General features: G+C 61.8%; 53 protein-coding genes, 1 pseudogene and 2 riboswitches (1 of these 56 running past the window's edge). Of the genes and pseudogenes, 30 read left to right on the forward strand and 24 right to left on the reverse strand.

Features of this window, described 5'->3' with window-relative positions; genetic code table 11:
- Positions 1–555: 555 nt before the first annotated feature.
- Positions 556–1,431 (reverse strand): DUF6671 family protein, encoded by an 876-nt coding sequence (locus ACX80T_RS15275; RefSeq protein ID WP_051317608.1) that lies wholly within the window; start codon positions 1,429–1,431, stop codon positions 556–558.
- 259 nt (positions 1,432–1,690) lie between these two features.
- Here ACX80T_RS15275 and ACX80T_RS15280 point away from each other — a divergent pair, with 259 nt between their 5' ends.
- Entirely contained in the window at positions 1,691–2,635 is a 945-nt protein-coding gene (locus ACX80T_RS15280) for a sodium-dependent bicarbonate transport family permease (protein WP_019481130.1), read from the forward strand.
- Positions 2,636–2,639: 4 nt separating this feature from the next.
- Positions 2,640–2,942 (forward strand): P-II family nitrogen regulator, encoded by a 303-nt coding sequence (locus ACX80T_RS15285; protein WP_019481131.1) that lies wholly within the window; start codon positions 2,640–2,642, stop codon positions 2,940–2,942.
- Here the strand turns inward: ACX80T_RS15285 and ACX80T_RS15290 are convergent.
- The 3 genes from ACX80T_RS15290 to ACX80T_RS15300 form a co-directional block, all read right to left on the reverse strand.
- Positions 2,939–3,292, reverse strand: coding sequence for a helix-turn-helix transcriptional regulator (locus tag ACX80T_RS15290; protein WP_024475961.1), 354 nt, complete (start codon positions 3,290–3,292; stop codon positions 2,939–2,941). The genes ACX80T_RS15285 and ACX80T_RS15290 overlap by 4 nt on opposite strands.
- 133 nt (positions 3,293–3,425) lie before the next feature.
- The gene (locus ACX80T_RS15295; RefSeq protein WP_459304872.1) at positions 3,426–4,628 is read right to left on the reverse strand and encodes an IS110 family RNA-guided transposase; all 1,203 of its coding nucleotides are present in this window, start codon (positions 4,626–4,628) and stop codon (positions 3,426–3,428) included.
- A gap of 59 nt (positions 4,629–4,687) precedes the next feature.
- A complete protein-coding gene (locus ACX80T_RS15300; RefSeq protein ID WP_162148018.1) occupies positions 4,688–4,825 on the reverse strand; it encodes a hypothetical protein in 138 nt (45 codons plus the stop codon).
- A 152-nt stretch (positions 4,826–4,977) separates the two neighbouring features.
- Between ACX80T_RS15300 and ACX80T_RS15305 the strand changes: the two genes are divergently transcribed.
- Positions 4,978–5,172, forward strand: coding sequence for a hypothetical protein (locus ACX80T_RS15305; protein WP_019481133.1), 195 nt, complete (start codon positions 4,978–4,980; stop codon positions 5,170–5,172).
- A 208-nt stretch (positions 5,173–5,380) separates the two neighbouring features.
- Here the strand turns inward: ACX80T_RS15305 and ACX80T_RS15310 are convergent, their stop codons facing one another.
- The 3 genes from ACX80T_RS15310 to ACX80T_RS15320 all read right to left on the reverse strand — a co-directional run bounded on the left by ACX80T_RS15310 (position 5,381) and on the right by ACX80T_RS15320 (position 9,135).
- On the reverse strand, positions 5,381–6,802 hold the full coding sequence (locus ACX80T_RS15310) for a ParB/RepB/Spo0J family partition protein (RefSeq protein ID WP_459304873.1): 1,422 nt from the start codon (positions 6,800–6,802) through the stop codon (positions 5,381–5,383).
- A gap of 339 nt (positions 6,803–7,141) precedes the next feature.
- Positions 7,142–7,570, reverse strand: coding sequence for a hypothetical protein (locus tag ACX80T_RS15315; protein WP_024477293.1), 429 nt, complete (start codon positions 7,568–7,570; stop codon positions 7,142–7,144).
- A gap of 362 nt (positions 7,571–7,932) precedes the next feature.
- Positions 7,933–9,135 carry an IS110 family RNA-guided transposase gene (locus tag ACX80T_RS15320; protein ID WP_035748384.1) on the reverse strand — a complete coding sequence of 401 codons (1,203 nt, stop codon included), beginning with the start codon at positions 9,133–9,135 and terminating at the stop codon, positions 7,933–7,935.
- Between the two features lie 512 nt (positions 9,136–9,647).
- A riboswitch (SAM riboswitch) is annotated at positions 9,648–9,746 on the forward strand.
- Between the two features lie 104 nt (positions 9,747–9,850).
- Here ACX80T_RS15320 and ACX80T_RS15325 point away from each other — a divergent pair.
- From ACX80T_RS15325 to ACX80T_RS15350, 6 genes are all read left to right on the forward strand, one after another.
- Positions 9,851–10,258 (forward strand): OsmC family protein, encoded by a 408-nt coding sequence (locus ACX80T_RS15325; protein WP_225668350.1) that lies wholly within the window; start codon positions 9,851–9,853, stop codon positions 10,256–10,258.
- Positions 10,231–11,895 carry a sodium:solute symporter family protein gene (locus ACX80T_RS15330; RefSeq protein ID WP_459304874.1) on the forward strand — a complete coding sequence of 555 codons (1,665 nt, stop codon included), beginning with the start codon at positions 10,231–10,233 and terminating at the stop codon, positions 11,893–11,895. The genes ACX80T_RS15325 and ACX80T_RS15330 overlap by 28 nt, the downstream gene beginning before the upstream one ends.
- A 189-nt stretch (positions 11,896–12,084) precedes the next feature.
- A riboswitch (cyclic di-AMP (ydaO/yuaA leader) is annotated at positions 12,085–12,261 on the forward strand.
- Between the two features lie 509 nt (positions 12,262–12,770).
- A complete protein-coding gene (locus ACX80T_RS15335) occupies positions 12,771–13,175 on the forward strand; it encodes an NlpC/P60 family protein (RefSeq protein ID WP_243400659.1) in 405 nt (134 codons plus the stop codon).
- A 229-nt stretch (positions 13,176–13,404) separates the two neighbouring features.
- A complete protein-coding gene (locus ACX80T_RS15340) occupies positions 13,405–14,145 on the forward strand; it encodes a DsbA family protein (RefSeq protein ID WP_024476415.1) in 741 nt (246 codons plus the stop codon).
- Positions 14,145–15,008, forward strand: a complete 864-nt coding sequence (locus ACX80T_RS15345; RefSeq protein WP_024476416.1) for a cytochrome c biogenesis CcdA family protein — start codon at positions 14,145–14,147, stop codon at positions 15,006–15,008. Before ACX80T_RS15340 ends, ACX80T_RS15345 begins: the two co-directional genes overlap by 1 nt.
- Positions 15,005–15,490, forward strand: a complete 486-nt coding sequence (locus tag ACX80T_RS15350) for a hypothetical protein (protein ID WP_035747631.1) — start codon at positions 15,005–15,007, stop codon at positions 15,488–15,490. Before ACX80T_RS15345 ends, ACX80T_RS15350 begins: the two co-directional genes overlap by 4 nt.
- Positions 15,491–15,515: 25 nt before the next feature.
- On the opposite strand, the gene ACX80T_RS15355 is transcribed toward ACX80T_RS15350, so the two are convergent.
- Complete coding sequence (locus ACX80T_RS15355) at positions 15,516–16,250, reverse strand: GntR family transcriptional regulator (RefSeq protein ID WP_024476417.1); 735 nt, start codon at positions 16,248–16,250, stop codon at positions 15,516–15,518.
- Positions 16,251–16,590: 340 nt separating this feature from the next.
- Positions 16,591–16,941, reverse strand: coding sequence for a DsrE family protein (locus ACX80T_RS15360; protein ID WP_035747635.1), 351 nt, complete (start codon positions 16,939–16,941; stop codon positions 16,591–16,593).
- A gap of 352 nt (positions 16,942–17,293) precedes the next feature.
- On the opposite strand from ACX80T_RS15360, the gene ACX80T_RS15365 reads away from it, so the two are divergent.
- Both ACX80T_RS15365 and ACX80T_RS15370 read left to right on the forward strand, forming a co-directional pair.
- Positions 17,294–18,703, forward strand: a complete 1,410-nt coding sequence (locus ACX80T_RS15365) for an MBL fold metallo-hydrolase (RefSeq protein ID WP_024476419.1) — start codon at positions 17,294–17,296, stop codon at positions 18,701–18,703.
- A 90-nt stretch (positions 18,704–18,793) separates the two neighbouring features.
- Positions 18,794–20,095: an MFS transporter gene (locus ACX80T_RS15370; RefSeq protein WP_024476420.1), complete on the forward strand. Its 1,302-nt coding sequence runs from the start codon at positions 18,794–18,796 to the stop codon at positions 20,093–20,095.
- Between the two features lie 119 nt (positions 20,096–20,214).
- Here ACX80T_RS15370 and ACX80T_RS15375 read toward each other — a convergent pair whose 3' ends face one another.
- Entirely contained in the window at positions 20,215–20,472 is a 258-nt protein-coding gene (locus ACX80T_RS15375) for a metal-sensitive transcriptional regulator (RefSeq protein ID WP_024476421.1), read from the reverse strand.
- A 130-nt stretch (positions 20,473–20,602) separates the two neighbouring features.
- On the opposite strand from ACX80T_RS15375, the gene ACX80T_RS15380 reads away from it, so the two are divergent.
- From ACX80T_RS15380 to ACX80T_RS15400, 5 genes are all read left to right on the forward strand, one after another.
- Positions 20,603–21,193: a rhodanese-like domain-containing protein gene (locus ACX80T_RS15380; RefSeq protein WP_024476422.1), complete on the forward strand. Its 591-nt coding sequence runs from the start codon at positions 20,603–20,605 to the stop codon at positions 21,191–21,193.
- 92 nt (positions 21,194–21,285) lie between these two features.
- Positions 21,286–21,585, forward strand: coding sequence for a rhodanese-like domain-containing protein (locus ACX80T_RS15385; RefSeq protein WP_116779193.1), 300 nt, complete (start codon positions 21,286–21,288; stop codon positions 21,583–21,585).
- A gap of 41 nt (positions 21,586–21,626) precedes the next feature.
- Positions 21,627–22,526 (forward strand): sulfite exporter TauE/SafE family protein, encoded by a 900-nt coding sequence (locus ACX80T_RS15390; protein WP_116779192.1) that lies wholly within the window; start codon positions 21,627–21,629, stop codon positions 22,524–22,526.
- A 54-nt stretch (positions 22,527–22,580) separates the two neighbouring features.
- A complete protein-coding gene (locus ACX80T_RS15395; RefSeq protein WP_116779195.1) occupies positions 22,581–23,933 on the forward strand; it encodes an MBL fold metallo-hydrolase in 1,353 nt (450 codons plus the stop codon).
- A 36-nt stretch (positions 23,934–23,969) separates the two neighbouring features.
- Positions 23,970–24,395 carry a DUF302 domain-containing protein gene (locus tag ACX80T_RS15400; protein WP_024476426.1) on the forward strand — a complete coding sequence of 142 codons (426 nt, stop codon included), beginning with the start codon at positions 23,970–23,972 and terminating at the stop codon, positions 24,393–24,395.
- A 254-nt stretch (positions 24,396–24,649) separates the two neighbouring features.
- On the opposite strand, the gene ACX80T_RS15405 is transcribed toward ACX80T_RS15400, so the two are convergent.
- The 10 genes from ACX80T_RS15405 to ACX80T_RS15450 form a co-directional block, all read right to left on the reverse strand.
- Complete coding sequence (locus tag ACX80T_RS15405) at positions 24,650–25,048, reverse strand: hypothetical protein (protein WP_116779191.1); 399 nt, start codon at positions 25,046–25,048, stop codon at positions 24,650–24,652.
- Positions 25,049–25,201: 153 nt separating this feature from the next.
- A complete protein-coding gene (locus ACX80T_RS15410; RefSeq protein ID WP_035746529.1) occupies positions 25,202–25,765 on the reverse strand; it encodes a DUF3560 domain-containing protein in 564 nt (187 codons plus the stop codon).
- 258 nt (positions 25,766–26,023) lie between these two features.
- The gene (locus ACX80T_RS15415; protein WP_024477293.1) at positions 26,024–26,452 is read right to left on the reverse strand and encodes a hypothetical protein; all 429 of its coding nucleotides are present in this window, start codon (positions 26,450–26,452) and stop codon (positions 26,024–26,026) included.
- Positions 26,453–26,814: 362 nt separating this feature from the next.
- Positions 26,815–28,017: an IS110 family RNA-guided transposase gene (locus ACX80T_RS15420; RefSeq protein WP_035748384.1), complete on the reverse strand. Its 1,203-nt coding sequence runs from the start codon at positions 28,015–28,017 to the stop codon at positions 26,815–26,817.
- Positions 28,018–29,022: 1,005 nt separating this feature from the next.
- On the reverse strand, positions 29,023–29,964 hold the full coding sequence (locus tag ACX80T_RS15425; RefSeq protein ID WP_019481135.1) for a ParA family protein: 942 nt from the start codon (positions 29,962–29,964) through the stop codon (positions 29,023–29,025).
- Positions 29,965–30,227: 263 nt separating this feature from the next.
- The gene (locus tag ACX80T_RS15430) at positions 30,228–31,931 is read right to left on the reverse strand and encodes a MarR family transcriptional regulator (protein WP_165802648.1); all 1,704 of its coding nucleotides are present in this window, start codon (positions 31,929–31,931) and stop codon (positions 30,228–30,230) included.
- 637 nt (positions 31,932–32,568) lie between these two features.
- Entirely contained in the window at positions 32,569–33,390 is an 822-nt protein-coding gene (locus ACX80T_RS15435) for a ParA family protein (RefSeq protein ID WP_133185549.1), read from the reverse strand.
- 207 nt (positions 33,391–33,597) lie between these two features.
- Positions 33,598–33,906, reverse strand: a complete 309-nt coding sequence (locus tag ACX80T_RS15440) for a hypothetical protein (protein ID WP_019481161.1) — start codon at positions 33,904–33,906, stop codon at positions 33,598–33,600.
- A 10-nt stretch (positions 33,907–33,916) separates the two neighbouring features.
- Complete coding sequence (locus ACX80T_RS15445) at positions 33,917–34,687, reverse strand: hypothetical protein (protein ID WP_019481162.1); 771 nt, start codon at positions 34,685–34,687, stop codon at positions 33,917–33,919.
- A complete protein-coding gene (locus ACX80T_RS15450) occupies positions 34,684–35,412 on the reverse strand; it encodes a hypothetical protein (RefSeq protein ID WP_019481163.1) in 729 nt (242 codons plus the stop codon). The genes ACX80T_RS15445 and ACX80T_RS15450 overlap by 4 nt, the downstream gene beginning before the upstream one ends.
- Positions 35,413–35,586: 174 nt before the next feature.
- Here ACX80T_RS15450 and ACX80T_RS15455 point away from each other — a divergent pair, with 174 nt between their 5' ends.
- The 14 genes from ACX80T_RS15455 (at position 35,587) to ACX80T_RS15520 (ending at position 50,480) form a co-directional block, all read left to right on the forward strand.
- Positions 35,587–36,705 (forward strand): transglycosylase SLT domain-containing protein, encoded by a 1,119-nt coding sequence (locus ACX80T_RS15455; RefSeq protein WP_116779133.1) that lies wholly within the window; start codon positions 35,587–35,589, stop codon positions 36,703–36,705.
- The gene (locus ACX80T_RS15460) at positions 36,702–37,343 is read left to right on the forward strand and encodes a hypothetical protein (RefSeq protein WP_116779134.1); all 642 of its coding nucleotides are present in this window, start codon (positions 36,702–36,704) and stop codon (positions 37,341–37,343) included. Before ACX80T_RS15455 ends, ACX80T_RS15460 begins: the two co-directional genes overlap by 4 nt.
- The gene (locus ACX80T_RS15465; RefSeq protein ID WP_116779135.1) at positions 37,340–38,899 is read left to right on the forward strand and encodes a hypothetical protein; all 1,560 of its coding nucleotides are present in this window, start codon (positions 37,340–37,342) and stop codon (positions 38,897–38,899) included. The genes ACX80T_RS15460 and ACX80T_RS15465 overlap by 4 nt, the downstream gene beginning before the upstream one ends.
- Positions 38,899–40,311: a MinD/ParA family ATP-binding protein gene (locus ACX80T_RS15470; protein WP_116779136.1), complete on the forward strand. Its 1,413-nt coding sequence runs from the start codon at positions 38,899–38,901 to the stop codon at positions 40,309–40,311. Before ACX80T_RS15465 ends, ACX80T_RS15470 begins: the two co-directional genes overlap by 1 nt.
- The gene (locus tag ACX80T_RS15475; RefSeq protein ID WP_116779137.1) at positions 40,308–40,916 is read left to right on the forward strand and encodes a DUF6668 family protein; all 609 of its coding nucleotides are present in this window, start codon (positions 40,308–40,310) and stop codon (positions 40,914–40,916) included. The genes ACX80T_RS15470 and ACX80T_RS15475 overlap by 4 nt, the downstream gene beginning before the upstream one ends.
- Positions 40,917–40,930: 14 nt before the next feature.
- Entirely contained in the window at positions 40,931–41,236 is a 306-nt protein-coding gene (locus ACX80T_RS15480; RefSeq protein WP_019481169.1) for a hypothetical protein, read from the forward strand.
- 40 nt (positions 41,237–41,276) lie between these two features.
- Positions 41,277–42,086 (forward strand): hypothetical protein, encoded by an 810-nt coding sequence (locus ACX80T_RS15485; RefSeq protein ID WP_116779138.1) that lies wholly within the window; start codon positions 41,277–41,279, stop codon positions 42,084–42,086.
- Positions 42,083–43,837, forward strand: coding sequence for a hypothetical protein (locus ACX80T_RS15490; protein ID WP_116779139.1), 1,755 nt, complete (start codon positions 42,083–42,085; stop codon positions 43,835–43,837). Before ACX80T_RS15485 ends, ACX80T_RS15490 begins: the two co-directional genes overlap by 4 nt.
- Positions 43,834–45,366, forward strand: a complete 1,533-nt coding sequence (locus ACX80T_RS15495) for an SCO6880 family protein (protein WP_116779140.1) — start codon at positions 43,834–43,836, stop codon at positions 45,364–45,366. Before ACX80T_RS15490 ends, ACX80T_RS15495 begins: the two co-directional genes overlap by 4 nt.
- Positions 45,366–46,907, forward strand: a complete 1,542-nt coding sequence (locus tag ACX80T_RS15500) for a hypothetical protein (RefSeq protein WP_116779141.1) — start codon at positions 45,366–45,368, stop codon at positions 46,905–46,907. The genes ACX80T_RS15495 and ACX80T_RS15500 overlap by 1 nt, the downstream gene beginning before the upstream one ends.
- Positions 46,904–48,592 carry a type IV secretory system conjugative DNA transfer family protein gene (locus ACX80T_RS15505; protein ID WP_116779142.1) on the forward strand — a complete coding sequence of 563 codons (1,689 nt, stop codon included), beginning with the start codon at positions 46,904–46,906 and terminating at the stop codon, positions 48,590–48,592. The genes ACX80T_RS15500 and ACX80T_RS15505 overlap by 4 nt, the downstream gene beginning before the upstream one ends.
- On the forward strand, positions 48,589–48,996 hold the full coding sequence (locus ACX80T_RS15510) for a DUF4913 domain-containing protein (RefSeq protein ID WP_116779143.1): 408 nt from the start codon (positions 48,589–48,591) through the stop codon (positions 48,994–48,996). Before ACX80T_RS15505 ends, ACX80T_RS15510 begins: the two co-directional genes overlap by 4 nt.
- Positions 48,997–49,371: 375 nt before the next feature.
- Positions 49,372–49,752 (forward strand): hypothetical protein, encoded by a 381-nt coding sequence (locus ACX80T_RS15515; protein ID WP_116779144.1) that lies wholly within the window; start codon positions 49,372–49,374, stop codon positions 49,750–49,752.
- Between the two features lie 125 nt (positions 49,753–49,877).
- Positions 49,878–50,480 carry an RES family NAD+ phosphorylase gene (locus tag ACX80T_RS15520; RefSeq protein WP_165802649.1) on the forward strand — a complete coding sequence of 201 codons (603 nt, stop codon included), beginning with the start codon at positions 49,878–49,880 and terminating at the stop codon, positions 50,478–50,480.
- A gap of 213 nt (positions 50,481–50,693) precedes the next feature.
- Here the strand turns inward: ACX80T_RS15520 and ACX80T_RS15525 are convergent, their stop codons facing one another.
- The 4 genes and pseudogenes from ACX80T_RS15525 to mobF form a co-directional block, all read right to left on the reverse strand.
- A complete protein-coding gene (locus ACX80T_RS15525; protein ID WP_084442801.1) occupies positions 50,694–51,257 on the reverse strand; it encodes an SRPBCC domain-containing protein in 564 nt (187 codons plus the stop codon).
- 147 nt (positions 51,258–51,404) lie between these two features.
- Positions 51,405–52,424, reverse strand: a pseudogene (locus tag ACX80T_RS15530) (PDDEXK nuclease domain-containing protein).
- A gap of 359 nt (positions 52,425–52,783) precedes the next feature.
- Positions 52,784–54,316, reverse strand: coding sequence for an ATP-dependent nuclease (locus ACX80T_RS15535; RefSeq protein WP_459304878.1), 1,533 nt, complete (start codon positions 54,314–54,316; stop codon positions 52,784–52,786).
- Positions 54,317–55,063: 747 nt separating this feature from the next.
- A protein-coding gene (gene mobF, locus ACX80T_RS15540; RefSeq protein WP_459304879.1) for a MobF family relaxase crosses the window boundary here: on the reverse strand, positions 55,064–57,671 show its 3' portion. Its footprint extends 2,282 nt past the window's final position; 2,608 of the gene's 4,890 nt are visible here — the last part of the coding sequence; its start codon lies beyond the right edge, outside the window; the stop codon is at positions 55,064–55,066.

The raw sequence follows: 57,671 nt of genomic DNA on the forward strand, positions 1-57,671 counted from the left end.
CACCTCCGCGGCTCAGCCCTCGGATTCCGGAACATCACCAACTACATCGCTCGATCACTCCTGGAATCAGGCGGCTTCAGACCCTACCTACACTCCCAATTACGATGAGCCACTTTAATAGGGTAGATCCGCTTATTTCCGGGGATTTTGGGGCTTTTGAGTGTGTGCGGTGTTGGTCCCCTCCCCCATTGTTTTTGCCTGCTGGCGAAGCATCGCGGAGCTGTTCTCCTCTGGGCTGGTCAACCCGTAGGGCGGTCTGTGTGCCGGGAAATCTGGGAGGAAATAAGCGACGTCGGAGCGCCGATCAGATTGTTTGGTTCCGGCCCGCTCAGCGCAGCTGAGTTGGGCGGTGCAGCGGGGACGCATAATCCGCAGGAATCTCTATGATGTTGTCAACGGATTCCTGCGGGTCGGTTAGGGCCCCGGTCACAATGAGGTGATCCACCAATGGGGCTTTGGAATCACGGGTGGGGATCCCCCCCTCTGGATCAAGCGATCTCCTGTAGGGTTTCCGACCTGACACGTAGGGCGGCGGCGCAGAAGGAGGGGCAAACGTCAGGGGTTGCAGTAGTTACAAATACTTGGGGGTGCGGACGTTGTATCGGCTATGTCGCGGGTGTCGTGGTAAGGGCATTTGAGGCATCCAAACGTCTCAGCACGCGTCTCGCTGGTCGGCGTACCGCATGCACTGCACTGGAGCCCCGGTACCCGGCCGACTCGCCAGAACCCTGGAGTGCCGCAGGCTGGGCACAAGGAGCGAAGCTTATGGGCAAGGTCTTCGGCCGCGAGGCCGATTACTTCCATGCGTGTTGGGTTTGCGCTGGCACGCATGTCGGTCTCGATTAAGACCAAGCCGTTTGAAGATCGAGTCAACGCTCTCGAAAAGGCGCGCTCCAGGTCCTGCCAGCTCGCGATTCCCTTGCAGATGTACGTTCCGTCCTTGCCGTCAGGGCGAACGACCAGATGGTGTCCAGGAAACTGCACTTCACGGGCGAACGCCTGGGCTGCCGCCCACTCGCCGGTGAGCAGGTGATTGAAGTTTGTTTTCCCTTCGCCTATTCCCACCACCTCGAGATTGCGCTCGTTGTCCATCCAAACGATTAGTTCGATGTTCCACGGGAACATGCCGATGTAGGGATCCGGCCCAAAGGAACCCTCGCTGGCGATACCCAGCGACAGGCCCGATAATTCCATGCCCACCGATGCCTTCTTACGGGCAGTTTCCGATTGTGTTCCTGCGCGGGAAATGTCATGTGTGAAAGTACCGAGCAAGTCCGTGTCGTAACCCGTGACATGTTCAACCCGGCACCCAAGTGCATGCTCCAGCGCGGGTCCTAGCACCCGCTCCTTCCCATGTTGGGTCAGCAGAGCGACGCGTTCACCGGCATAGATTGCATGCGGGATTGGATCATCAGATTCGGCCTTGGTCACAACTCACCTTTCATGGAGCAGCAGAGGCTGAAGTGGCCGGCACCTCATCCCAGGTGCCGAGGCCGGGACAGTCCCCCAAACCTTCGAAGACATCCTAATAGACGAATTACGTTTCATGAATTGCAATGCGTATGTATGCGGCGATTTGTGAAATGCTGGCAGCACGAGCTTGCATCTGCGGCCAGTGAGTCCAGGGGACCCGGCAGGGTTCATTACTGCTCTTGTTCACTCCGTCGGGAAATAATCAGAGAGTCCTAATGTGGTAGACCCCATCATCCTTTTCTTCATTCTTGGGGCGCTGGCCGGGCTGCTCCGGTCGGAGCTGCGCCTTCCGGCGGCAATCTATGAGTTCGTCACCATCGTGCTGCTGCTGGCCATTGGCCTTAAGGGCGGTGTGGAACTCGCCAAGCAGCCCTTTGGCGAACTGCTACCCCAGATCCTGGCCGTAGTGGCGATGGGATTCTTCCTTTCCCTTCTGGCCTTCCCGGTGCTGCGCTACCTCGGACGCTTCAAACGTGCCGACGCAGCCTCCATTGCCGCCCACTATGGCTCCGTCAGTGTAGGTACCTTCGCCGTAGCCATCGCCTACCTGGGCACTCGACAGGTCGTCTTCGAAGAGCACATGCCGCTGCTTCTGGTGATGCTGGAAGTACCAGCCATCATCGTGGGCATAGTTTTGGCGCGGGGAGTCTCCAAGGAGACCAGGTGGAAAACGGTCGCTCACGAGGTCTTCCTCGGAAAAGGCATTGTCCTGCTCCTGGGTGGCCTGTTCATCGGCTGGATCGCCGGACCCGATGGCCTGTCCTCCATCGAACCCCTGTTTGTGGACATGTTCAAAGGGATCCTTGCCTTATTCCTGCTGGAAATGGGGCTGCTGACAGCAACGCAGCTCGGAGGCCTGCGCAAATACGGCGTGTTCCTAGCGGCTTTTGCCATCATCATGCCGCTGTTCTCAGCCGTCATAGGTGCAGGGCTGGGCTGGGCATTAGGACTGTCGGTGGGCGGAACAGCTATTCTGGCAACACTGGCGGCAAGTGCCTCCTACATCGCGGCGCCGGCGGCCATGCGCATTTCCGTACCGGAAGCCAACCCCACGTTGTCGCTGGCGGCATCCCTAGGGATCACCTTCCCGTTCAACGTGGTGGTGGGGATCCCGCTCTACCACGCCCTGTCCATCTGGATCCATACCTTCGCGAGGGGATAAAGCCATGGAAAGCCACCGACGCAAGCTCCTGACCATCGTCACCGAGGCCGTCCTCGAATCAACCCTCGTCCGCGACATCGAGCAACACCACGCCCACGGATACACCATCACCGACGCGCGCGGGAAAGGCAGCCGGGGCGTCCGCGGAGCAGGCTGGGAAGCGAACAGCAATATCCGTATCGAGGTGGTCTGCGACGCCGTGATAGCGGAAGGCCTTGCTGCACACCTTCGCGAGCACTACTACGAGGACTACGCCATGATCCTGTTTCTGAGCGACGTCGAGGTCCTGCGGCCGGCCAAGTTCTAGGCCTTCGTGCCCTCCGCGGGCTGCCCCTTTTCAGGCACGAGCACAGCAAGGAGTTCGTCAAGCTGATGGCCGGCATCAACAGGGTGCCGGAACGGGCGGCCGAACACCACAGAATAGATGTTTCGCCTGCCTGCCCGTGTCCTGGTGATGTAGCCGGCCTCGACAAGGTCAGCAGCAATCTTCTGGGCGGCACGCTCCGTGACCCCCACCGTGGCAGCCAGGTCACGTAGCCGTATCTGCGGATCACGGGCAATGGTCAACAGTACGTGGGCGTGGTTAGTCAGGAACGTCCACCCGATGCCGCTGCCTGACACTTCGCTTTCCTTTGCTTCAAAATCTTCAGTCGCCACCCCTTGGACAATAGCGGATCTGGGCACGACGAAAGCGCCGCCGGTCCCAATCCACAGCAAGCACCCACAACGCTTATGATCGCCAGGCGCAGGAATCGTCTCGTTACCAAGCCGCCGGTCGTAGACGGCTAGATCAGGCTGTAAGTGGTGGTGCCAGCGATACCAAGGTGTAAGTAGTGCCGTCGCGGAGCATGGCCCAGAGGACATTGAGCCGCCGTCGGGCGAGCGAGAGCATGGCCTGGATGTGAGATTTCCCTTCCACCCGTTTTCGGTCGTAATAGGCACGTGAGGCCGGGCAGGATTTAAGCGCCGAGAGCCCGGAGAGGAAGAAGACGCGGAGCAGCCGGCGATCGTATCGTCTTGGCCGATGGTGGTTGCCGCTGATCCTTCCGGAGTCCCTCGGCGCCGGCGCCAATCCAACAACACCGGCGAACCGGTCCGCAGACTGAAAAACCGTCATATCTCCGCCGGTGGCACCAAGGAATTCGGCGGCAAGGACAGGGCCAAAGCCGGGCATGCTCAACAGCACCTCGGTATGCCGGTGTTCAGTAACCTTCTCGCTGATCAGCGCATCCAGTTCTTCCAGTTCCTCGTTCAAACTTGCCACTTCGCGGGCGAGGGCTGCGACAATCACCTCCCCGATGCGTTGGGCAGGAACGACGGTCTGCTGGGACTTCGCGGCTTCTACCGCAGCCGCAGCAACCGCTGCCGAGGAACGAGCACCGTGTTTCTTCAACCACGCCTGGATTCGCGCCTGGCCGGCACGGCGGATCCCATCCGGAGTCCGGTACTTGGTCAGCAACATCAGCGCGGCTTTGGATCGGCTGTAATCGAAGGTCCGCTCCAGCGCGGGGAAATACTCCAGGAGCTGAGCTTTGAGTCGATTAATCGACCTCACCCGATCCGCCGACTTGTCAGCCCGCCGGGCCGTTAGGAGTCGCAACCCGACGCTGATCTCGTCACCGGCGCGCAAAGGCTGCAGGTCAGTCCGCATCCGGGCCTGGTCGGCGATCACAGCGGCATCCTTGGCATCTGTCTTGCCGTCACCCCTATAAATCTTCGAGGCGTGGTGCACCGTCCGCCCAGGAATATAGAGAAGGTTCTGACCATGACCAACAAGCAACGCGATGAGCAGCGCCGGTCCGCCATGATTCAAGTCCATCGCCCACACCAAAGGACCACCGTCCGATAAGTCCAGGACCGTGCCCAAAAGTTGGATGAGCGCCGCTTCGTCGTTGAGAACCTTCTGCGAGAGCAGCCTGTTTCCCTCGCCATCGATCACAACGCAGTGGTGATGGGCTTTGCCGGCGTCGATGCCGGCCCATAATTGCACCAAGAACAGCCTCCAGTCTGTTGGATGAGAAGAGCCCAGCAGATAACCGCGCCGTCGTGTCCTTATCCGGCGATCATGTCGCGTCTCTCAATCAGCGGTCGGGTCATCGCGGGGTGGCGGGCGGCCAATCCTACGGAGCCGTCACGTGCAAGCGTGCGGTCCACAGCAGCCAAGCCATACCCGCCTCCCTGGGTAGCCACGACCCTACAATGACCGCGGAACTGAGCCCGGTAACAACATAAGAACAGCAGCAAAAAAGTCTTTACACGGCCAGACGCGTTGCGTAAGACGGACACACGATTGCGGGCTTGAGGTCCCACACACAAGCCGGTAAGTGACCAAGACTGATGGAATGAAAAACTATTTGACTCCAGAAAATGGCCGTCAGCTCGTCAAAGTCGAGGGCCGGAACGATATCGGCGAGATCGTAAACGGTGGGCATAACTTCGGATCCGTGCGCGCAATCTATTGCGTCGGTATTCACTTCCCGGAGGACGGTTTCTGCGGCTACTACGACAAAAATCGCGTCACTTCTGTAGAGAAATAAGGGCTCGGACGGCTACGACCAGTGGCCCTGAATGACGGAGATTCCCCGGCCACCCACGGAGCAAAAAGAGGGTTGGCTGTCCGAACGGTAGTGAGGTCCGTTTCTGCGGTGCGAGCTAGCGAGCACCGCTGATTTGTTCGCCTGGGCCGGCTCCGTCCGGGCCGGGCAGCACCCCGCCGGTTTCCGGCGGGGGTGCTACTCCCCCGGTTTAGGCTTCGTCGGCGTAGTCCGCTTCTTCGGCGGTGAGTTCTTCCTCTTCGGCCTGTACTTGCGCGAACGTCTCCCCCGGCTGCTGCACTCCACTGTTTTCTGCCTTCACGGATTCCTGTGTTTCTGTGTTTCCGTGGTTGGTGATGATGGTTTCCACCTCACTGAGGGTGTACCCCCATGTGGTGAGCTGGGTCAGGTAGTGCTTGGCAGTGCTGGTGGGGTTGCGCCATGACTGGCGGGTGAGGCTCTTCTCAAATCCTGCGAGGATGACGGCGAGGGTGTTGGTTTCGTGGCGTCCGGTGGGCTTGGCGGTGATCTTCGCCAGCTCGCCGTAACCGTCTTTACCTCCGAGTAGTTCGGCGGCGAATCCGGTGTGCTTGGAGAGGCCATCCGCAACGGTGTAGGAGTGATTCCCCATTGACTGGGCAATAAACCGCAGAGCGTTCTTCGGGGCTGTTTTGCCTTTGAGCAGGGTTTTGAGGAAGTCCACGCGGACCGTTTCGGCGGCGTCCCATGCTTTATTGTTTTCGATCACGCGGCGGCGTTCTGCTTTTTCGTCCTCGGTCATGGGCCCTGTCCGGGTGGCGCCGGGTTTGGTGAATCCTGCTGCTTTCCAGTCGGTATTGACCAACGTGATGCTTACTTCCCCGTTGTAGCTGATTCCGATGTGCGCGGCGTCTGCGTCGTCGTCGGTGAGTGGAACACCTTCGATGGTGCGCAGGTCGCGGATATTCGCAATGGGGCCTTTGTAGTCGTAGTAGTTCAGATCCTCGTCAACGATCTTCAGTCCTTGGGCGGTGACGGTGGCCGCTGCATCGGCCATGAGCGCGGCGCGGGTGCGGTCGTCGCGGAGCCGTTGGGCGGTGTGGTCAAAGCTCTGCGGGTTGTGCGCGGCGGTGGTTTCGAGTTTGGTGATTGCTTCTGCGTCGCCGCTGAATTCCTCGATCACTGCGGCCATGTCCAGTGTCATGCCTTGGGCGAGTGCTGCGCTGGCGGTGTCATTGGCGCGGACTTTCAGTGCCGCGTCCACGGTGGTCTTTTTTGCGCCAGTCTTTTTCGCGATCTGGGTGGCTGAGACTCCGAGTAGGGAAAGCTGGTGGAACGCTTCGGCGCGGTCGTTGTCGGTGAGTCCTTGGCGCTGGTCGTTTTCCACGACCTGCTTAGCTAACCTGTCGGCCTCTGTGAGGCTTTCGACTACGTAGACGGGCATCAGGTCGAGCTTCGCTTCTACGGCGGCGAGGGTGCGCCTCTGTCCGTACAGGACGTGCACTCCCCCGCTGTCGGTGCGGTGGGCGACGACTGGCTGGATTACTCCGTGTTCTTTGATGGAAGCCAGGAATGCTTTGTCGAGCTGCACGTCGGCGCGGACGTTGGCGTCGATGGTCAAGGTGGTGGGGTCGATCATTTCGAGAACAGACATAGCGGTGTGCTCCTAGTTCGCAGGGTGGGTGGGGAACCTGTGGTGACCAGCAGTGTGGGTTCCTCTCCCCCGTTGGTTTTGCCTGCTGGCGGAGCTTGCGTAGCTGTGCCTGACGGAGCAGTGCTCAACGCCGTAGGGGCAAGGGTGGATCAATTCTGGGAGGAAATAAGCGACGTAGGAGCGCCGGACAGGATTGGTATGCGCGTAGCCGGCGGAGCCGGTTGACGCTGTGGAGCAGGTACGTATGATCCGAAGGAATCTCAATGATGTTGTCAACGAATTATTTGGGTTGCTTCTCCGGTGTCCTGGCCCGCTCGGGGCCAGGACACCGGAGGGCCTCTAGCCCGTCCAGCCCAGGTATGGCCTGCGGTCTGCGTCCGGCAGTTCGCCTGCCGTTGCGGGCAGGACCTTAGGGCCGTCGGACTGTCCCATCAGCCAGTGGAAGAACACTTCGGACGTGAGCGCTTCGAAGCACGCGGCCTGACTGCGGAACCAGTGCTCGTGCGTGTCGCCCTCAACGTAGGTTCCGTAACCGAAAAGTTCCTCGGAATCGTCGCGGGCGCGGGCCACGGCGAAGACGATCAGCGGCCAGGCTCCGGCATCCCATCCCTCAGATCCCCAGTTCGGCAGGGCTGACCAGCCGGAATCTTCGAGGGTTTCCATCCAGTCATACCCATCCCCCATCCGATCATCGGCGGGAAGTCCGGGGACGGTGACGGTTTCGTCGGTATCGGTGGTGTTCGTACGGGTCATTATTCCAACGCTCATGCGGTCGCTCCTCTAGTTCACAGGGCGGGAAACGTTCAGTGACCAGCACCCGTTCCCTCTTCCCCACCATGTTTTTTGCCTGCTGGCGGAGCTTGCGGAGCTGTGTCCGACGGAGGCGGTGCCAACCTGTTAGGGCAAGCGGTCGGGAGTTGGTGAGGAAATAAGCGACGTAGGAGCGCCGAGGCGAGTCACGCCCGCGCCGCCGGCCACAGGCCGGTTGAACAGCCGGAGCGGGCACGTAGAATCCAACGGACAGCAGCAAAAAAATGAAAGACAATGCTTCTACTGCCCGAGCGACAGCGAGGACCTTCCTGATCCGGGAAACGCCCCAAACGTTTCTGTCATGGCCGCGACGGCGTTTCCTAGGCGGGCGACGGACTGGGGTTTCCTGGCGGCTCGTAGGCGGTTCCATCGCGGAGCATAGCCCACAGGACGTTGAGCCGGCGTCTGGCCAGGGAAAGCACGGACTGAACGTGAGTCTTGCCTTCTGCACGTTTGCGGTCGTAGTAAGTCCTGGACGCGGTCGAACTTCGCAGACTCGACATAGCCGCCATGTAACAGGCCCGAAGAAGACGCCGGTCATATCGCCTCGGTCTGTGGTGGTTGCCCCGTATCCGACCGGAATCTTTCGGCGCCGGCGCGAGACCCGCGACTCCGGCAAGCCGGTCGACGCTTTCGAAAACGGACAGATCACCGCCTATAGCGCCAAGGAATTCCGCTCCGAGCAGGGGTCCGAAGCCTGGCATGCTGAGCATGATCTCTGCCTGGTGGTGTTCGCGGAAGCGCTCGGCTATCAGCGTGTCCAAGGCGTCGATCTGGTTCTGAATATCCAGGACTTCCTGCGCGAGCTCGGCGACCATCGGCGCACCGATCCGCTGGGCGGCAACGGTGGTGTACTGGGATTTCGCGGCCGTTACGGCCCTTTCTGACACATCGGCGCTGCTGCGGGCGCCCTGGCTACTAAGCCAGGCGTGAAGGCGTTTCTGTCCGAGCCGACGCAGCGCATCGGGGGTCTGGTATCTCGTGAGCAGCAACAGCCCGGCCTTGGATCTGCTGTAGTCAAAGGCCTGTTCGAGGGCGGGAAAGTATTCCAACAACTGTGCACGCAAGCGGTTGATCGCGCGAGTGCGGTCGCAGGCCTTGTCCGTGCGGCGGGCGGTAAGGATCCGCAGATCCACGCTGATGTCATCCCCGGTACGAACCGGTTGCAGATCCCGACGCATCCGGGCCTGGTCAGCGATCACCGCGGCATCCTTCGCATCGGTCTTGCCGTCCCCACGGTAAGTCCTAGAAGCGTGATGTACCGTGCGTCCTGGAATGTAGAGCACGTGCTGGTCATGGGCTACAAGCAGTGCGATCAGCAGTGCAGCCCCACCGTGGTTCAGATCCACGGCCCAAACCACCTCTCCCCCACTATCAAGCGCCGCGACGCTTCCCATCAAATCCAGCAGATCTGTCTCGTCATTGGCCACCCTCTGAGAGAACAAACGGGCTCCCTCAGCGTCAATGACCACGCAGTGGTGATGGGTTTTGCCGGCGTCTATCCCGGCCCACAGTTGCGACAAAGCGCTCTCCCTTCATCGTTCGAATATGAAGCCCAGCAGATAACCTCGCCGTCGTGTCCTTATCCAGCGATCATCTTCTTGTCGCGTCTCTCAATCAGCGGTCGGGCCATCGTCGAAGCAACAGGCGGCCAATCCTTCGAAGCCGTGACAACCGTCCGGCACAGCAGCAAAAGCCATACCCATCACCCCTGGGTAGCCAAGACACTACAACTGCCCTGCAAACTACCTGCTCAACAACATAAGGACAGCAGCAAAAAAGAGAGTGGTTTCCGGCGACGACCGGTCGGGAGCGCCGGCTGTCAGCCCGAACGGTAGTGAGGCCCGTTTAGTGGGCTTGTGTCCTAGGCTCGCTCTGCGGGGATATCTGGCGCGTAAGTTAGCGTGCGTGCAGGTAGTGGCGTAGATACGCCGCCTGGGAGCGTTTCGACTTCATGGCTGCACTCCTTTGTCACACGCCGTAATTCCAACTGTGGAAGTTGCGTGAATCAAACCGGACCGGCTTTAGTTGTGTACGACCATCCCGAGCGGCCGAGAGATCTGGATCGATGACGCCGCAGCAACCCATTGGAGCCTCAGGCTTCGATAAGGTGCTACCGCCAGACCGATGGAGAGTGAAATGACTGTACCTACCGCGTCCGCTAATAAGGCAAGCGCTGAACGGGACCCTGGCCAGTGGCTCAAAAGTGTCCGGGCCACGGGCAGGTGGGAAGGCTCAATGACCACCCTCGTTGAAACTCGAGGGTTTACCTTCCGGACCGATGAGCCTGTTGCTGTGGGCGGGAACGACAAATCCCCAACTCCCATGCAGTATGTGGTTGGAGCGGTCAACGGCTGCGTCACCGTAGTTATCGAAACCGTGGCACGGGAACTGGGCATCGTCGTTGAAGCCATCGATACCTCTTCCCAAGCTCAGCAGGACGTTCGGGGATTCCGGGGGACGGCGGACGTCTCCCCTCATTTTAAGAATTTCGCGTTGACGGTGAATCTGCGCACGCCGGTTCCAGAATCAGAGTTGGATACCTTCAAGCGGCAGGTCGAAAAGCGGTGTCCGGCCATCAACTTGGTGCGAGACGCAGGTGTTGACTTTAACCTCGTATGGCTGATTTCCGGGGCGGAGGCATGACCAGCGCGGGACTTTGGACGCTCGGCCTTGCCGTCGGGTACACGCTACTTCTGGCTTTGACGAGCCGGGCCGCTCGTAACCGGGCAGATCATGGGGAGGGCTTCTTCGTCGGTAGCCGGACCTTCAGCCCGTGGACCGTGGCGTTTTGTATTACGGGCCTGTTTTCAGGATCCTCCTATATCGCCATCATGGAGCTGAGCTACCGAACAGGGATATCAGCTATCTGGTATGGAGTGGCGGAAACGGTGCAGGTTCTCCTTATCGCCCTGATTCTCGTCAAGCCGTTGCGCAAACGCTTGGTGGTAACGGTGACTGGAATGATCGGGGAGCGGTTCGGTCGTAAAGCCCAGGCGATTGCAGGGTCAATCACGGCGTTGACCTTCCCCATGTGGTCAGTGGCGACGGCCATCGCTTTTGCCTCCGCGCTGCACGCTCTCACCGGTCTTTCAATCCACGCCGCCATCATCGTGACGGCGTTGTTGCTCCTTGTGTTCCTCTCCGCAGGCGGAATGCGAGCTGTTGCCTTCACCCAGACCGCCAACTGTGTGGTTTTCATCGGCATGCTCGCCGTTGGAATCCTCGCATTCTTTATCAATCCGGGCATCGATGGCATCCGCCAGCTTGCCGTGGATCAGCCGGAGATGCTGGATATGTCCTCGGCGGGAGTGACATTGATTGCCGCCTGGTTCGGTACTTTCATTGTCAATGTTCTTCTGGCGCAGGCCGCCTTCCAGATGACCATGTCCTGCCGCACACCCGAAGACGGCCGCAAGGGCATGCTCTACGCTGCGGGTCTCGGCATCCCGTTCATCGTCATTGGGGCTTTGCTGGGTACCGCTGCTGCGATTGTCGTTCCGTCACAGGACCTGGGATTGGTGGCGGTATCGCTCTATATCGCTGAGGTGGTTCCCGCGCCGCTGGCTGGTGTCTTCTTCCTGGGAGTGTGGGCCTGCGCCCTGAGCTGGGCGGGCCCATGCCAGTTTTCGGGTGCAACCAGCCTCGGACGTGACGTTGGTCGGGCGCTGCGTCCCAACGCCAGCGAGGATGACCTGGTGCGGTACACCCGGTGGTCGCTTGTCCTGTTGACCGTCCTGATGATTGTGTTCGCTTTCTTGCGCACTGAACAGGCCGCCTGGTGGAACGTCCTCGCTTGGACATTGCGTAATGGTGCCACCCTTGCGCCGGTGCTGGCCGTATTGTTCTGGCCATTGGCTACCCGCCGCGCTAGCTACGCGGCAATGCTCGCCGGATTCGGCACAGGGCTGGGTTGGTATCACTTCGGTGGTTGGTCGCCGTCGCAGTTCCTCTTCGGTATCCATCCGGTATGGATCGGGATGACGATCAATGTCGTAGTCATGATCAGTGTTTCGCTCGCCTCAACGCATTGGCGACTCACCACGGATGCTGGAAGAAGGCAATGGGGTCTGGTGGCCGGCGTCTCGGCCTCCATCCTTTATCTCATCACAATATTCTTCTGGGGATCGCTGCATCCCTTGGGGTTGTCCGGGCTGATGTTCTTCACGGCAACCGCTGGTGCGGCCACCGCGACCTTCCTACTCACCGAAGGCACAAAGCCACACGACGATGTTGAACAACGGACAACGGACCCTTCTCACCACCGGGCATCGGCGCGCTAGCCGGGTAGGGCAGTTGCCGCTGATTCATTCGACGGAACTACCCAAATCTCTCATGAACTCATGAATACGTCAGAGGTTCGTCGTATCTCGGTCAGGTAACTCCCAGTTTCAAATGTTCGAACATTTAAACTTTTTCGGGTACGTTTGATTCCGTGGGCCGCACTCATCGTGGGGCTCGTCGAGGTCTTCTACCGAACCCTGCCGGAGACCCTCGGCTTTCTGATAACTAGAGGCAGGGGCGGGGAAACCAAATGTGGGTTCTATAAAGAATCCTCGGGGTGAAGTCGCACAGGTGTTTTCCTCGTGCGGCCGGGTGTCTCCCATCCGAATCCGACAGCTCACCTCGTAGGTATAGGGAGAGTTCATCCATGTCATCAAATACTGCGCCTGCTAGGCATCGCGCCGATACGAAAATCCACTCAATCCTCATCGATAGCGGGCGAACCGCCTTACCGCAGGGCGGGTCGAAAGTCGCAGCACTTGCGCTTGTTTCCGGGATGATGGTGGCGTTAGCAAGCCCCGTCCATGCCAGCGCGATCGCTCACCCATCACAAGATGCCGCCGATTCAGCACTCTCAGCAACCGCTTCATCATCGGATGTGCCCGTCGCAGGCGCTGGCGACGTTGATCAAAGCACGGCGTACACCGTTAGGTCGGGCGACACCCTGGGCGCTATCAGCGCTCAAACAGGGGTCGGGCTACAGGACCTCTTGACGCTGAACCAGCTCACCGTCACGTCAATCATCTACCCAGGCGACACCGTTCTACTGTCCGGGGGATCCAGTGTAATGAATGCTGAAGCGTTGGAGACCCGCCCCGTAGCCTCGTCATCCCCCGCGAGTTCTGAGTTTAACTTCAGTACTCAGAGCTCATCCGTGAGCCCGCTGAGTAACCGGGTGAGCAGCGAGTCAGGCAACATCTGGGATTCCGCTGCGGCTTCTGAAGCTGGCACGGCCAACGGTCGGATTCTTGCCTTCGCTCGTTCACAGTTGGGTGCCATTCAGGACTGCACCGTCTTGGGGGAAGGTGCTTTGCGAGCCGCCGGTGTGACGGGGGTGGGAGATGAATCCCCTGAATCCTTGATGGCTTTCGCTACTCCGGTATCGGATCCCCAGCCCGGGGACTTCGTCTATTACGCCGACGGCGGGATGGGCTTTTCACACAACGCCATCTACCTCGGTAACGGCCGCGCCATCCACAGCGGATGGAATGGTAACCAGACGGTAGAGGAATCAGTCGACGTAGGTTCCGGCCCCGTCTACTACCGGGTCAACGGCTAAGCATCCAGATCGGCTGACTGGGCTCAGATCCAGCAATCTCGGGGCTCCCCGGACACCAGATCCGAAGGTCAAGATCTGGTGTCCGGGGAAATCTACGCAAGAAGGCCGTCTATGAGCAAACAAGGACGGCGCAAACCTCGTACACGTAGGCCGCACCAGGTGGTACTTCGTCGTCTCTTACGTTCCACCCTTGCGCCTTCCCCTCAGCGCATCACGCCAGGAGTAGTAGATGCCACAAGAATCTAACCAACGAATCTCGGGTGTTCGTACTGCCACCCTCATCGCAGCCCTGCTCGTTGGCGCGCTCATCCTCGTTATTGGGCTGATCGCTTCCCAGCGCGCCTCCTCCCCCGCCGCGGAAGGATCAGGGGTGGTTGTAACAGAAGAACCCTCTGGCCAAGAGGACGAAGTATTTGATCTATCGCGGCGTATCGCCGATGACCCTCTAGCCCTCGGCGCGATCGATGCCCCCGTTGTCCTGGTCGAGTACGCCGACTACAGGTGCCCGTTCTGTGGGGTCTTCTCGCGCGAGACACTGCCAGCGCTGGTCGATGAGTACGTTGCTAGCGGAGAACTCCGCATCGAGTGGCGGGATCTCCCAGTTTTCGGGGCTGAGTCACACGATGCTGCTGTGGCCGGCCGTGCGGCCGGAGAGCAGGACAAATTCTGGGAGTTCAACGAAGCGGTTTTCGCGGCGGCGCCCGAACGAGGCCATATCAGCCTGCCACGCGAGGAACTGATCCGCATTGCAGAAGAAGTGGGGGTTGCAGATCTCGCGGCGTTCACAGCGGATCTGGACTCCGAGGCTCTCGAGCAGGCCGTTCAGGCCGACGCTGAAGAAGCCGCGGCCCTCGGAGCTACCGGTACCCCACTATTTCTGGTGAATGACATCCCCATCTCCGGTGCCCAACCTCTAGAAGTGTTTGAACAAACCATTGATGCTGTGCTTGCAGAGACAAGTTCACGGTAATGGTAATCGGATACAGTGGGGCGTTCCTCGGCGGTCTACTTACCCTCCTCAGCCCATGCTCGGCTTTGTTGCTGCCAGCATTCTTCGCGTATGCCTTCAGCACAAAGCGACAACTGGTGGGCCGGACTATGCTCTTCTACGCGGGACTACTGTGCACGTTGGTCCCCTTGGGGGTTTTTGCCGGCACCTTAGGCTCCCTCGCCACCACTGACCGCCACCTCCTCATCGGGTTCGCTGCCGCCCTCATGATCTCTCTAGGGCTCCTGCAGATCCTCGGTGTTCGTCTACCAGCGTTCGTACGCCCCAGATCCGCGACCCGTGGTTCCGGCAGTTCAATCTTCGTTCTTGGACTGGCGTACGGAGTCGCAGGAGCCTGTACCGGCCCCATCCTCGGATCAATCCTCACTGTCGCCGCAGCGGGAAGCAACGCCGTCTACGGCGGAATACTGCTAGCCATCTATGCCCTAGGGATGGCCGTTCCTCTGTTCTTCCTCGCGGCACTGTGGGATCGCCTTGGAGTTTCAGGACGCCGCTGGCTCCGACCCCGTCCGATCACGATCGGACGGTGGTCCAATTCCTGGGTGATGGTGGTCTCGGGCACCCTCTCAATCGGCATCGGGCTCTTCCTCCTCGCCACCGATGGAACAGCAAGCCTGGGCGGTATCCTCTCCGTGACTGACCAGTTCGCCGTCGAAAACGCAGCACGCAGCTTCGCGAAATCCATCCCCGACGTTGCTGTCCTGCTGATAATTCTCATACTCCTGGCCATAACCGGTGCCATCTACCTACACCGACGCCGCCATAGTTCATCCGGCGCATCGTTCACAGCGTCACCGGATCAAGTGTCAAAGGAGACCTCATGACTACCCCCCTAGCGAACCCCACCACCCAACGATCCACTCTGTTGGCTGCGCTGCGTCAATGGCCCTCACGCCGGTGGATCGCGGTGACAGTCGGAATGGTCATGACCTTCCTGATCGTGGCCATTCCTACCGATCTCATCGACACCCCGCTATTCAGCCGCGAAGTGCCTCCCACCTGGTGGTCGGTGCCAGCGCTAATCATCTCCTCCGCGCTCAGCGGCCTAGTCCTCGGCACTTACATAGCGCAGGACCGAGTGGAGGATTCCGCGCCGCGTACCCGCTCAGGAATTGCGGGGGCCATCGTGACGTTCTTCGCTGTCGGCTGCCCAGTGTGCAACAAAATAGTATTGCTCGCCTTGGGAACTTCGGGGGCCATGCAGTACTTCGAGCCCATTCAACCATTTCTCGCAGCACTCGCCATCGGTCTTCTCGCCTGGGCCTTTTACCGGCGCACGATGTATGAAGACCGTTGTCCGGTCTGAACGAGACCTGGTTAGCATCATCGGATCAAGCGGTTGGCGGATCCGCTTTGCATCCGAAGTTGGTCGAGATCTCCACACGGTCGCCCACCACATAGGTTCGTCGGAATTCCACGGATTGCGCCCGATGACAACCGGTACGCTCGATCAACAGCAACGGCGAACCCGCGGTGCATTGCAGGAGCGTTGAATGCTCCGGCCCGGCAAGGACCGCTGAAAGCCGCTCGGTGCCGCCGTTGAGGACCATTCCACAACGCTTCTCAAGCTCACCGTACAAAGACGTCTGGGTGAAATCTGAATCAATCAGGATGCCTGCGATGGAAACTGGCATCCACACCTCATCCAATGCAATCGGTTCCTCGTCGGCAAAGCGCACACGCCTGAGATGAAAAAGATCGGCGTCCGCCTCCAAGGAGAGCAGCGCCGCCGAGGCCGGATTCTTCGTCACTTCCTGTTCCAGCACGACACTACGGTGTGCCATCCCTGAATCCCTTACCGAGGCAAGCAGACTGTACAACGGTCCAAACGCCGTGCTGCCTCCCGCCTGCACCCGGGACTTTTTCCCAGGATGAGCTTCGACACGTCCTCCATCCCGCAAAGGCTTCAAAGCCGCCCTTATCGTTCCCCTGCTCACCCCATAACGCTGCGCCAACTCGAGTTCGCCCGGAAACCGAGTATCAAAAGCTCCGCTCTGCAGCTCTTTCAATAATTCAGCACTCACACGTTTCCATAACGGAACCGCCGCTCCCCCTTCCTCAACCATCACCGCCACGGCACGCACCTTCCTGGAATGTTGGAATAGCAGCGATCCCACAGACACATCCCATAAAGACCGCCAACCTTGTTCCAAGCTACGCGGTAGCGTTTTACAGCGCCACCGAAGTGGTCAAGGCTTCACCTGATTGCCGGCTGCAACCTACGGAACGAAAACTACTGAGTAATTCAACACTCATTGTCTCCTCCGCCTCTCATTCCAGGCCTGTCAGCGACACCAACCGGAGCTTCGAATACGCTGCTGAACAAGCAGCCACAGAGCTGCGACCTGGCGTATCAGCTTCGCACCAGAGAGGTAATCGTCTGTCTAGGTTTGTCTAGGCTTGTCGTCACAACCGCATATATGCGGCGCCGTTGAACTGACGTCGAGCGATGTGGGCAACGGCTGCGGGCGTAACCTTCACCTCTGAAGCAAGGGTGGAAGGGTCGATCTTTGCCGAGTGGAGGCTGTTCCCGCAAGCGTAGACCGATATCGAAGAACCCGAGATGTCAGCGATTGCTTCCGTTGCGATGAGTTGATTGACGCTAGGGCCCTGGACGAGGATCTCGACTGCCACGTCGGGTAATTCCGCTGCGGCGTTGCGGGCGACGCGGATAGCTGCGGCAAGGTCTGGGAAAGGGGCGTGGCCCGGCCCGGCCAGATGCAGAACCAGCACCTTGGTCCCAGGGATCTGGTTCATGCCGAACGACCGAACAGCCGGTTGAGCCAGCCTGTAGCTCCGGAACTTTTGTCCCGGGTGGTGGTGCGCTGGCTGACCGTAGCGCAGGTGCACCGCTCATTGTTCGGTACACGTCGCATCACCTGATCAACGTGGTTCCCGCATCCACTCCAGGTGGTCTTGCGGCAGTACAGGCAGGTTGTTGTCCGGCACATCATGCTTCCTTCCCAGTAGTACTTTCAGGTTCTCTATTATACCCCCATGGGTATACGCCACTGGCACCGTTGATGGTTGCATAGATACCCCCTGGGGTACTACGCTGGGTACCAGGAGATACCCCCAAGGGTATCCAATAGCTATCGGAAGGACGATTATGCTTCTCGAGCGTATTTATGATCAGGACCTGGCCCAGGCGAGCTACTTCATTGGCTGCCAGGCCAAGGGTGAGGCAGTGGTGGTTGATGCCCGTCGTGACATTACTCCGTACCAGCAACTGGCCGCGGCCAATGGGATGAAGATCGTCGCGGTGACCGAGACGCACATCCACGCCGACTACCTTTCGGGGACGCGGGAACTGGCCGAGGCAACCGGGGCCGACATGTACGTCTCCGGTGAGGGCGGAGACGACTGGCAGTACGGTTTCGACGCCGAGCGGCTCTACGACGGCAGCACCATCACCTCGGGGAACATCACCATCAAGGCCGTGCATACTCCCGGCCACACCCCGGAACACCTGACTTTCCTGATTACCGACGGCGCGTTCAGCGACCAGCCCGGCTACCTCCTCTCGGGGGACTTCGTCTTTTCGGGCGATCTTGGCCGCCCTGACCTTTTGGATGAGGCTGCCGGCGGGATGGATACCCGCTTCGTCGGCGCGAAACAGCTTTTCACCAGCCTCCGTGAGAAGTTCCTGACCCTCCCCGACCACGTGCAGGTATTCCCGGGCCACGGTTCGGGCAGCGCCTGCGGTAAAGCTCTGGGCGCGCTTCCATCCACAACGGTCGGCTATGAGCGCCTCTACGCCTGGTGGGGACCATACCTCGCAGCCAATGACGAGGAAGGTTTTGTCCGTGAACTGCTCGACGGCCAGCCCGATGCCCACGCCTACTTCGGACGCATGAAACGGCAGAACCGCCTGGGCCCGGATGTGATGGGCTCACGGGGGGAGCTGCCACAACTGGATAACGCGGCACTTGCCGGTGACCTCGCCGAGGACCGCGTGACGTTCGTCGACACCCGATCAAACGACCAGGTGCACCGGGGAACGGTGACAGGCGCCCTGAACATCCCCGCAGGCACCAAAATGGCAAGCTTCGGCGCCTGGGCCTACGACCCGGAAACCGACAGCCGACCGTTGGTCCTGCTGGCACCGGATCAGGACGCAGCGCAGGACATGTGGGACCACCTGGTTCGGGTCGGCATCGACAACGTGACCGGCTTCACCACGAACCTGGACGGATTACGGGTCACCACACCGGCGGTACTCGCCCCCGGCGACCTTGAGAACTTCGAGGCAGCATTGCTCCTCGATGTGCGGAACAAGACCGAGCACGCCGCTGGCAGTATCCCTGGCTCCCAGCAGCTCAGCGCTGGCCGGGTGCTTTGGCACCAGGACCAGCTCCCTTCCGAGGGAACGATCGTGACCTACTGCCAGAGCGGGGTCCGGAACTCCGTTGCGGCCAGCGCCCTGCGCCGGGCAGGCTACGACGTCGTTGAGCTCGACGGCAGCTACGCAGGCTGGGCAGCGTGGAACGCCTCCCAGGAATCAGCCCCCGTCAGCTGAGCACCTGACTGACTCCGCCGACACGCAATGGCCCGCCCTTTGGGGCGGGCCATTGCCATGACTGCAACGCGACGATCCCTGGAGAACCTCATGACCCACCATTCCGCATCATCTACGGCCAGACTCGGGCTGAGGGCCAACGCAGCGCAGTTCAGTTTGCTGGTAGCGGTGAACGCCCTGGTCGGAGGCGTAGTCGGCCAACAGCAGACCGTGCTGCCGATGCTGGCCACCGAAACCTTCGGCCTGACCGGCTATACCGTCATTTTCACTTACATCGCCGCCTTCGGGATTACCAAGGCAGCCAGCAACTACGCCGCCGGGATCATGGTCGACCGGTTTGGACGCAAACCCGTCCTCCTCCTTGGCTGGCTCTTCGCCATACCGGTCCCGCTGATGCTGATTTTCGCCCCGGACTGGGGGTGGGTGGTCGCGGCGAACGTCCTACTCGGCATCAACCAAGGTCTGACCTGGTCAACAACAGTCGTGATGAAGATAGACCTGGTCGGCCCGGACAAACGCGGGCTCGCCATGGGGCTAAACGAGGCCGCCGGCTACGGTGCTGTCGCCATCACGTCCCTGTTGGCCGGCCAGCTCGCCGCCTCGCATGGTCTGCGGCCGGCGCCGTTCCTGCTCGGAGCAGCCTATATTGCCCTGGGTCTGACGCTCTCGACGCTGCTGGTACGCGAAACCCGCGGCCACGCCGCTCTGGAACAACACCACCGAACATCGCACCTGAGACCGCCGCGCGCGGCTACCGGACCCAGCAGTCGGGAAGCACCGAGCAGTCGAAAGGCACTGAGCAGTCGGGAGGTTTTTGCCCTCAGTACCTGGCGCGAACCTGCCCTGGCGTCGGCGAGCCAAGCCGGACTCGTCAACAACCTCAATTTCGGCCTGGCCTGGGGCCTATTTCCCCTTCTGTTCGCAACAGCTGATCTGTCGCTGGGCCAGATTGGGCTGCTCTTTGCCCTCTACCCCGGCGTCTGGGGCGCCGGCCAGTTAGTGACCGGGGCACTCTCAGACCGCTACGGGCGTAAGCGCCTCATCACCGCGGGCATGGTCCTCCAGGCCGCAGCGCTGGCTGTCATCGCCCTCGCCGATACGTTCCCGGGCTGGGCTGCTGGAACCGTGCTGCTGGGAGCGGGCACCGCTATGGTGTATCCGACATTACTGGCAGCCATCGGCGACGTCGCAGAACCGGCTTGGAGGGGGCGCGCGGTCGGGATCTACAGGCTTTGGCGGGACCTCGGGTATGCCTTTGGTGCCGTTGTCGGCGGAGTAGTAGCAGACGCCGCCGGTCTGCACGCAGCGGTATGGGCCGCCGCGGCCCTGAGCGCCATCTCGGCGCTCATCGTTGCTACCCGCATGTATGAAACCCACCCGACAGCCCCATAGTCACCGCGTTAGCCACCGCATTCGATGGCCCGCTACCGGGGCAGGAACAAAAGTGGCAGGGGATGCCTTGCGCCTTCGCGCAACGCATCCCCTGCCAGGTCAGTAAGGCCAGAGACCGCTTAGGCCAGTGCGAGGAAGAGCTTCTCGAGGTCCTTCTTGTCCATGGTGTTGCCACCGTCGGCCAGGCATTGTTCCAGCCCCGAGGAAATGATCGCGAAGCCGGCGCGGTCCAAGGCCTTGGAAACCGCAGCGAGCTGCGTGACGACGTCCTTGCAATCCCGGCCTTCCTCCAGCATTCGGGTCACCGCGGTCAGTTGCCCCGTGGCGCGCTTGAGCCGGTTGATCACCGGCGTGAGTTCAGTGGTGTCGAGCTGCACAAAATCCTCCTGGAGGTTACTTTTCTTCCCTTGATTATATACCCCCTAGGGTTTATTGCATACCCCCTAGGGTATGTGGCAGTATTGATACCGACAGTTCAAACCGCTGAAAAATTCGAAAGGGAAACCTTTGGCTTCCAACACCTCCACCGTGACCGCCCTTGATCCTGAAACCCTGCGTGATTGGATCAGCCAGCATGAAGACCTGATCATCGTTGATGTTCGCTCTGCCGCTGAATTTGAGACCATGCACATTCGTGGTTCCTACAACGTTCCGCTTCCCCTGCTCTCCGAGCACACCGATGAGCTCGCGGAACGGCTGGGACAGCGGGTTGTGCTGGTCTGCCAATCCGGTGTCCGCGCCGAACAGGCACGTCAGCGCCTCGGTGGAGCCGGTATCAGCACTGCCCAGGTCCTCACCGGTGGCGTTCCTGGTTTCGCCGCCGCCGGCGGCGACGTTGTCCGCGGCGCCCAGCGCTGGGACCTGGAGCGCCAGGTCCGTCTGACCGCCGGGTCCCTGGTGGTCGCTGGCCTGCTGGCCGGCAAGCTCGTTTCACCAAAGCTTCGCCTACTGGCCGGGGCGATCGGTACCGGGCTGACCTTCTCAGCAGCGACCAACACCTGCGCCATGGGCAACGCCTTGTCGAAAATGCCGTGGAACAAAACAGCCAGCGAGCCAACGGCTGCGGCCGCGATCAACCAGATCCCCGCGGGCAACTAATAAGACTCCGCGTACCCTGCCCGTCCCCCATCGGGCAGGGTACGCGGGCATTCCCTTCACCAGACCTTGGCTGACACGAAAAAGGAACCATGATGGCTGAAATCACCATTCACGACGCGAACGCCCGCCGGAACCAGGACCAGATCCTTGACGTCCGCGAAGAGTTCGAAGTCGCCGAGGGCATGATCCCCGGCGCCCAGCACATCCCCATGGGGCAGCTCATGACCCGACTGGACGAACTGGACAAGAACCGCCCGGTCATAGTCGTGTGTCGCAGCGGCAACCGCAGCGCCCGAGCCGCCGAGGCCCTCGGCACCGCCGGCTACACCGCAGACACCATGGGCGGCGGAATGATCGACTGGCTCAATGCAGGATTTCCCACCACACGCTGACCTGCAGCACCCCACCGACCTCCCCGCCCGAAAGGACCCCCATGAGCGTCACTCTGCTCGCGACCGTACTATTGTCAGTGGTTATCGGTATTTCGCTCGGTCTGCTCGGCGGAGGCGGATCCATCCTCACCGTACCGATCCTGACCTACGTCGCCGGGCTTGACCCCAAAGAAGCGATTGCCGCCTCACTATTCGTGGTCGGCGTGACTTCCGCGGTCAGCGCCATCGACCATGCCCGCAAGAAGCGGGTGAAATGGCGCACCGGCCTCGTTTTCGGTGCCGCCGGAATGGCCGGCGCCTTCGGCGGAGGGCTCCTCGGCGGACGCATCCCGGGAACCATCCTCATGATCGCCTTCGCTCTCATGATGGTGGCCACGTCCATTGCCATGATCCGCGGCCGGAAAAACAAGACCAGCACACCCCACGACGGGGAACTTCCCATTCTCAAGGTCATCATTGAAGGCCTCATCGTTGGCCTGGTCACCGGACTCGTCGGAGCCGGTGGAGGCTTCCTCGTTGTCCCCGCCCTGGCCCTGCTCGGCGGACTATCCATGCCCATCGCCGTCGGAACCTCCCTCGTGGTAATCGCCATGAAATCCTTCGCCGGACTCGCAGGCTACCTCACCACCGTCACCCTGGACTGGGGCCTCGTCGCGGCCGTCACAACCGCCGCCGTCGTCGGATCCCTGATCGGCTCCCGCTTGGCAGGCCGCATCCCGGAAGCAGCCCTCCGGAAGGGCTTCGGGATCTTCGTCCTGGTCATGGGCGTGTTCGTCCTCGTCCAGGAACTCCCCGCCCCCTGGGGTACTGGCTTGGCGATCACCGCCGGCATCATCGCGGTCGCAACCGCAGCTTGCTGGTTCCTTCTGCCCCGCTGTCCCCTGCGCACACGCGTAAATCCGCAGTCTTCGTCCCAGCCCGGCGGCACTACCCCACAATGAGAGCCGCAGGTACGGTGTCTAACAATGATCAAGGCGTTCAAGGAGGAATTTCACATGGATGTAATCACCATCGAAACACCACCGCTCGGTGACCGCAGCTACCTCGTTCACGACGGACAAGTGGCCCTCGTGATCGATCCGCAACGCGACACCGACAGGGTCGAAAAGGAGGCCGCAAACGCAGGGGTGCGCATCACCCATGTGGCAGAAACCCACATTCACAACGATTACGTCACCGGTGGACTACAGCTGGCCAAAGACCATCAAGCCGTTTACTTGGTCAACGCCGCCGACCAGGTTGAGTTTGACCGGACGCCAATCTCCGACGGAGAAACAGTCCGGATCGGACGGTTGACGCTGCGAGCTGTCGCTACACCCGGGCATACCCACCACCACCTGTCCTACCTCGTTACAGAAGCGGGCCAGCAGGTGGTCTTTTCCGGCGGAAGCCTTCTCTATGGGTCCGTGGGGCGCACCGACCTGATCAGCAGCGACGACACCGTACCCCTGGCCCACGCCCAATACGCCTCGGTCCGTCGCCTGGTCGCAGAAGCCACCCCCGAGGCTGACCTCTACCCCACCCACGGGTTCGGATCATTCTGCTCCTCAGGCCCGGCCAGCGGGGCCGACTCCTCAACAATCGGTGAGCAAGTGAACAGTAACCACGCGCTCACGGACCAGGACGAAAACCACTTCGTCCAGGAACTGATCGACAACCTCAGCGCCTACCCGTCCTACTACGCCCATATGGGCCCGGCGAACGCTGCCGGCCCCGGACCGGCCGTCCTCGACGTGCCCCAGCCTTTGGACGCCGAGCAACTCGCCGACAGGCTTGGCAAGGGTGAATGGGTGATCGACCTGCGCAACAGGATCGCTTTCGCCCGCGACCACCTACACGGCAGCGTCAGTTTCGAATACGGCGACGGAACGAACTTCACGACCTTCCTCGGCTGGGTCCTACCTTGGGACCAACAGCTCACCCTCGTCGGTGAACGCGACGACGTCGAAAACGCCATCCGTGACCTCTCCCGCATCGGCATCGACCAACCCGACGTCGCCCTCGGCTCCGATCCAACTGATCTGTCACCCCAATCCGCACACAGTTCATATCCGAGCGTGGGCTGGGAAAACGTCCGAACCGACCGTGGCCCGAACGATGTCATTCTCGATGTTCGCCGCACCGACGAATACAACGCACAACACATTGAAGGTGCACTCAACCTTCCACTCCACGAGTTGCTGCACCGCCTGGACGAAGTGCCCAATCAGCGACTATGGGTTCACTGCGGATCCGGCTACCGGGCATCAGTGGCTGCCAGCCTGCTGCAACGAGCTGACAAAGACGTCGTACACATCGACGGCATGTTCGACGACGCCAACGACGCCGGACTACCCATGGACCACTGACTCACCGCGCCCACTCAGTACGATCAGGAGAATCTCATGGCCTACACGCACACCATCACCTCCAGCCTCCCCTGGGAGGAAGCCGTCGAACGTACCCGCGAAGCACTCGCACAGGAAGGCTTCGGTGTCCTCACCGAAATCGACGTCCGAGCCACCTTCACCAAGAAGCTGGGACAGGAAGCTGGCGACGCGGTCGGGGATTACATCATCCTCGGTGCCTGCAACCCACAACTGGCACAGCACGGCATCAAAGCCGAACCCGAACTCGGTGCCCTCCTACCCTGCAACGTCGTGGTGCGCCGCGGACCGGAAGACACCGCAACAACCATCGAAACCATCGACCCCCAAACCATGGTCCAGGTCAGCGACTCCGACGCAATACGCGACGTCGCAAACGACGCCGACAACCGGCTCAAACGAGCCCTCAATAACATCAATGGGCAATCAACCGGATCCTTCTAACCCCCTAGCGAGCTGATTGCCGCGTCAAGAAACCGCCAGAGCAAGATGAAATCACCAATCTCTTTTCAGGCGTAGTACAGCTGATGAGTGAAAAATGAGGCTACGGATTGTGCCTGCGATGGCGCGCCAGTGATGGGAGCACAGGCGACGCCCCTAGCCGCCCAAGAGACCGTGGCTTTTATTCGCCTGGGCCGGCTCCGTCCGGGTCAGGCAGCACCCCCGCCGGTTTCCGGCGGGGGCACTACTCCCCCGGTTCATGTTTCGTCGGCGTAGTCGGCTTCTTCGGCGGTGAGTTCTTCTTCGTCTGTCTGTACTTGCGCGAACGTCTCCGCCGGCTCCTGCGCTCCACTAGTTTCTGTCTTCACGGATTCCTGTGTTTCTGTGTTTCCGTGGGACGTTGCGGTGGTTGCTTCTTCGGTGGTGCGGTGGTCCCTGATCTGGGCATAGTCGGCCTTTCGGGTCCAGCTGTACCCGGTGATGAGTGAAACGGTTTTCTGGTTGGCTCGGGCGACTTCGTACCAGCTCCCACCAATGCGGACGTAGTCGCCTTTGTTGATCTGTTCGCGCGTGTAGTTGGTGGCCTTGCCTTCGGCTATCTGGTTGGCTCTGATGCCTTGCCAGTAGGTGAGCTGGTCAAGCTCATCGGCCAGCATTCCTTGAAGGTGCGCCCGGTATTCTCCTGTGGCCGGTGCCGTTGTCTCGACGTATCCCCCAGCGAACGTGTGGGAGCTGCCGTCAATTTTGCGTTTTGTGGCGCGGATTCCGGTTCCTAGGGTTTTGATCCGTGATGCTACGGCGGCGGGGCTTTAGCGGCGGTCAGTGGTTTGGGCTGCTGTAGCGGCGCGTTCGGCGGTTGCTTTGGTTTCCTCGGTGGCCTGTACTGATCTGCCCATTGCCCGGTCTGCGGTGGCAATTGCGCGGCGGTGCCGGTTCTCTGAGTGGTGGCCTATCTTGATGGGCTCCCCACCTTCGGGCAGTCGGCGCAGCGCTGCCCGTGCTGAATCGTAGGCTGCTGTCTCGGCGGCCTGCTTGCGCTCGGCTTTCGCGGTCAGGGCGTCGGCGCGGTCTTGTTGGCGGGCGATCTTCCCTGCCTCTACTTCGGCGGTGCTGCGGCTGGTGCGGTCAATTTGGGTTTCGACGCTGAAACCTGCCTCGGTGAGGGCCACCGTGGTGCGGTTGATGATGTGCATTTTGGGCTGACGGTCGCGGGACATGGGCACGAACCACGCCGCGATGCTGCGGCCCCAGCGCCAGCCGTTGACCTTCAAGATGGGCGCGGTTCCGTCACCCTTAGCCGTTCCCTCGATCAGGGTTCCGGCCTCGTGGGTGTGGGTGATGGTCAGCGGTGCTGTGCTGGTTTCAGCGTTCATGGTGGTGCTCCTTTTCGCAGTGGTGGGGGTAGGTAGTGGTGGTCCAGCAGTTGGCCTCTCCCCCGTTGCTTTTGCCTGCTGGCGAAGCTTGCGGAGCTGTGCCTGTCGGAACCTGGCCCGCTCTCGCAGCGGCGTAGCCGTTGAGCTGGTGGAGCAGGTACGTATGATCCGAAGGAATCTCAATGATGTTGTCAACGAATTATTTGGGTTGCTTCTCCGGTGTCCTGGCCCGCTCGGGGCCAGGACACCGGAGGGCCTCTAGCCCGTCCAGCCCAGGTATGGCCTGCGGTCTGCGTCCGGCAGTTCGCCTGCCGTTGCGGGCAGGACCTTAGGGCCGTCGGACTGTCCCATCAGCCAGTGGAAGAACACTTCGGACGTGAGCGCTTCGAAGCACGCGGCCTGACTGCGGAACCAGTGCTCGTGCGTGTCGCCCTCAACGTAGGTTCCGTAACCGAAAAGTTCCTCGGAATCGTCGCGGGCGCGGGCCACGGCGAAGACGATCAGCGGCCAGGCTCCGGCATCCCATCCCTCAGATCCCCAGTTCGGCAGGGCTGACCAGCCGGAATCTTCGAGGGTTTCCATCCAGTCATACCCATCCCCCATCCGATCATCGGCGGGAAGTCCGGGGACGGTGACGGTTTCGTCGGTATCGGTGGTGTTCGTACGGGTCATTATTCCAACGCTCATGCGGTCGCTCCTCTAGTTCACAGGGCGGGAAACGTTCAGTGACCAGCACCCGTTCCCTCTTCCCCACCATGTTTTTTGCCTGCTGGCGGAGCTTGCGGAGCTGTGTCCGACGGAGGCGGTGCCAACCTGTTAGGGCAAGCGGTCGGGAGTTGGTGAGGAAATAAGCGACGTAGGAGCGCCGAGGCGAGTCACGCCCGCGCCGCCGGCCACAGGCCGGTTGAACAGCCGGAGCGGGCACGTAGAATCCAACGGACAGCAGCAAAAAAATGAAAGACAATGCTTCTACTGCCCGAGCGACAGCGAGGACCTTCCTGATCCGGGAAACGCCCCAAACGTTTCTGTCATGGCCGCGACGGCGTTTCCTAGGCGGGCGACGGACTGGGGTTTCCTGGCGGCTCGTAGGCGGTTCCATCGCGGAGCATAGCCCACAGGACGTTGAGCCGGCGTCTGGCCAGGGAAAGCACGGACTGAACGTGAGTCTTGCCTTCTGCACGTTTGCGGTCGTAGTAAGTCCTGGACGCGGTCGAACTTCGCAGACTCGACATAGCCGCCATGTAACAGGCCCGAAGAAGACGCCGGTCATATCGCCTCGGTCTGTGGTGGTTGCCCCGTATCCGACCGGAATCTTTCGGCGCCGGCGCGAGACCCGCGACTCCGGCAAGCCGGTCGACGCTTTCGAAAACGGACAGATCACCGCCTATAGCGCCAAGGAATTCCGCTCCGAGCAGGGGTCCGAAGCCTGGCATGCTGAGCATGATCTCTGCCTGGTGGTGTTCGCGGAAGCGCTCGGCTATCAGCGTGTCCAAGGCGTCGATCTGGTTCTGAATATCCAGGACTTCCTGCGCGAGCTCGGCGACCATCGGCGCACCGATCCGCTGGGCGGCAACGGTGGTGTACTGGGATTTCGCGGCCGTTACGGCCCTTTCTGACACATCGGCGCTGCTGCGGGCGCCCTGGCTACTAAGCCAGGCGTGAAGGCGTTTCTGTCCGAGCCGACGCAGCGCATCGGGGGTCTGGTATCTCGTGAGCAGCAACAGCCCGGCCTTGGATCTGCTGTAGTCAAAGGCCTGTTCGAGGGCGGGAAAGTATTCCAACAACTGTGCACGCAAGCGGTTGATCGCGCGAGTGCGGTCGCAGGCCTTGTCCGTGCGGCGGGCGGTAAGGATCCGCAGATCCACGCTGATGTCATCCCCGGTACGAACCGGTTGCAGATCCCGACGCATCCGGGCCTGGTCAGCGATCACCGCGGCATCCTTCGCATCGGTCTTGCCGTCCCCACGGTAAGTCCTAGAAGCGTGATGTACCGTGCGTCCTGGAATGTAGAGCACGTGCTGGTCATGGGCTACAAGCAGTGCGATCAGCAGTGCAGCCCCACCGTGGTTCAGATCCACGGCCCAAACCACCTCTCCCCCACTATCAAGCGCCGCGACGCTTCCCATCAAATCCAGCAGATCTGTCTCGTCATTGGCCACCCTCTGAGAGAACAAACGGGCTCCCTCAGCGTCAATGACCACGCAGTGGTGATGGGTTTTGCCGGCGTCTATCCCGGCCCACAGTTGCGACAAAGCGCTCTCCCTTCATCGTTCGAATATGAAGCCCAGCAGATAACCTCGCCGTCGTGTCCTTATCCAGCGATCATCTTCTTGTCGCGTCTCTCAATCAGCGGTCGGGCCATCGTCGAAGCAACAGGCGGCCAATCCTTCGAAGCCGTGACAACCGTCCGGCACAGCAGCAAAAGCCATACCCATCACCCCTGGGTAGCCAAGACACTACAACTGCCCTGCAAACTACCTGCTCAACAACATAAGGACAGCAGCAAAAAGACGGTTGTTTAGGTCTTTACAGTCCGAAAGTAGAGAGGTCCCTTTGGGTTTGCTGTCAGCGTTCAGATGTTGAACCCGATGGCGATGACGCTCGGAGTGGTAAACCTGTTGTGCACATATGAACTGTGGGGCGCAGGATCGAGGTTGGAGCGGGCTACCACGCTCAGGGGGTTGTATGTAGCTGCAGGACTGCGGACACCAAGGCACTCCGCGATGGAGCCCGATGGTAAGTAACCTGGTCTTCCAACCAGGCGATCTGCCGATCATCGAGGCGAAGTTGAATCTGTATCCCTGCAGTCCCTCTAGGTCGTCGAATCCGGCGTGGCATTACCGAAGCGGTGGATTCTGTTTCCGGCCTAAACATTCGGCTGATTTCATCTGGTGTGACGGCGTTGAAAGCGTCAACCAGGAGATCGCTGTAGGTGATCTGTTCGGTCTTGGCGGCGTTCTTGACTCGTTCCAAGACATCTGGCGGCAGATAGACACCGACGTTGCGAGGTGCCCCTGCGACAGTCTGGGACGCTGGCGTTGAACTGTTCCTCGGTTGCACCTCTGGGCTTTTGACGGCTGGTGGCTTCGACTCAGACAGGGCCCCGACTTCGGCTTCACTTGCGGAGCCCATTGATGAGGTGCCGGAATTTTCGGCAGAACGTACTCTCGGTTTCAAGAGTCCTTGCAGGCTAGTTCCGCGCTTTATTGATGTTTCTTGGGGCTTGAAGGCTGCGGCCAGGTTTGGGCGGTCGGCGCTCATGCTGCTTGTCCACTTTCGATCTCATTGAGTCGGGAGAGGATCTCTCCAGTAAGGGCTTCGTATTCTTCAGCTAGCCCGCCGGCGTTGCGTGAAAAGAACCCCTCGCTGGGCTTCTGGCCCGCACGTAGGGCTTTCAACCGGTCTTTCTGAGCTTGTGTAACGGCACCTTCCAGTTCATGGAACAGTAAGCCCTTCTTGCGGGCGTCAGCACTCGCGCTCTCTAAGTTTCGGATACGAGTAGTGAATACCGGTGCCACGGTGCCGAGCATTTCTTCCAAGGTGCTGCGGACGCTGCGTTCCAGGCGTAGAGATCGCGGCCCAACCGCGAAGAGTACGATTCCCGCCAGCTCGAGAGCCGGGTTGCGATCGCGGACTGCTAGGAACCGGCGGGCTACGCGTTCGACGCCGTCAATGCTGGCGTCATCAGACTTGGTGGGTATAACGACTGCTGCAGCAATAGCAAAAGCACCTTCGACGAGAATTCGCTCGCCGGGCGGTGTGTCGATAATGATCAGGTCATAGTTGTCGGACAACGGTCGAATCGCCCGGTAGAGCATGTCTCCGAAGTCCCCTGCATCAGCGCGGTTAGCTCGAGAGAACATGAGTCCCTGGATGTCTTCAAGTGCTTGCCCACCGGGTATGACGTCTAGGTTCTCACGAACGTTTGCCAAAATTGGTGCTGCGGTGCCAGTGACAAGTGCGTTGAAAAGTCCTTGTCCGTCGTTGTGTTCGTAGCCGAGGTCTCGTGCCAAATCGCCTTGGGGATCAAGATCGATCATGAGAACTTTTGCGCCCGCGATTGCTGCGTATCCGCCGATGTTCGCAGCCGTGGTGGTCTTGCCCACACCGCCCTTGCCATTGGCGAAAGCTATGGTTCGCTCAATTGAAGTCGAGGCGGCAGCTGGTGCTGCCTCTGGGGTATGGATCGAACGTGCCACAGCTGTCACTTCTTCTCTGGATTGGCGAACTCTTCAAGCATCATTGCTCAAACTACTACCGAACCAGCGGTTGCAACGGTAGGTAACGGGGCGTGTCCCTTCATTACATTAACCGTCTTACTTCTAGTACACGTTACTACTCCTTTTCCTATATGCCTTATGGCATGCGTTATGGCATTACGAACACCGTGAACATAAACCTCATGCGTTATTGATGCAGGCATGAGTCGAAGGACGATACGTATCCTCAGAGAGATGGCTTTTTATGCTGACCTATCAACTATTTGCTTCGTCGTCCGGCCAAGAAAAAGATCGGTCAGTGTGTACCCGTTGTCATCAGGCGCTTCTCTATCCCAAAAGGGATACGGCTCGTCAGGTTCCAACAGCTCGAGAGTCTTACCGGCCTGGCGATTGTCGAGCCAATTCCGCCATTGCAGTCGTTCGACACGATAGCGAGCCAGTTGGACAAACAGCTCTTCAAGAACCCCTAGATACTCGGCAATTGCCTTAAGGCTTGTGGCCCCAATCAATGACCAGTGACCATCAATTTTCTGAACGAGATTCCATGCTGCAAGGGTTTCTAAGGCTGAGGCGGTAGCTGCGGGGGAGAGGCCACTGGCTTGGATGATCTGTGACGTGCTTAACGGGACATCGCTGAGCTCTATGGTTTCGTAGGTGAAAGCTGCAGTTACTCCGAGACCTCGAAATGCTGGACGTAACGCATGGGTGTGCCCTTTGCGCCACTTTCGATTCTCTTGCGCTCTTGTGCTGTGGTCTGGAGTCTGAAGTTCATAAAGGTCACCTCGTGTGCCTCGGCCTTCTGCGGCAAGCCTGATGGGGGCATCCTTTGAGTTCGTCAGCCTCCGTAGTAGGCGAGCAACTGTCGTGTGATGGACACCTACTGCAAGAGCTAAAGAACGTACGCCGAATTCAATGAAGCGACTCCCTGCCTTTGCGGCTGCTTCTCCCAGTGCTCGAAGTAGCAAGCGCAAAGTTAGTCCTTCGCGAGTTCCCCTTAACTTCAGCTCGTATGTTTCCCTGGCGAGGTTCCAGTCTTTCAAGAATCGGTATTCGTCAGCAGAGCCAGGTTGCGCCAGGGGAGCAGGACCCCCCTGTGTATTAGGCAGGCTTGTGTAGCTTTTATGGTCGGACTTTTGGTGTGCAGGAAGTCTTCCGTGTTTTTTGCGGCATTCTGCGACGTAGCTAACGGCTTTCATCCAGTCGCGCCGGAGGGCGGCCGACCTCTGTTGGGATGTGTATCTGCTGTAGAAGCTCGTCATGCCAGCCCAGGTGTTGTTGTGCATGAGGCGCTGGACATCTGTGAGTTCCCAGCCGGCTGCCACAGCAGAGGCCAGCACCGCTTGTCTAGCTTCGCTGGGGGAGTCGTATGTTCCGGTGTTGTAGAGGCCGGTGCGGGCGAGTCTGTTTTTTCCCGATGGGAGATTCCGAGGGCCGTTCGAAAGAGGGAGATATTCTGTGTCTTCGATAAGTGCCTGTGGGGCGTTGCGTTGTTGTGTGACGACCGCGAGCTCTTCTTTGAGGGATCCTCTGAGTGCTTCCCAGATTGTCGGTGCGTTCCGGATGATTGCAGCGGCGTAAGCGTCGCTAAGCGACATGGTTAGCACTTGGTAACCGCCCCGTTTATGGGGGCTGCCAGGTGTACGGATGCATCCAACATCAGCGCTGCGGTGTGGGCCAGGGTCAATGCTGGTATGCCGCAGGGACATCGCTTCGACGAAATGGCGGGCCTCAGTGAATCCCACTCGTTTCGTAAGCGGAATGTAGACGTGCCGGCCCCCCGTGGGGGAGCAGTCTTCGATCCAGAGGGCTCCATGGCGGGTCAGCCAGCGTTGGACTGCGGTGACGTCGGTATTTACTTTTGACGTGTCCCCGTTGCTGACGTCGAAGTCGAGAGCGATGGTGGCGACTGTGCCGTCAGTCCCGCAGAGCCTGACGGCTGCGGGCACAGTTGGAAGCGTGTTTTGTAGACGTCGTTCGCCTGCTGTGGGGTAACTTTTGCCGCCGTCTTTGGACAGACGGACGCGGGGCTGACCGGCAATGAGCGTCGCGAGTGCCCGCCATGCGGTCTGAGCTGCTTCCTTGGCGATCGTGGGATTCCGCGACACGCCTCGGACAGGATTTGGGCATGAAGAAGGTGCGCTAAGGGGTGTGTGTATGATTGGATCAACTCCATAGCCGTGAGGGCATAGAAATAGCCCTTATGGTGGACGTTCAGAACCGAGGATCTTGGCGGATAGACGGAACTGAATGAAGACTTCGGGAGGCCCGTTTAGCGACGGGCCTTCTTTGTTTAACTGGCTCGGCTGATTGGCAAAGCCTCCTGACCGTACAGTGTGTCTACGTCGACGTTAATTAGGTGTTTGTGGACTAGGTCAGCGAGGTAGTCGCTGACACTTAGGCCTTCCGCCGCGGCTACGGCTCTTAGTTTTTCGGCCTCGTTTACTGGCATGCGGGTTCCGACGAGATGGCGTGCACCCTTGCTGCGGCGCCCGCCTCCACGATTTCCTGAGATAGCCATGGGTCCATTCAATGTGTAACTGTTTCCATTAAGTGGGAGGTAGCTCACTCGGGCGTGTCGCTTCATCACAGTCCTTCGGCTACGGCGGCTGCTGCTGCCAGCCAGGCGCGTTGCGTGGCTGGTTTCAGGGCGGTGTGTCGGATGCGTCCGGCTTTGAGTGCCTGGTCATAAGGAACGGTAACCACGCGGCGGACCAGTGGTGCGAAGCCGTCAGCGATACGGCGGGCTTCGTCGCCGTCCTCGGCTTTCCATTGGGAAATGATGACGACGGCGTTTTCGTCCAACTGGGCTGAGTGTTCGTCTCGTGCGACCAGGGCTTGCAGGGTGAGTTTCGCGGCCTCGGCGCGGTCCTCCATGGTCGTTGTGGGGATCACGAGCTGATCAGTGTGGCCGATCATGGCACGCCAGTTCGCGGCCCTTGCGGTGTTCCCGCTATCCATCACGATCATGCGGTAATACTTCGCGGCCACGGTATGAACAGCATCCACTTCGTCAGCGGAGATCTCGTGATCTCCTTCGTCGTTCTCATCCGAGCGCAGCACGTCGTACTTGTCCTCGGTCTGGTGATGCACGTAGTGCGCCAGCAGAGCGTTATGGGCCAAGGGGGAGAGCAACTGGTCCTGATCGCGCAGCAGATCCAGCACGCTTGACGTGTGGGGGCCTTGCTCGGTGCGCCAGCCTAGAGTTCCTTGGTTCTCGTTGTTGTCCCACGCGAGCACACCGCCGCCGCCGTAGCGGGCGAACACAGCCGCCAGGGCTGCAACGGTGGGGGTCTTGTTCGCGCCGCCCTTGCGGTTCACGACGGCGATAGTGCGCGGTCCCGGCCAGTGCTGGGAGACGGCGTGAATGTCGGCGCGTTCGGCCACTTCAGATTCAGAAGGGCTCATACGCAAACCCATCCGGCTCATAGCACCACGGAATCCCAGGGCGCTGGCTGAACCACGGGATCACAGACCAATCTAAAGCCGGGCCTAGGGGCGACGTGTCGCGTGGTACTTCCCGGCGCAGTTGGTAGGGCTGCATCTGTCTCCTTATCGAGTGAAGGACTGTACCAATATGGCACAGTCCTTCGATTCACAGCAATTAGTTCGACACTAGCTCTTCCATGCCCATTGAATCAGCTTCTCCTTAGCATCCTCTGCTGGGACGTCGATCGACCTTGAGTGGAATGCCTCTCTAAAGAGGGTTCTGACCGACTTAGCGGTACGGAAATACTGGCCATGTCTGTCGATTCGACGGGCAGAGACGCCGAGGTACCGGGCGGTCTCCTTGCGGTTCATGCCGGCCTCGATGCAGATTCTAACGGCACGGAAGATGACGGCGTAGGAGGCCTCGTTCTCGGAATTGGCCTTGGTCAAGATGCGCTCTACAGCGATCTTGGCCTCTGGTGGTGTCTGACTCATGTTCTACTCCTCACTTGATCGACAGGCCGGTGTCGAATGTCTTGCGTGCCAGCTGGCGTGACCTGGCGAAGGCGAAAGCCCACAGTCCGAGGACGACGCAGGCTGTCGATACGTGCGTGACCAGCTCGAAAATGTAGAACGCTTCGGCCCCTGCTCGTAGTTCCAGCGGGTAGCCGATGACGCGTGCCATCGAGAGGACGAAGCCGACGAAGATCAGCCTCGAGGCCAGCCGGCCGAAGCGCAGCGGGTTCCTGCGGCTGTCCCGGAGGACCGGCAGCAGGAGGGGCCCGAGCACGTAGGCGGTGTAGGCGAGGACGATCCCCTCGTTCCATTCCACCGCGGGCTGCTCTTGGTATAGCTCCAAGCGGGGTGACGCCTCGGGAGTGTCCGCCATGAGGAGCGTGATGAGCACCCCGGAGGCCGCAATCACGCCCGCTAGGGCGCCGCGCTTTCCAATGATCCAGCTGGTGGCCGTCTCTGAGCCGTAGGCGATAGCAAGGTGAAGGCCGAGGACCGCTACGGCTGTCATGGCACAGCATTTGGCGATGAGGTCGGTGCCGTTGGAAATGGGCACGAAGATTTCTAGGAACTGGTAGATGCCGGGCATGGAGAAGACGTAGGCCGCGGTTAGCAGGATTCCCATGAGGGCCAGCCGGCCGCTGGGTCGCAGCAGTGCCCGCGCCCCTTCTGGGGTCGTTTTAGACGTCAGTCGGTGGAATGTGAGGCCGCCGAGCAGGATCAGCATGAAGCTGACTGAGATGGCGTAGATGCTGTCGTTCATCCGATCAGATCCGTAAGTTTTTCCGCGTATTCGAAGGCTTCCTTGCGCTGCCGGAGGCGGCGCTGGAGGAGATTCAGCCGTTGCTGGATGAGTTCGACCAGGTCCTCGTTTTTCATCACCATCAGGGCCGTCTCCCGGACGTCCTCGGGCCAGTCGCCCTCTTTCATGGTGATGAGTCCGACGACGACAAGCCCCGCGACCATCGACGTCCCGCTGACCCGGGCAGCAGTAACCGCCTGGATGGGGGTGAGCTTGTTCTCCGAGATCTGGCTGAACAGGTAGGTGATCGCCGTTCCCGTCTTCTCGGTCACGTCGTGCCGGACGTCGCCGGTGTCGATGGCGTCGATCCACGCGCGATGGGAGCCGTCGTGGGGGAAATCGATCTTGACCTTGTCATTCCGTGGGAACAGGTCTTCGTGGAAGCGGTGCTGCAGCTCGACCATGAGGTCGGCGTGGTGGACCTGGCTCAGGACTTCCGCGGCCGTTGGTGTGCGGGGCCGACTGTCGAGGTCTTGGTACTCCTTGAAGTCTGCCAGTGCCGCGATGGGATCAATCCCGACGCTTCGGGCCACACCGACGACGGTCGATTCCGGGACGTTACCGCGCCGGATCTGGTTGCCCACCGTGACGCGATGCAGCCCGGTCAGGCGGCCCAGCTCGCTCGCTGATGTGGTGATACCGCGTCGTTCGAGCCATTGCTTGAAGTCAGAACCAGAAACAGCCACGGCACCTCCTTCAAGAGAGCACTAGATGGGCACGGCATACACGTATAGCCGTGATGTCAGAATCTAAGCTATTATAAGAACTAAGGAATTGGCATCAGCCTTCTTCCTCACCGTCTCAATTTTACCGGGCAAGTCCTAACCAGTCTGTGCCCGTCACACCCCGGGGAGGTAATCGTGGACGAAGACGAGAAGCGCGGAGCGTCACCGCTACTGGCCCTGGTGATCCTTGTACCTCTCCTGGCGGGACTGCCTGTCGTCGGCATCGCGGGAGCTGCGATACTCATGCAGACCGAGGAAATGCCTGCTGGGTGCGCCGTCTCCGCAGTAGGTGAGACCGCCGGGGGCATTACTTCGACACCGGCGATCCCGAACGGCTGGGGTGATCTGGTCGACGCCGCCGCGAAGACTGCCGGTCTGCCGGTGAGTGTGGTGGCGGCGCAGTTGAAGCAGGAATCAGGCTGGAACGAAGGTGCACGGAGCCCTGCAGGGGCTCAGGGCGTGGCTCAGTTCATGCCCGGCACCTGGGCCATGTACGGGGAGGGTGGGGACCCGTTCTCGGCCGAGGACGCCATCCCTGCCTACGGCCGCTATATGGCGGCCCTGAAAGAGCAGGTGCAACCGCTGGCAGGTGACGACGCCGACCTACTGGTGCGCCTAACCCTCGCCGCCTACAACGCCGGCTTCGGTGCTGTGCAGGCAGCCAAGGGCATTCCGGCGTTCACGGAGACCCAGCAGTACGTCGAGAAGATCCTTTCCTCCGGACAGAGCAAGTTTTCTGCCGACTGCACGGCGCCTGCGGGCACTATCGCCTGGGACGGCGACCTCGGCGATGGCGAGTGGACCAACCCACTACCGGGTGGTGTTTTCACCTCCGGATACGGACACCGAAATATCCCGGGCCTGCCCGCGTGGGCGCAGGACCACGTCGGGGTAGACCTCGCGACCCCGGGCGCCGGAACCGGCACTGGCGGCCCGGTGATCGCACTGACTGACCTGCGGATCACGGGTTTCAACGACAAGGACGGGTGTGTGATCGCCAAGGAGGACGGCGACGATCCCGATTTCGGGTTCGCGTTCTGCCACCTCAACGCCTACAGCGTGGCTGTGGGGGACAGATTGAAGCGCGGCGACGTCGTCGGCACCGAAGGCAACAAGGCCGGTCTCGGGCTGGTCGCCACGCACCTACACTTCGAGATTTACAAGCCGGAAGCACCGGAGGTCGTCTACCCGTACCAAGGCTGGAACCTCGACCCAGAGCCGATTCTGAAAGAGAAAGGAGCGTGGGTACGATGACCCGTCGCTCACACACCTACCCGTACCGGGCCACCGCTCTCGCGGTCTCGATGATCGCCCTGACCAGCTGCGCTGCTGACGCACCCGCATCGGAAGATGCAACCCCAAGTTCCGCGCCGACCACCGTCTATGGGGGCTCCTACATTTCGCTCCCTGCCGATGAGGTTCTGGGCGGGAACACGTTCGCCTCCCCGGAGGACGCCGACCGTTCCGACGTCGACTCGACCGCCCGCGTGGCGGCGCTGATGCTGCACTCGTGGGATACGACGGTGGATCGCACGGAGACGGCGGCCGCGGTGCGCGCCATACCCCTGATGAGTGCGGAGTGGGCGGCGAACCAGGTGGAGCCTGAGCGCAACGCGAGCAACGGCGAATGGCTGGAACCAGCCGAACACGGTGCTTACAGCGTTCCCCGGGCAGTTCCCGCGATCGGTGACGCTGCGCAGGACGTCGCCCCGGACAAGGCCATTCGGGTCCTCGACGTGACGTGGCGCTGGGTCGCCCACGACGAGACGCTACTAACGAGCGGCGGTCACCGGCAGGTAACCATCTACCTCGAGAAGACAGAGGACCAATGGGACGTCGTCGGACACCAGACCCGTGACATGACCGCCTCAATCACCGGGGAGGGCAAGTGACTCCTGCAGTACATTCCTGGCCCGTCATCCGCCTCATGATCGGCGAGGGCCAAATCGTCGCGGACGCGAACGGCGACGTCTTGACCTACCCGGTGCTCGACGAGGCGTCCGTAGCCGACGTCGCAGCCGACGCGGCAGCGGAAGCGTGCCGCCGTCTGGGCCTAGCCGCCTGCCGGGTGCAGGGCCACACCGACGACGGCGAGGTCTACGAAATGATCGTCGACGCCGAACTGGGCACCCTCGAGGAACGCGAAAACAGCACCCCCGCCGCCGGCACGGGCACTGCACGTACCGAGTCGAAGGCTGCACGCCCCCGCACTTCTGCACGCCGGAAGGCTGTGTTGTGGGGGAGCGCAGGCGTCCTGGCGGTCACAGTCGGGTTCAGCGCCTTCTACACACTGCAGGACAACACGGCCGAGCCTGTGGCGACCGTCTACACGCCGCCTCCCGCGCAGCTGCCGGTTCCGGCTCCTGCCGGGTGGGACACCTACGGTGACTGGACGACGTCGATGACCGGCTCGACCGTTCGGGCGATCCTGGATTCCTCCGGCCAGCCCGTGAGCGTGGACGGCTCGAAGCTAATCGGCCATGACCCTCGGACGGGCGTAGAGCGATGGACGCGCACCGCACCGTTCACGGTCGAGCAGCTCGCCCTGTTCACCCTCGACGGACAATTTAGGGTCGCAGCCGCAGCCGCCCGCGAGCTGGTCCTGTTCGGCGACGGAGCAGACCCGATCCGCGTCGACGTTCCAAAAGACGGAACGATCGTCTTAGACGGCGGTACAGCTCCTCGCGTGGACCTGCCGAACAAGCGGACCCTAATCGTCGCAGCCGACGGCAGTACGGCGGCGCGGGTGGTCCCGGCGTCCGCGGAACCCATAGAAGCCCTCGGCGACGACCTGGTGGCGGCCGACTCACGCTCCGGACGGATTTGGCGTGTCACGCAGGACTCGGCAGCCCTCCCAGCCCCGGCGAAACTGCCTGCACCGTCAGCCGGAGCGGAACTGGTCACGGTCCTCGGATCCGTGAACGGGACGGTCGTCGCGGCATGGAAGACCGACGACACCACCACCATCGGCTTCTATGCCCTCGGGGACACCACCGACGCGACAAAAGCGACGCAGGTGGGCACCGTCGACGTCGAAGGAACCGACGTCGCCACCTCCGGTATCCAGGTGGACCGGGAGAACGGCCTGCTAATGGCCGGCACCATCCTGGTCGACGTCGACGCGAAGCAGGCCCACCGCCTGCCCGGAGCCGGGAAGCTCGCCGCCGGCTACGCCTGGGTGACCACCAACACCGAGCAGCTGCGCATCAACGCGCAGGGCGTCACCGAGACCACAACCGATGCGGCCCGTGCGGCGATCCCCGACGTCATCACCGACAACGGCAAGGCAATCACCCGGGCCGAAGGATCCTCCACCGGCCTGCTGTACGCGCTGACACAGGTCGCACCCCGACCCACCGCAACACCGAGCCAATCCCCTAACCCGTCTTCTACTGCGACTTCTACTCCGAGCCCCACCTCAACCGTTTCCCCGAAGGAGAACCCCTGATGAGAATGACCGCTGTCATCGACCCGGCCGGCACCCTCGAGCTTGACCTGGGAGGCGAGAAAACCACCTCCCCATACCCCTCGGTCATGGACGCCCGCCGCTCCGTCATGAGCACCGCAACCGACCTCGCGGCCGAGACGAGCACCGCAACCGAACTGCACATCGAGGACCCGTCCGGCTCCCGCACGATCCTCGTCCAGACCGACGGCGTCATTGTCGAGCAGGCCGCTGATAGTGAACCGACGGAAAGCGGCCCAGTACAACCCGCCGAAGCAGTCGAGCCTGCGGCGTCCCCGATCACGCCAGAAGTGCCGACCGTGCCGGAGGCCGCGGTGGAAGCAGCAGCACCCGTCGCCACTCCTGTTCCTGTCCCTTTTCCCTCTCCCGTTGAGGTTGAGGCTCCGGTAGTTCCTAAGACCACCGCACCGGAAACGGTCGCTTCATCAGCCGTCGTACCGGTAGAGACGGTGGATCCGCTGCCGACCCGCAGGACGGCGATGCCCTCATTCGTCGACCGGCCGGACGCCGATTCACCGGCACAGGTCGGGGTACGTGGTCTGCTGAATCAGTTCGGGTTGAAGCTCGCACCGTCTCCAGTGGAGTTGGAGCAGCGCCGGGACGAGAAGACTGTCTCTCAGCACTGGGCCGGTCCCCGCACGATCACGGTTCTGAACCCCAAGGGCGGGGCGGGCAAGACGCCGACGGTGATCTGCCTGTCCGCTGTGTTCGCCCGCCTCGGCGGTTCCGGTGTCCTTGCGTGGGACAACAACAACTCGCTTGGCTCCCTAGGTTGGCGGACTTTCGATGCCGGCCACGAGGCGACGGTGGTCGACCTCCTCGAGCAGACGGACTACTTCATGACCGCCGGCGCACGGGCCGGGGATTTGGCGTCCTACGTCCACCACCAGCCCTCGGACCAGTACGACGTGCTGAGAAGCGATGACCGGTCGGCTGCGAAGAAGCGGCACGAGGTCACCGGCGACGAGGTCCACCGCCTCTACTCGGTGGCCGCGAAGTATTACCGGCTGATCCTCATGGATTCGGGCAACACCGAACGCGGGGACAACTGGGAGGCCATGATTGGGCACTCCGACCAGGTCGTCATCCCGGTCAAGTCCGTCGATGACGCCGCCGAAGGCGCGTCCCGGGTGTTGAGCGCCCTGCGGGCGGGCAACGAGCACGCGCAGTCGCTGGCGGACCACGCCGTGGTGATCGTCCTGGGCTGCACCCCGTCTCACGGTCCGGCGAAGCTGAATGAGCTGGCGGAGTCATTCCGCCCGTTCGTGAAGTCGGTCGTCACGGTGCCCTATGATCCGTCGCTGATCGAGGGCCGGATCCGGTTCTCCTCGATGCTCCCGCAGACCCGCCGCGCATGGCTCCGGGCCGCCGCGCAGATCGCGGAGGGACTGTGACCGTGACCCCGCAGCGCAATCCGTTCGTCCACGAGCCGGGGGTCGAGCCGCAGGAAGACCCGATCGACGATGACCCGATCCTCGGGCAACGCGAGTCACTCAGGGGCCCGAAGAACATTCAGCAGACCCTCGCCGCAGAGCCTGTCGAGGAAGAGGAACCAGCGGCCCCTGTCGCGGTGACCAACGCGACACTGTGGCTGGTCGGTGCGTCCGGTGGTGTCGGCACCAGCACCCTCGCGGGTCTGTGCTCCGAGAACGTCGTCGATGAATCCGAGCGGAAGCCGACCTGGGCAGGCCGGGCCCTGTTGGTCTGCTCCACCAGTGCATCCTCCCTCGAGGCCGCGCAGCAGCTGGCGCGTAAGTCCGCTTCGGGGCAGCTGCCCTATGAACTGGTCGGCCTGGTGATCGTCCACGACCGACCCAAGAACCGGCTGACGAAGCCGACCCTGGACTTCGCGCGCGGGGTCGCGCGGATGTTCCCGGTTGCCATGACGGCACCGTATGAACCCTCGTGGCGCGAGGTTGGCGTCACCCCACAAGCTTCCGGGACACGGGTGAAAAGCGTGCTCCGGAAAATCGAAAAGATCGCCCGCTCCGGGCACTGAGAAAGGGAACTCCCATGTTCGGAAACACTCTGGCAGCACACACCCTGACCACCATCAACGCGCTCACTCCGGTTCGTGAAGGATCGCTCTCGGCTCAGACCTTCACCCCGACGCAGCCTCCCGGCACCGAGGGCCTGACGCAGGTTATCGGATGGGTCTTGTGGGGCGCGGGCCTGGTCCTGTTCGTGTTCTTCATATTCGGTCTCGTCTCCGCCGGTAGGAACCGCCGGCAGGGCAACGAGATCGAGGCACCGATCTGGCCTATGGTCGCTGCCTGCCTGCTGGGCGCTTCGGGTGCAGTGTGGACTGCAATCACCTGAGCGAGAACGCCCACCCATTTGATCGAGAGAAGGACACACGATGAGCACACAGGACACCACACAGGGACCGAAGGCCCGCCCGAAGTGGTTTGGCGCCGCCGTGATGCTGCTGGCCCTGGTGCTGGTCGGCCTCCTCGCGTGGGGTTTGCGGGTATTCCTCTTCCCCAACAATGACGAACCGGCAGCAGAGCCCACTGCCTCTGCTTCGCAGACAGCGCCATCGTCTGCCTCGGCGTCCGCGACGGCAGGACCTGTCGTGGACGCGGACGCCGCGTGGGACTGCCAGTCGGACCTCAACAACGACGACGTATCTGTGGCTGACACTGCTCCGGCGGTCGAGGAGTGGGTAGTCGGGGGTTACAACGTGATCCCGTTCTCGGAGTTCGGCGGGTGCGAGAAATTGCCCTCTACCTTGCGTGTTGGTTACGCACCGACTGAAGCAGGGTCACTGGTGGCAGCGGCCACGTATGCGGTCGCTCTGGACCCCTCGGTCAGCGAGGAAGCGGCGTCTGACCTTGAAGTGGCGGTAGCGGAAGGACCCAACCGTGTGCTGTTGGGAGAGCGAGCACAGCGCATTCGGGACGGCCTTGAGCAAAGCGAAGACACCTCCGTCATCGCTCGATTGACCCTGCTGGGATACATCCAGAACAGCTACACCGAGGACGCAGCGTCCTACCGGCTGATCTATTCAGCACCTGATGCGTCGGGTCTGGAACAGACACTCGTTGCTCAGGTCGATCTGGTGTGGGAGGACGGCGATTGGAAGCTTGACCCGGCGTCGGGGAACGACTTCAACACATGGGCCCGCTACCAGGGACAGCAATACGTCCAGTGGGGACCTAAGTCGTGATTGGGGATTTGGCAGGAAACTTCCTAGAAGGCGTTGCAGGCAGTGCGATTCAGAAGCTGATCCAGTTCCTTGCGAGCTGGCTGGTGCAGGTCCTGACGGAGATGATCAACTTCGTCGGTACGTGGTGGTTGAAGATCGGTGCACCGGATATGAGTGCAGGGTCCGCGACCGACCGCATCCAGCAGTCGACGTTGGTCTTCGTCGGCATGGCCGGTGTCATCGGGACAGCGTTCGCGCTCATCAAGCTTGCCCGGGACCAGGACCGTGCCTCGACCGAGAATCTGATCATGGGCATGGTGCGGACCGTCCTGACTACCGCCCTGGCCGTTCCGATGGTGGGCCTGCTGTTCGGCGTGACCGACGTCCTCGCACCGTGGCTGGTAACCACGATTTCGGGCTCCGCGCAGGAGGACGGGCTCGGGTCCGCGATGGGCCTGGATGCTATCGCGGGAACCACGATGACCATGCAGCTCGCCGGCATCGTCCTGTTCGTCGTGCCGCTGGCCCTGCTCGGGGCGATCATCAATGCGGTCATCGTCATCTTCTCTTACGGTGCGGCGATCGCCCTGTGCGGGATCCTGCCGATCTTCGCAGCCGCATCGCAGACCGAGCGCGGCCGGAAGTCCTTCGACAAGGCTGTGGGTTGGTTAGCGGCCGTCGTCCTCTTCAAGCCTGCCGCAGCGATCCTGTACGGGGCGGGACTCGCGCTCCTGAAAGGCATCAACGGCAGCGCGGACAACGAGCTCGGGAACACCGCGATCGGCCTGATCACCGGCCTCGTCATCATCAGCAGCGCCTGCATCGCGATGCCGGCCCTGGCGAAGGTTCTCGTCCCTGCCGTCAGCGCAGGACCGCAGGGCATGGGAGCCTCCGGCCTGGCCATGGTCGGCGGCGCCGTCGCCCTCGGAGCAATCACCGGAGGCGTGGGTGCGGCCGCTGGTGCAGCGGCCGCAGGTGGCGGTGGAAGCGCCGCAGCAATCACCGGTGGAGGGGCCGCAGCGACGGCCGGGGAAGCGGCCGCAACGGGTGGAGGGGCCGCAGCAACTGGCGCAGCCTCAGCGGCGGAAGCTTCTGGCACCGCCGGTACAGGGGCAGCAGGGGCAGCAGGAGGATCCAGCAGCAGTGCGGTCCCAGCAAGTGGAGGTGGAAGCGGCGCAACGGGCGCCGCGACGCCTGGTGGTTCAGGTAGCACCGGCGGCGGGGCTGGTGGCACCGGCCCGTCCGGGGCAGAGCAGGGGCCGGAGCAGCCCACCGCGCCGGCATCGGACTCAGGTGGAGGGGCATCTGGAGGAAGTGATGGAAGCCCCGGTGGAGGTTCTGGTGGTCCTTCAGGCGCAGCGCAGCGGCTGGAACGATCCGGGGCAGAGACGTCTCCGGACGGCGATGCAGGCAGTGCCGGCAGCGGTGCCGGTGGTGCTGGCGGAAACAGCGGGCCCGGTTCGAACGGACCAACGGGTGCACAACCTCAGGCGGAACGGACCGGCGCACCTTCGGAAGCACCATCCGGTGCAGGCGATGGCAGCTCGTCAGCTGGAGGACCAAGCGGGGCAGAGCCCGCAACATCAGGTGACAAGGCTCCGACGGAAGCACCTGGGGCCGCACCCGCGACCTCGCCGACGGCTGAGGGCTTCCGGGCCGGTGCGCTCTCCGGGGCGGATAAGTCCCCCCAAAGCCAGCAACGCCTCGAGTACGCACTACGGGAAACAGCAAGAGACATGGAACGCGCAGTGGAAAGTGGGGATGACCAGTGAGTACCGAACAGACAATCGTCCGGCAGTACGGCAACATCGCAGAAGACCGGACGGCAGGTCTGATGGGGTTCTCGATGGCCTCGACCGTCGTCCTGGGCACGGGAGCGGTCGGGGTGTTCATCGCCATCATGGCCTCGCAAATTTGGGTGGCCGTCGGCATCGCCCTGGCCGCGTTCATCGCAGCCACCATCCTTGGCTCCAAGGACCGTCACGGCCGGTCGAAGCCTGAGCGCTGGCTTGCGCGCAGCATGCACTCCAAGGCCAAGAAGGCGGGGAAGACGGTCTACAAGTCCGGGCCCGTTTCGCAGATCCCGGACGGTTCATTCCGCGCTCCGGGCCTGCTGGCCGCAACGGAGCTGATCGACTTCCTGGACCTTTTCGGCAACGAGGGTGTCATGCTGTGGCACCCGAAACTGAAGACCGGCACCGTATTCTTCTCCACCAACTCCTCCGGGCTGGGCCTGCTGGATCAGGACCGCGTGAACCGGCTCGTCGGCTCGTGGGCCGCGTTCCAGCGCGACGCTGGCTCCAACGCCCGGGTCGAGCAGATTTCCGTGACGACGCAGTCGACCACCGATCCGGGCGAACGCCTGCCTGACGCTATCGCGGTGGCCCGGCAACAGGCCGGATCCCGCGAAGTCCCCGATTTCGCCCGCATGGTCATGGACGACGTCGTGAACAACCTCAACCACAACGTGCCCAAACTCGAGCAGTGGGTGGCCCTGACATTCAGCGGCAAAGCCCACGACAGCGACCGTGTACCGGAACGCTCGGCCGAGGAACTGGTGGCCGATGTGAAGTCCCTCCTGCAGGGGTTCAAGGAAGAACTCGAGGACGTCGGCGCGGGCAGCGTGTCCCTGATGCGGGCCGCTGACCTCACCGACCAGACCTACGTCGCTTTCAACCCACGCGCCGCAGCCGCCGTCGAACGCGCCCGTCTTTCCGGTGACGGGACCGGCCTGGGCTGGAACGAGGTCGGCCCCTCAGCCGCCCGGACCATCGGATACCCCGGCAGGTATGACCACGCCGGGGTGACGAGCAAGTCATGGCAGATGTTCCGGCCGCCGGCCGGGACATTCCGCGAGAACGCACTGGTGGCCCTGCTGGGTCCCGACGCAAGCATGCTCCAGAAGCGCGTGACAGTGTTCTACCGCCCACAGCCGCCGGAGAAGTCCGCGCAGCAGGTCGCGCAGGCACTCACCAATGCGCAGTTCGCCACGAACCAGAAGGGCCGACGCCCCACCAGCTCGCAGATCATCGCCCTCGAAAAGGCACGCAAGGCAGAGCGGGAGCAGGCCGAGGGCGCTGCACTGGTGCGCTTCGCCATCGGAGTCACCGCGACGGTCGAAAGCCCGGAACAGTTGCCGCAGGTCGAGGCGATGATCATGCGTAACGCGGCGACCGGCATCCAGATCCGCATGCGGTCCTGTGACTACAACGACGACGCCGCGTTCTCCTTCAACCTTGGCCTGGGGCTCGTCCCCGAGCACCTGGCCACCATCTCCTCCGACATCAGGAAGGCCCTCTAATGTCCGCGTTTGATCAGCTCGTCGATAAGGTCATGGACCGATTCCTGGGACGGTCCGAGGCCGCGGCCACCGTTACAGCCTCGGCGTTCCCGCAGCTCACGGAGAAGGGCATGCGGGTCCGCGATGGCGGGATGGTGACGTGGGTAGAACCTCCGCCGGAGTTCACGGCCACCTCGAACCAGACCGCGGGCCTGTGGCCGTTCTGCGTCGGTACATCCTCGCCACTGGTTGGCGCGGTTCTGGGTCGGAACCTCCTCAACGGCTCCGTGGTGTGCGGGGATCCGATCAGCTTGTTCCTGCACGGCATCATCTCCTCCCCGTCCGGGTTCATCCTCGGCCTGAACGGGCGCGGGAAATCTTCGGTCGCCGTCCGCATGGCGTTGGCGCTGATCGACCAGGGGTTCCTGATCCTGGTGGCAGGGGACCTCAAGCCCGACTTCGCCGGCGTCGTCCTGGAAACCAACGGGCAGGTCGTGCAGGTCGCCCCCGGTGTCGGAGCTATCAACCCGCTCGACGCCGGTCCGCTCTGGCGGGAACTTGAACGCCTGCCCGCCCCGATGCAGCGGCAGATGCGCGCCGAGATCCACGCCCGACGCCTGATGACCCTCACCGGGCTCATCGAACTGGTGTTCAAGGAACCGTTGGATGCGAAGAAGCAGGAACAGACGGTGCTGTCCATGGCGATCGCCATGGCCGCGGAGAAAGCGGAAGCTGAGGACCGGCAGCCGCTGGTCGGCGACGTCGTCGCCGCCATCAAGTCCGCGCCGCAGCAGATCCAGTCGGCGTTGCTCATCGAGGAGTCCACGGAGTACCTGCCGCAGGTCAAGAATCTCCTGGCGGGACTGAACGCCCTCGGCGAGCACGGACCGTTCGGGGACGTGTTCTGCCAGCAGACCACGAAGGAAATGAAGATCGACACCTCCGTGGACTTCGATATTTCCCTCATCGACGAGTCCCAGCTGACGCTCCGCGCCGCGGTGCAGACGGTGTGCTGGTCCCACGGGCAGGCCGGCATCTCGGCCGCGAAGACCCTCGCCGATGCCGGTCTCATGGAGGAACGCCATCACCTGATGATCATGGACGAGCTGTGGCAGTCCCTGCGCGCCAGTGAGCTGCTGGTCCACCAGATCGACTCGATCACGCGCCTGAACCGGACCAAGGGCTTGGGTCAGCTGATGATCACGCACTCCATGAAGGACCTACAGCTGTCCACCGACGAGTTGACGAAGATCGCCACCGGCTTCGTGGAACGCTCCAGCGTAAAGATCCTCGGCGGACTCGCGCAGAACGAGATGGACCTGCTGGAAACCGTGTTCCCCGTCTCCGAGCGGGAGAAAGCGATGCTGGTCGGCTGGTCGGCCGAAGGGTCGATGAACCCCAACACCAATCAGGTTTCACCTCCTCCCGGACGTGGCCGGTTCATGCTGAAAACTGGGTCCGAACCCGGTGTGCCGTTCCGGGTGAACCTCACCGCCGGCGAACTCAGAGCCCACAACACGAACCAGGCGTGGGCTGCTGCGCAGGCGAAGGTGAACCGATGAAGAACGAGGAGAACGGCCCAGTCATCGCGTTCTCGAGCGTCGTCCTGGCCGCGTTCGTCGCCGTCGCCCTGATTCACCTCGGGGAAGCCTTCACACCGGTTCCCACCGACCTGTCATGGAACCCGATCACATTGGGGATTGGTCTTGCCACGGGGGATCCCTGGCCGGTGGCCGCGAGCTGGTTGCTCGGCGTGGAAGCGGTCGTGGTCATCGCTGCCTTTGCGTGGTGGAGCACCCGCCCGGTGTCGAGGACCGCGGAGGCGTCGCGGCGCATGAGTCCTGGCGGGAAGATGCGTCCGGCGATGCTCGATGCCCGCCTCACTGAAGCGGCCCGCCTACACCCTGAGGCGAAGGGCATCGGCCCGGGCCTGACGATCGGGTACGCAGGGGAGACCGGCACCAAGGCAGTTATCCAGGGCTGGCGTGAGTGCTCGACCCATGTCTGGGGTACAGGGAGGGGCAAGACGACGACACAGGTCGTCCGTCACGCCACCGAAGCCCCCGGCCCGTACATGATGACCAGCAACAAGGTCGACGGTGTGGCTGAGGTCCTGGCCGCCCGCTCCGATACCGGAACAGTGTGGCTGTTCGATCCGCAGCGGATTTGGCGCGACAGCCACCGGCCCGCGATGATCTTCAACCCGCTCACCGCCGTCACCGATACCGTGAGCGCAGGCGAGGTCGCATCGATCTTCGAAACCTCGTCCGCGCCGAACGCCGGTCAGGGCAAGGGAGATGCCCAGTTCGACTCGCAAGGGCGTGACTTCCTGTCCTGGTGCCTGCTTGCGGCCGCGAAGAACGGCCAGACGATGAAGGATGTCCTGCGATGGGCAGCCTCAGCGGACTTCATGGAACCAGCCGAACTCCTGGAACGCGCCGGCCACGCAGGCCCTGCGTCGGCGTTGAAGGGCATGAGCGCCCAGCCGGAGGATACCCGCGGGTCCGTGGCAGCCAGCGCGCAGCGCATGGCTTCCGCCCTCGTGCACGACGAGCTGGTCGCGTGGTCGACGCCGACCCCCGGCGTTCCGGTATTCGATCCGGTCAGCTTCGTCACCAGCAAAGACACCTTGATCCTGCTCTCACAGGACGCCGCCGGCTCCGGTGCCGCGTTCGTCTCCACCCTTGTCTACGCCGTGTTCACCGTAGCCCAGCACACAGCCCGGCGGGCGGGTGGCCGCCTGGAGGTACCCCTTGTCGCTGATCTGGACGAGGTCGGGAACGTCGTCAAGCTCAAGCAGCTGCCTGAGTGGTATTCGTTCTTCGGGTCCATGGGAATCGTCGTCAGCGCGTACTTTCAGACCCGCGGGCAGGGCGTGGCCATGCTTGAACGCACCGGCTGGGACACCCTGTGGTCCGCAGCCGCGATCAAGATCTACGGTGGAGGGTCCGACGACACACAGTTCCTCGAATCCTTGTCCAAGACCATCGGCCAGTACGACGCGAAAGTCCGCAGCTCCTCCACCTCGAGGAACGGGTCATCCCGTTCGGTGCAGACTCAGCGGCGCGACATCATGTCCGTCTCCCAGCTCTCCGAGCTTCCGGCTAACCGCGCGTGGGTGAAGACCTCCAACGGGGGAGGGACGATCGTGCGTACCGTGCCCTGGTTCCGGGACAAGACCATCAGCGCGCGTATCGGCTCCACGGTCGAACGTATCAAGACAGGCACAAGAGGACACCTCTCATGACCGCACCCCATGACGATGATGTAGCCGATGCTGCCGCCGGTATCGACCCTAACGGTCAGGGCGGGGGAGAGGACTTCGCGTTCACTCCGGAAGAGTTGGTGGATTGGGTAGAGGGCCTTGCAGCGATGCTGGAGTCAGTGGACCGATCGCAGAACCAGCACTGGTGTTCCCTGTGGTGGAATCACCCCGAGGCCGTCGACAGGTTCCGAGCCCTCTATGAACAATGGCTTGAAGCCCAGGCCAGCGGTGGGATGTCCTCGTGGTGGATTGATCACTTCGACCGCCACGCTACTGTTCTTTTCACCAAGCGAGGCCCATTCGGTGAGTGCGGGACTACGCACGCGGAGAAGACGGCTCGTCGCATCCTTGCTACAGAGCAGCCACCGCCCGACTGGGCGTGGTGACCTTCGGCTGGGATGCTGTGCGGGTAGCTCGTAGGCCGGTGAATCGTATTCGAGTCCGTAGGTGGACGGGTGGTCTGGCATTTCGGGTCCTAGATGGAACGTGGAGATCCCGGACCCGACGAACAGCGAGATGATGGCGCTGAGAAACAGCACATAGAAGATGCGAACCAGGATGTTATTCATGCCCGCAACCATGCGTAGACGGGGGTCGGTGTGGGGGACCGGTGTGTCCGCACATGGGAGATGACACGCCCCGATGCGCATCCAGGCTAGTCGGGTGGCTCGCCCTACAGGCACAAAACAGGCATAGTGTAGGCACACCTCTGGCATCGAGCGGGCAGCGCTGGTAATGTGGGGGCCTAGGAAGGAGCGGTTATGTCACTCGCACCAGGCGGACCCCGCCACAGGACTGATTCAGTCATGATCGACACCGCGGACATCGTCCGTGAGCTCAACGATCTACTGACCCCGCGGATCGTCGCCGGAATGGCTGGCAAAAAGGATCCCGGGCAGGCTCGCAAGTGGGCCAACGGATCACTGGCTGTGCCACCGCCCGAGCAGGAACGCCTCCGGTTTGCCTATGACTTGTTGAAGCAGATCGAGTCGGCCCATCGGCGAAGCGTTGCCCAAGCGTGGGCGATCACCGTCAATCCGAGGCTGGGCTACACCACGCCCGTCAAGGCCATCCGCGAGGAACGGTTCAATGAAGCCGCAGCAGCCATGCGAGCACTTCTTGAGGAAGCCTACGACGGTTGATCACGCGCACATGCGCAGTGACCGGGATGGCCTTGCTGGAGGGGCCGGTCAATATGTATCGGGTTTCACAGGCCAGGCTTGACCGCGGCCCCTTGAACCCGCGGCCGCGGCCGGACACACCAGCCATGTTCCGGACAGAATGGAACCGCTTCGACACCCCAGGGCTGACGATTTATGGTGCCGAGAAGCGGGTCACTGCCTTCGTGGAGTCGCTGGCCTACAAGGCGCCGTCGGCCAATGATTTCGCTGGCCTGCATGAGGAGGCAAAGTTCCTGGGCGTGGAGTTGCACGTCCTGCTTCAGGAACTGCGCGACGCCGGCGTGCCCGTGGAGGGTGTCGATGCGGACTGGCGGTCCGAGCGCGCCATGTACGAATTACAGTACGGGACAGCGACCTGGGTGGACCTGGCCAACATGGATACGCTCATGGCTATCCGGGCGTCCGGCATCTCAGGTGCACCGAAAATGACCATCTCTGACCTCACCGGCGATGACCGGGAGGTGACCACGCGCATTGCCAGCTGGATCCGCGACCAGAAGCTCGACACCGGCGGGTCAACTCAGGGCTTGCGTTACCCGTCAAAGTTCGGCGTTTCCGAGGGCAATCACTGCTGGGCGGTGTTCATGGACAAGCCCAATACTGGCTGCAGTCCTATCAAGAAAAACTTCGCGGCTGACGACCCGGATCTGCTGCACGCCATCAGGATCACAGGCGTGTCAGTTCCCTGAAAAAAATCTTCTGACTAGGCGTTTCTTTTGAGCCGATAACCTAGATTATGTCAGGTAGTGGTTTCGGGAGGGGTGAGAACCCCTCCTATTCGGTGCTCTTCGCCCAACTTGATCGAACGCCGCCGTGGGTTCGTCGGCTATAGGCAGGGCGCGCTACTTCGCGTCTGGAAGCCCCTCCAACGCGTAAGCCAACACAAGTCGGGTAGTGGAACATCAGTCGGCGAGCAATTGACTGCGGTCGCGGAGAGCTTCGTTCATTGCGATGAAATCCGGGCGCGTATTGTTATCCAGCCAATCTGAGAGAAATGGAACCGCAACTCCGCGGAAGTACTCCGACTGAACCAGACGCGTGCCGCCATCGGCAATTGGTTCGAGCTCGAAGACGTGCTCGCCATCGAACAGGCCGGTGACCAGGAGGCTACCCTCCCATCGGAGATGCTCGTTCGGTCGCACCTCCCGCACTACTGGTTCAAAGGTCAGTGCATCCTCGGTTGCGTCAGTCGAAAACTTGAGGCTGCGGCCGGCCTCCAGCTCACCAGTCATACCCACCATCGAGGGGTTCCACTCCGGGTAGGCGCCGAAGTCGGTCAGCACACTCCACACCACCCGGGGCGATGCATCGATCTCAACGGAGGTCTCGATGACGAAAGGATTAGCACGCTGCCACAAAATGGCACCCAAAAGCACTACAAGCAGCACACCAAGTACCACGAATAGTCGTGTACGTCGTTGACCACGATCCGGAACTGCTGGGCTCCCTGATGTCGCTGCTGTCATGCCGAGAGGCTACAAGCCATATATGAACACGTCATGACTTAACCCCATACCGTTTCCGCGGAAGTCTCCTCATTGCCGTTCACAATGCTTACCGCCGGTAATCCACGTTATGTCAGGCAGCGGTTCGAAGAGAAGCGCAATCCCCTCCTACTCAGCGCTCTCCGATGCAATCTGGTCGAAGGCGGCGGTGAGTTCGTCGGCTGCCGGCAGAGCGCGTTGTTCCGCGGCTGGCAGGTTCTCGTACGTGTATGTGGACACGGCCATCGGTGACTCGGAGCGGCCGAGAGCGTAGCGGACGGTGTGGTCGTTCTTGCTGCTGCAGATCAGGATCCTGACGGTGTCGTTGTGGGTTGCGCGGCGGAGCTTGTCGTCGACCAGGGCGACGTAGAACTTCAGCTTCCCGGCGTATTCTGGCTGGAACTTCCCGGTCTTGAGTTCGATGACGACGTAGCGCAACTGCTCGACATGGAAGAACAGCAGGTCAATGTAGAAGTCGTCGCCCTCGACCTAGAGGTGTACCTGCCGGCCGACGAACGCGAACCCGGGACCCAGTTCCCGAAGGGTGTCGCAGATACGGTCCATGAGGGCTTGCTCCAGATTCCGCTCGGCCACCTCGCCGCAAAGCTCATGGAACTCGAAGGCATACGGATCCTTCGCTACCTGCTGGGCTGGCTCGGAATCAGCGGCTGCCAGCTGGCGGCTGAAGTTCGACGGCGCAGCCCCGGTGCGCTCCATCGACTTGTTCATGATCATGTTCATCAGTACGTTCCTAGACCACCCGTATTCCACTGCCGCCGCGGCATACCAGTTGCGGGCGTCAGAGCCGAGGTTCTTGTCAAGGATCGCGCGGATGTGGCCCCATGGCAATCGCGCCACAGGTTGTGGCGCAATTGACTCCCCCGGCGACTGCCTGGCGAAGGTCGTCATGTACTGCAGGTTCCGTGGCGAAAGACCGGTCATGTCCGGGAACTCACCTCGAAGGTCGGATGCCAGGCGCGCGATGACCTTACTCCCCCATCCGTCCTGCTCCTGGCGCGCGAGGACGTCTCGACCGATGCCCCAGTACAGCTCGATCAGCTGCGTATTGACGGTCCGCTGGGCGGTGTGGCGGGCACTACGTACTCGATCTTTTAGCGCCTGCAGCGCCGAGCCGTATTCATCAGGCAGTGCGACGTCGGAGGCTGGGCTATCTGGCTGTCATCCTGGTCGCCCTTGGTGTCGGGCTCCTCATAAAGGAACAGCCTCCCCTATCCATCCTTGGTACCCCGCAACTACTTAGTAGCAGGACCGATAGTTGATCCTCTGCCGACTTAAGTTGACCAAGAGTAAACCCAAACGGTATGCCAATTCAAGGGTTTGAAAGGGCCTAAGTGGCCTCCTACATTGCATCTCCTACGGAGATTTGGTCGAACACTGCAGTGAGTCCAACAAGGGTAGGCCGAGCGCGCTGTTCCGCGGCGGTCATCGTGCCGAATAACAGGGACGCCGACGTCGCGCAGCGTTCCTAGCCCCTAGACCGTTCGACTTCATGTCGACGGCTTTGCCTCGAATGCCTTCGTAAACTTGTGGTGCAGCGAAACGAGTGATTGCTTTCCCCTGGCGGTGAGGCGTAACGAGTCGTGCCGCAGCAGTGCGTAAGCGACTTCCACCTTGCTGGGCGTCCGAACTCGGTTCTTCTTCGCCCAATCTTGGAACGTCTTAGCGATCGGCTCACCCTGTACGAGGTCGTCGACGCCGAATCTCAGCTTCTGACCCATGATGTCTAGGAATCCGTTGACGACCTTGAGATAGGCGGTGGGCTCGATGAGGTCTTCCACAGCGTGGCCTTCAGGAAGCGAGCAGGTTCGCTTCCGGTCGACACCGGCAGCCACGAGTAGATCTACATGGTCCGCTCCGCCTTGGTCTCCGTCGACGAGGTAGACAACCTTAGCTGCGACTTCTTCAACTCTGATGCCGGATCCATGCGCGTTGGCCAACCCCTGGGCTATCTGATAGTCGAGGTCGGAGAGGCCGGTCGCCTTACGAATGAGGGTGGGAAGGAGCACCATGTCCGATGCTCCCTCGGCCAGAACCGCCTGGCGGCACATTGAGAATGCAGCGGCGCTTGCGCCCATGGCGAAGAGGAGCGGAGAGAACCCTGGGCCCTCCCCCTCCCAAAAGTTGTTCCTGATGACGCTTGCGTTTGCGTGCTCCGGGTCGCGAACGACGACGCGGATGCCCGTTCCTAGATCGCTCGGGAGACAACCTGGCGAGTGCGTGGTGTAGAAGACCTGTGTGGCGTTGATGTTCTTCAGGAGCACTCCGACTAGGTCGGCTTGAGCGTCGTAGTGCAGGTGCGTCTCCGCCTCGTCGATGAGAAGGATGGGCGGTACCGAAAACTCACCGGCGGCCAAGAACGCGACAAGTGCAACGAAGGTTCGTAGCCCGTCGCTGCGTTCGCCGATGTTCGTTACGTCTCCGCCTTCGTAAAGTTCGCGGACCATAATCTCCAACAGTGTGCCGTCGACGTTGAGTCGGACAGTGATCCCCGACTGATTCCACGCCTGCGAAAACAGGTTCTGCAGTCGCTCGTTCCCACGCTCCAGGAGCGTCGCGCGGTTAGTGCTGTCACCGTTCTGTATGTGCGTCCACAGGACGTCGAGATCGACACCAGCGATGTGCAGCAATGAGTTGACCGCAGGCGGTATTGCTCGCTGCGGTGGGGTCAGTTCATAGGTCGACTCAATGGTTCGGTGCTCATCCTTGAAAAGAACGAACTGAGGCATCCGAAGACGCAGCACCTCCCAAATCTCGTCTGTCGGGTGGACGCGCCTCGCAAGGTTTCCGGCCGCCTCAAGCAACGCTACGAGTTTGGCGTCACGAGGCGTCTTGCGTCGGTCAGGGACAACAAGTAGCCAATCACGGAGCTCTGCCAGGGCCGTGAAGTCCGCACTGTCCCAACCACGATCGGGGTCTTTCAAAGCCGACGCAAGCGTGGATGCCCACTCAAAGGGGCCATCATCTTCTTCGTCATTCTTCAGTTCGAGGTCCGTGTCGGGTTTGATTGGCAGGGAAGCCATGGCCCTTTCCAGGCGAGCAAGCGCCAATGTAAACGGCATCCTAGGACGTTGCGGCCACGGCCTCAGCGTGTAAGAGCGCTCATCGTTGACTTTCCGAGCCAGAGAAATCGAAGTTGGCGGCGTCTCACATGGAATGTCAATAATCGCCTGCTTGTCCTCCTTACTCAGTTCAAAGAAGATACGCACAACTTCTGAGGTATCGCCCTGCGGTGGACGAGTTCGGTTCTTGTCCGTCACGCGTAAGGCACCGCCCGCGCTGAACCAGGCGAGTCCCGACAGGAGGGTGGTCTTGCCCGCCTCGTTGAAACCAACAAAGGCTGTGATGTCACCATCGATGTTCGTCGACGCGCTAGCCAGCCGCCGATACCCCTCAAATTCAATGCGCGAGCAGCGCATCAGTTGACCGCCGAAGAGAACGGGGGCTGGGAACTACCCTGAGGTAGACGTCGCTGGCTTGCTTGCGGATCAATCATGGTTCCGTCCTTTACTGGGCTTCCGATCATCCTGCCTTTGTTCAACAGCATCGCAGTGGATCCGACACGGTGTTAACATTTAGGCTACCGAGAGCAGCGTCGTCGTGCGCTCACTGCTCGTGGCGTGGTCGACGCCCGCCTCTGGCCTCCAGGTGGTCGAATTAGGAGTGCCAACGCAAAGCTAATCGAAGGCAAAAAAGTACTTTAGCGGCGCGCCGATCACCGAAAAGGCTCTGACTGGTCCTTCCAAAGCGCCGAGGTGGAGCTGCGGAAGCTACAGCGATCTACCTCTACTTCGATCTGCGGCTTCCGCGGCCTTACGGGCGGCGGATGCCGCTTCTTTTTGCGCAGACTTCGTTGTGGGCTTCTCAGAGGCGGCTTTTTTCCGCTGAACGGCTTCCTCGGCTTTCTTTCCCCACCCTGAGTTGCGGTTGGTGGAATGGGTGGCATCCTTGGTCTCATTCACGTGGGGCTGCTTCGTGTTCTGGTCCTGTGGGCCGCGGGCGGAATTACCGTCGATCTTGGGCGTCTGCGGCATTGCCGTATCTGCAGCAGCGGCCGCCGCCTGTGCGCGGTGCCTGGTGAGCACACGGGCGACCGCGGCCGACATATCGTCGCCCTGCTGCGGAGCTGATTCGGCCTGTAAGGCGTCCACGATGCGTGCCTCGCGCTGCTGCGGCGCCGGCAAGGTGTCGCTGGCTGCGGCGCGTTCTGCTCGCATCCGGTCGATGACGCGGCGGGCTGCTGCCTGCTCGGTCGTCATGCGGTCAGTAATCGCGGCCTCGTCCGTCCCCTGCTGGATCTGCGTGGCCGTCCGCGGTGCAACGGTAGTGAGCTCGCTGTGCTTGTGTAGGGCGGTGGCGCGTTCGATGAGGCGCTGCGCGGTCGGATCATCCCGGTACTGCTGGGGAATCAACGCAGTCTCATGGGTGCCGATGTTGTACCGGTTCCGGTATGCCTCGGTCTCGGCCGCGATGCGGTGCCACTCGGCTGCCTTCGCGTCCTTCCCGGGGACGGGCCCGAGCGCGTTCGTCCAGACTGGCTTCTCTTCCGCGAGCTGCGCGCCCCGGACCATGAGCCTCCGCCCGAGGTGCGCCCGCAGCCGGTCAAGCTCAGTCCGGTAGGAGACCGGCACCAACTCATTGCGCAAGAGCACAGACGGTGCGAGGTCATCGCTGACCGACGTGGCGGCCGCTGGCCGCATGCTCTCCGTGCTGGCCTGTGGCAGTGCGACGGAGCGGAGTTGCTGCTCGTTCCTGATGGCGTCGCCGATGGTGACCTGGTGTGCGGAGCGGGGATCCTCCCCGCGTGCGGTGCGCTCGATGGTGGCCTGCGTCGGGGAAAGATTTTGGCGGCGTTCCAGCTCGACGGTCATTGCCTGCACCGTCCACTGTGCCTTGTTTTGGGCATGACGGGTGGACGCGTCGACTGTCTGGGTCGGGTCGATGGCCTGCATCCGGGACAGGGCATCGGTGAGCTCGTCGGTGCGCATGAGTGCGAACGGGCGAGCCGCCCACTGCGTGTCCATCGGCCCTTCTCCGGGTGCCCGGCGCGGCAGCTCGGTTCCTGCTGCGTACTTCGTGGCTTGCTGTGCGAGGCGGGTCAGGTGCTCGTCAGGCACGGCGCCGAGGGGACGCTGGTCGGCGTTGGCGAGGAGGTTGTGGGCGGCGTCGATGCGCTGCTCGAGGCGGTAGGCGAGGACGGCTGCCGGGTCCTGTGCTCCGTCGAACCCGCGCAGGTGCCCGTCGTCGGCGTGCTGCCCGCGCCCGGTGCTGTCACGGGTGACGCCTTCGGCCTGGGCAAGCAGTGCTGCGGGGTCGAGTCCCTGTGCTTCTGCTGCGCGCAGGTGCCCGTCGTCGGCGTGCTGCCCGCGCCCGGTGCTGTCACGGGTGACGCCTTCGGCCTGGGCAAGCAGTGCTGCGGGGTCGAGTCCCTGTGCTTCTGCTGCGCGCAGGTGCGTTGCTACCGCTCCCCATGCTTCGTGCGAGGTGAACTGCGCGGCGGTCCGCGGCCCCAGAACTGAAGCGGCGATGGTCCTGGTCTTGGCTTCCCACGCGGCTTTCTCGACCTCGTTGTAGACGCCGGCGAGGGTCGCGACGTCGCCAGTACGGACGGCCTCGATCCGTACTGCTTCGTGCGCTGACAGTGTGCGGTCGTAGTTCGCGGTGATCATGGACAGGACGCTGTCGCGGGTCACGGCCTGGTCGTTGTCGTCGCCGAGTCCGACGTAGAGCCGGTTCGTCTCGCGTCCTCGGGTGGCGGCGACGTAGGCACCGGCGCGGTCGGTGGCCTCGTCGACGATGGCGTGCGCGGTGTCCACGGTCGCGCCCTGGGCGCGGTGCACGGTCGCGGCGTAGCCGAGCTGGCCGTGCTCGTGGAGGTAGTCGGCGTCGACGGTGATCCGTCCTCGGTGGCCTGCGTGCCTGAGGGTGATGCGCTGCCGTTCCTGTCCTGCAGCTACATCGGTAGTGGGGTCGGTGGAGACCTTTTCGATGGTCCAGACGTCGTTGTTCTTGACGAAGTCCTTGCCCTGGTTGACCTGCAGGGTGCGGTCGTTCTTGCGGGTGACGACGGTGTCGCCGGCATAGGCGCGCAATCCGTCGCGGAGCACGACGGACGGTGTTGTCTCGGTAATCGGGCCGATGCCGTCGGTGAGGTCGCCGGTGGCGATGCGGGCAGCCTGGGCGCGGGCGTTGAGGTCGGTGACGGTGGCGTTGTCGGTGGCGATCAGCAGCGAGGTCTTGCCGGCCTGGGTGTCGGCCATCCACGCGACGAGGGCGTCTTGGGTCATGGCTTCGGTGGTGCCGGCGGTGACACGCTTGTTCTCGAGGTACCAGTGGAACGGGGTGTCCGCACCGGTGGTGGGAGGTTCGCGCAGCGCC

This window comes from Arthrobacter sp. Sr33 (genome assembly GCF_054511195.1).

Coding starts and splice junctions, on each gene's coding strand:
- ACX80T_RS15285 (WP_019481131.1), top strand. CDS start 2,640: ATGGAAAGCCACCGACGCAAGCTCCTGACCATCGTCACCGAGGCCGTC.
- ACX80T_RS15305 (WP_019481133.1), top strand. CDS start 4,978: ATGAAAAACTATTTGACTCCAGAAAATGGCCGTCAGCTCGTCAAAGTC.
- ACX80T_RS15310 (WP_459304873.1), bottom strand. CDS start 6,802: ATGTCTGTTCTCGAAATGATCGACCCCACCACCTTGACCATCGACGCC.
- ACX80T_RS15315 (WP_024477293.1), bottom strand. CDS start 7,570: ATGAGCGTTGGAATAATGACCCGTACGAACACCACCGATACCGACGAA.
- ACX80T_RS15325 (WP_225668350.1), top strand. CDS start 9,851: ATGACCACCCTCGTTGAAACTCGAGGGTTTACCTTCCGGACCGATGAG.
- ACX80T_RS15330 (WP_459304874.1), top strand. CDS start 10,231: ATGGCTGATTTCCGGGGCGGAGGCATGACCAGCGCGGGACTTTGGACG.
- ACX80T_RS15340 (WP_024476415.1), top strand. CDS start 13,405: ATGCCACAAGAATCTAACCAACGAATCTCGGGTGTTCGTACTGCCACC.
- ACX80T_RS15345 (WP_024476416.1), top strand. CDS start 14,145: ATGGTAATCGGATACAGTGGGGCGTTCCTCGGCGGTCTACTTACCCTC.
- ACX80T_RS15350 (WP_035747631.1), top strand. CDS start 15,005: ATGACTACCCCCCTAGCGAACCCCACCACCCAACGATCCACTCTGTTG.
- ACX80T_RS15355 (WP_024476417.1), bottom strand. CDS start 16,250: ATGGTTGAGGAAGGGGGAGCGGCGGTTCCGTTATGGAAACGTGTGAGT.
- ACX80T_RS15360 (WP_035747635.1), bottom strand. CDS start 16,941: ATGAACCAGATCCCTGGGACCAAGGTGCTGGTTCTGCATCTGGCCGGG.
- ACX80T_RS15365 (WP_024476419.1), top strand. CDS start 17,294: ATGCTTCTCGAGCGTATTTATGATCAGGACCTGGCCCAGGCGAGCTAC.
- ACX80T_RS15370 (WP_024476420.1), top strand. CDS start 18,794: ATGACCCACCATTCCGCATCATCTACGGCCAGACTCGGGCTGAGGGCC.
- ACX80T_RS15385 (WP_116779193.1), top strand. CDS start 21,286: ATGGCTGAAATCACCATTCACGACGCGAACGCCCGCCGGAACCAGGAC.
- ACX80T_RS15390 (WP_116779192.1), top strand. CDS start 21,627: ATGAGCGTCACTCTGCTCGCGACCGTACTATTGTCAGTGGTTATCGGT.
- ACX80T_RS15395 (WP_116779195.1), top strand. CDS start 22,581: ATGGATGTAATCACCATCGAAACACCACCGCTCGGTGACCGCAGCTAC.
- ACX80T_RS15400 (WP_024476426.1), top strand. CDS start 23,970: ATGGCCTACACGCACACCATCACCTCCAGCCTCCCCTGGGAGGAAGCC.
- ACX80T_RS15405 (WP_116779191.1), bottom strand. CDS start 25,048: ATGCTGGCCGATGAGCTTGACCAGCTCACCTACTGGCAAGGCATCAGA.
- ACX80T_RS15410 (WP_035746529.1), bottom strand. CDS start 25,765: ATGAACGCTGAAACCAGCACAGCACCGCTGACCATCACCCACACCCAC.
- ACX80T_RS15415 (WP_024477293.1), bottom strand. CDS start 26,452: ATGAGCGTTGGAATAATGACCCGTACGAACACCACCGATACCGACGAA.
- ACX80T_RS15435 (WP_133185549.1), bottom strand. CDS start 33,390: ATGAGCCCTTCTGAATCTGAAGTGGCCGAACGCGCCGACATTCACGCC.
- ACX80T_RS15440 (WP_019481161.1), bottom strand. CDS start 33,906: ATGAGTCAGACACCACCAGAGGCCAAGATCGCTGTAGAGCGCATCTTG.
- ACX80T_RS15445 (WP_019481162.1), bottom strand. CDS start 34,687: ATGAACGACAGCATCTACGCCATCTCAGTCAGCTTCATGCTGATCCTG.
- ACX80T_RS15460 (WP_116779134.1), top strand. CDS start 36,702: ATGACCCGTCGCTCACACACCTACCCGTACCGGGCCACCGCTCTCGCG.
- ACX80T_RS15470 (WP_116779136.1), top strand. CDS start 38,899: ATGAGAATGACCGCTGTCATCGACCCGGCCGGCACCCTCGAGCTTGAC.
- ACX80T_RS15480 (WP_019481169.1), top strand. CDS start 40,931: ATGTTCGGAAACACTCTGGCAGCACACACCCTGACCACCATCAACGCG.
- ACX80T_RS15485 (WP_116779138.1), top strand. CDS start 41,277: ATGAGCACACAGGACACCACACAGGGACCGAAGGCCCGCCCGAAGTGG.
- ACX80T_RS15500 (WP_116779141.1), top strand. CDS start 45,366: ATGTCCGCGTTTGATCAGCTCGTCGATAAGGTCATGGACCGATTCCTG.
- ACX80T_RS15505 (WP_116779142.1), top strand. CDS start 46,904: ATGAAGAACGAGGAGAACGGCCCAGTCATCGCGTTCTCGAGCGTCGTC.
- ACX80T_RS15510 (WP_116779143.1), top strand. CDS start 48,589: ATGACCGCACCCCATGACGATGATGTAGCCGATGCTGCCGCCGGTATC.
- ACX80T_RS15515 (WP_116779144.1), top strand. CDS start 49,372: ATGTCACTCGCACCAGGCGGACCCCGCCACAGGACTGATTCAGTCATG.
- ACX80T_RS15520 (WP_165802649.1), top strand. CDS start 49,878: ATGTTCCGGACAGAATGGAACCGCTTCGACACCCCAGGGCTGACGATT.
- ACX80T_RS15525 (WP_084442801.1), bottom strand. CDS start 51,257: ATGACAGCAGCGACATCAGGGAGCCCAGCAGTTCCGGATCGTGGTCAA.
- ACX80T_RS15535 (WP_459304878.1), bottom strand. CDS start 54,316: ATGGCTTCCCTGCCAATCAAACCCGACACGGACCTCGAACTGAAGAAT.